The sequence below is a fragment of the Cytobacillus kochii genome (genome assembly GCF_044790165.1).
GTDB classification, from domain to species: Bacteria; Bacillota; Bacilli; order Bacillales; family Cytobacillaceae; genus Cytobacillus; species Cytobacillus kochii.
This window is the reverse complement of the sequence record NZ_CP085254.1, coordinates 3,805,054-3,862,724: the sequence shown is the minus strand read 5'-3', so window position 1 is coordinate 3,862,724 and position 57,671 is coordinate 3,805,054. Positions and strand designations below refer to the sequence as shown.

The following is a 57,671-nucleotide window of genomic DNA, read 5'->3' as shown; positions in this document are numbered from 1 at the left end:
TAAACCTAGCGATGATAATAGATATTTTACCGTAACGGGCCATAAATTGCTCAGCCCGTTGGAGTTGTGTTTCTTTTAATAAAATTGGCTTTAATCTTTTACTATTCCAGCCTTTGATTAATCTTCCAATAGAGAAGTTTTGGTTATCTCCACAGATGGTAGCAAGAAAGAAAGCAATGGCTAGTGTTTCGATATTCAAGCTACCCACTGCTGCAAGAGCGCCACTAGCAAATACAAGTGAGTCCCCTGGAATAAATGTAAGTACCACGAAGGCAGTTTTTAAATAAACAAGCAAAAATAACAGTACATATATATATAATCCATAAGAAGTAAGGAACTCCCCCAGTTGTTTATCAAACGTGCTCATCGTGTAAAAGAATGTTCCCATTATACCCGCCCCTGATAGTAGACTCATTAGAGGCATCATATTCATCCAAGGTGAAGAAAGAAATAAGGAATTAGCCCTTTTTTGTTATATAGAAAAAGAGTCATATGTGTTCCTTAACGGTGACACATAATGACTCTTTCAATTATTCTGCCGTGCTTTCAACAAACTCCTTCTCACGCCATATATATGTTATCCCTAAGCCCAGAAGCATGACTACACCTGCAAATAGGTAAGGATAATGGATATTTACATCGAATAGAATGCCTGCAACTGCTGGTCCGGCAATGTTACCGAGACTTGTGTAAGTTGAGTTCATTCCAGCGACAAAGCCCTGTTCTTTCCCCGCTGATCGGGAAAGGAAAGTGGTAAGTGCCGGACGTAGTAAATCAAATGCTAAGAAGATGAAGGCCGTCACTAATAGTACCATCCAAAATCCAGATATGACTGTTGAGGCAAATGCTAAGACTACACCCATGATTAAACAGGCCTGGATCACTTTTTTCTCTCCGAGTTTCTCGACCATTTTTCCGAATAAGAAAATTTGGACGATGACGCCGAATATCGAGCTGATGGTTATAATGATCGCAATATCTTGCGGTGTAAAGCCAAATTTATGGTCTGAGAATAAGCTAAATACTGTCTCATAGGCAGATAGACCGAACGCTAGGATAAAGACGATGATAAACGCAATAAAATATAACGGATTGAACGAGCGTTTAAAATCTGCGATAAAACTGCTATTCGTTGCTTTTTCAGAAAGCTCTTTCATCTGCTCTTTTGTTAGTGGTTCTTTTAATATAAAGATAGATAAAATACATGCTAAGAAAGCAATACCGGCTGCAAAGAAGAAAGGCAGGCGAATACCATACTCGGCGATAAAGCCACCGATTCCTGGCCCAATGATGAATCCAGTGCTAATAGCTGCTGACACGTAACCCATTGCCTTTGGTCGCTCTTTTAATGTAGTGATGTCGGCTACATAGGCTGTTACCCCAGGCATAATAAAAGCTGCACTGATTCCACCTAAAATTCTTGATAGATATAAAGCAGAAATATGAGTACCTAATCCAAAAACCAATTCACTGATAGCGAATAGAAATAACCCGATTGTAATGATTTTTTTTCGGCCAAAACGGTCAACGAATCTACCTGCAAATGGGGAAGTAATCAATTGAGCGAAAGCAAAGACAGCGACTAAATAGCCCATTGTACTTCCAGATAAATGCATAATATTCATAAATGAAGGCATGACTGGAATAATAAGTCCGATGCCTAAAAAGGCAATGAAAATATTACTTAATAAAATAAGTAAGACAGCTTTTTGTTCTTTTAACGGTTTTTGTTCCATTTGAAACACCTCTTTTTTTTCTCAACGTATCGAGATGCCTCTCCAGAATACTTTCCATGAGGCTTCTAGTTTTTCTTGTAATCGTTTTGTATCACTCATATAGACAAGCTCAAGCATGATGCTATCGACAACACCAAAGAATGCGAGTGTAGGTATGCGTGGGTGTTCTGCATGCAATAGTCCTTCATTTATCCATTTATGAAATTTCTCCTGTAATAAGGCTTGTGTTTTTTCTTCTATATCAATGACTTCAAGGTCAACCTCTTTTTGTAGATGAGCTGGTGGGAAGAATGACATTCTTAGCCAGAACTTCAATTGCTCATTTTGTTGAAAGAGATCTACAATTAGTTGTAAAAATCCATATAAATCTTTTTCTGGTTGCGAGCTTCGTAGGTTACTAAAATATTGTAATTTGCTTAGTAGTTCAGTTTCTTTGGCATCATGTAACACTTGAAGAAATAAATCATCTTTACCGCGAAAATGCGCATATAATGACTGTTTCTTCATGCCGACTTCTTCTGCTATTTGGGAAAGGGAAGCACCTTCATATCCATGAATCGTAAAATATTTCAAAGCTGCTTCCTTTATATCATCACTTTTCATTTCACTCACCTCTGATTAACGAACGTTCGTAAGTTATCTTATCAGAGGGGGTAAGTAAAAGCAATAAAAATTAGTTGGCAAATTTCAGCAATATGAGTAACTTTAATAAGTGAAAAAAATTATTTGGAATCTGTAGATGATGTGATAGAAATACCATTAGATATACACGGGGTTTGATATGTTAAAATAAACTCTTAAAGGATGGATAGATGCGAGAGAGGTGGATAATCATGTGTGAGTCTCTTCGGGAAGATATAAAAGACAAGCTAGAAAGTGGTTATTACCACTGTGCGAAGGAGTTCACTTTATCAGTGATAAGTGGCAAGTACAAAGTTGTGATCCTTTGGCATTTAGGTATAGAAGGTCCTTACCGTTTTAATGGTCTACAAAAGCTTTTTGATGGTGTATCACATAAAACACTATCTAATCAATTAAAAGAGTTAGTAGAAGATGGGATGATCAGTAGAAAAGTGTATCCAGAGATGCCGCCGAAAGTGGAGTATTCTATGACGGAATTAGGTTATTCACTATTACCTATTATTGAAATGATGTATGAATGGGGTACGAACCGCATCCAACAGCTACAAGAAGAAGGCATATTAAAAACCAGCTTTGAGGAGAAGTAATCCTAAGCTGGTTTTTAATGTTTGTTAAGCTTTAACCTTATTAGTTATTTAATAATTTTAATGCTTCACGATTAAAAGCAGGTAAGTCATCTGGTGTACGACTTGTTACAAGTTGCTGATCAACAACTACTTCTTCATTGACAAATTGAGCCCCAGCATTGATTAAGTCTTTACGTACAGAAATGAAGCTCGTCACCCTTTTTCCTTCTAATAAATCTGTATCAATTAAAAATTGAGGTCCATGACAAATAGCGAATACCGGTTTGCCTTCTGCGATAAAATGTTTCGCAAATCTGGCGTGGTCAGGATTAATTCTTAATAAATCCGGAGAAAACCCTCCAGGAATAAGCAAAGCGTCAAAGTCTTCTGGACTAACTTCATCAAGCCCTTTATCTACAGTGAAATTTTGGCCATTTTTTCCTCTGATTTCTTTTCCTGCTTCAGCATTTACAATGGACACCGTGTGGCCAGCTTTTCTCATTTTCTCAGCCGGATCAGTGAATTCAATTTCTTCCACCATATCTGTTACAAGTGCGGCAATTTTTTTACCCATTCAGTATCACTCCTTCTTTGTCATCTATTCTTATCGTAAATGGTACAACAACAAATGTGAAGAACGCACTTTCGTTACACATAGTTACATTAAAGTAACTATGAAAAATCAGAATATACATTCGATTTGCATATATTAAAATAATGATTGACATAGATTTGACTCATATGGTAGATTTATTTTATCACTCTAATATATTAGCATACTAAAGTATTTTATATATTATAAATGGGGGCTTAATCATGGGGAAAAAATTAACGCTTTTTGTTTTATCACTTTTAGTAGTCGGGTTTTTAGCTGCTTGCGGCTCAACAACATCTAGTGAGGAAAAAGGTTCAGAAGAAGGAAAGGAAATCGTTATCGGAATAGATGATAAGTTTGCACCAATGGGGTTCAGAGATGAAAATAATGAGATTGTCGGTTTTGACATTGATTTAGCAAAAGCGGCAGTAGAAAAAATGGGTGCAACACCTGTCTTTCAACCGATTGATTGGAAAACAAAGGAGTCTGAATTAAGTAGTGGTCGTATCGATCTCATATGGAATGGTTATACGATTACAGATGAAAGAAAAGAGAAGGTCTTATTTACTAAGCCATATTTAAGTAATGCACAAGTGGTTGTGACACAGGCAGATTCTAATATTCAAACGATTAATGATTTAGAAGGAAAAGTAGTAGGCTTACAATCATTATCATCGGCTGCTGATGCCTTAAGTGGAAATGAAATTAGTGAAAAAGTAAAAGAGGTTACAGAGTTCTCTGATAATGTACTAGCATTAGCGGATTTGAGAAATGGCCGAGTTGATGCAGTAGTCATTGATGAAATTGTCATTGATTATTATATGACAAAAGAAAATGAAAACTTTAAAGTTCTTGAGGAATCACTGGCACCAGAAGAGTATGGTATTGGTGTGAAAAAAGGAAACGATGAATTGTTAGCAGATTTACAAACAGGATTAGATGAATTGATTGCTGATGGTACGGCGGCAGATATTTCCGAGAAATGGTTTGGTGAAGATTTATTATTGAAGTAAATGAATAACAGCAGGTTTTCCTAATTGGAGGAAACCCTGTTTTGTTTTTGGAGGATGAACGATGTCACTTGATTATATTATGACGTTACTTAAACCTATGCTAGAAGGCGCGCAAATTACAGTGTTACTCTTTATCATTGCCATTATTGCCTCAATTCCACTTGGATTTTTATTAACACTAGCAGCTCGTAGTAAGATAAAGCCTTTAACTTGGTTTGCCCATACGTATATTTATGTGATGCGGGGAACACCATTACTACTACAATTATTATTTATTTGTTTCGGGTTACCAATGCTTCCAGTCGTAGGTGAATATTTAGTCCTTGATCGGTTTGTTGCCGCATCTTTAGGGTTCATCTTGAATTATGCCGCTTATTTTGCTGAGATATTTCGCGGGGGCCTAATTTCAGTAGATAAGGGTCAATATGAAGCTGCGCATGTACTAGGGTTAAATCGTTGGCAAACAATGACACGTATCATCATTCCTCAAATGATCCGAGTAGCATTACCAGCGATTGCGAATGAATCAATTACGTTAGTAAAGGATACAGCGTTATTATATGCAGTCGCTGTTCCGGAACTTTTACACTTTGCTCAAACGGCAGTCAATCGTGATTTTACTATCATGCCATTCTTCTTAGCGGGCATCATTTATCTATTGATGACACTTGTACTCTCGTTTATTTTTAAATGGATTGAAAGAAGATTTAGATACGCATAGGAAGGAGCGCTTAGTATGACAGTTATTTCTGTGGTTGATTTAAAAAAGTCATTCGGTAAAACAGAAGTATTAAAAGGAATCAACCTTAATATTAAGAAAAATGAAGTTGTGTCAATTATCGGTCCTTCAGGTTCAGGAAAAAGTACGCTACTTCGCAGTATGATTAAATTAGAAGAAATCAACAGCGGTTCTATCATGATTGATGGGGAGGCATTAGTCGAAGATGGAAAGTATGCTAAACCTCAAAATGTGAAAAATATGATCGCAAAAATGGGTATGGTGTTTCAACATTTTAATTTATTCCCACATTTATCCGTCCGAGAGAACTTAGAAATCGCACCGAAAATGGCCAAAATGGGGACAAAAGCGGAAATCAGACAACGAAGCGAGACTTTATTAGCTAAGGTAGGATTAAGCGAATGGATGGATGCCTTTCCTGGTAATTTATCCGGTGGGCAAAAGCAACGGGTGGCCATTGCAAGAGCTTTAATGATGGAACCAGAAATTCTATTGTTCGATGAACCAACCTCGGCATTGGACCCTGAGCTAACCGTTGAAGTATTGCAAGTAATGAAGGATTTAGCGAAAGAAAAAATGACGATGATCGTCGTTACCCATGAAATGGGCTTCGCCAAAGAAGTCTCAACAAAAAGCATATTTATGGATCAAGGTGAAGTCGTTGAAGAAGGTAAGCCAGATCAATTATTCATTTCACCTCAACATGAGAGAACAAAAGCGTTTCTAAAGAGAAATCTAAAATAAAGTCTTACACCCTCTATCTAATTGGTAGAGGGTGTTACTGTGCTGACTTAAACGATTCAGAAGAGGAACAAGAATAAAAGAAGTTTCCTTCGAAGCAATGTTAAACGAGACAGAATAAGTAAAGAGTTAGCAGTCTGCCCCGAATTGAAACTAATTAGATCAGGTCTACTAAGGAACAAAGAAACTCGCCACTTTTAGGAAAAGAATAAAAAGGAGTCAAGTGCTTCGCAAAAAAAGAAACCTGTTCTACCAAAGCAACGGCTTACCACCAGCTATAGTTTAAATACAAAAATGTGAACGGAGTGCCATTGTTTGTACACTCCGTTCACATTTTCATTAGGCATCAAAATAGGCTTTGGCCTTCGCAATAAAAGACTCTTCCTCATCAGGTACATCTTCTTCATAGAAGATAGCATCTACTGGACAAACAGCTTCACATGCTCCGCAATCAATACAAATTGAAGGATCAATCAAATATTGATCTTCCCCTTTTTCAATGCAATCGACTGGGCATGAGTCAAGGCAATCAGCAGCTTGTTCATCAATACAAGGAGATGTAATTACATACGCCATTTTTCTCTTCCCTCCCAACGTTTAGATCTGAAGTGTTTTCTTCACAAATGTGTGTCTATTGTATAATTAAATATTTTTATCTGTATTCCTCTTTTCTCCAGCATTTAAACCTATTTTTGGTAATTAGTATGGAGTATTAAGGAAGTGCTATTATTTTTCAAATATTCTTCATTTTCCTTTGACAATAACCACTTCCATTACATAGACTGAAGTTATAATCAAATATTCGTTTGAATGAGGTGCTTTTATTTTGGTTGCCAAGGTGAAGCTAGATGCTGAAGTTTGTGAAGTTATTTGTAATGATGAAGAAAAGGTTAGTCGAGTCAAACAAGAAATGAGCGATATAACAGGCCTTGAGCTAATCTTTAAAGCTTTATCGGATGCTACACGTATAAAAATTGCTTATGCTCTTACAATAGAAGAAGAACTTTGTGTATGTGATGTTGCAACAATCATTGATTGTTCAATGGCAACAGCCTCCCATCATTTAAGATTATTAAAAAATATTGGGTTAGCGAAATTTCGAAAAGAAGGAAAGCTTGTTTATTATTCTTTAGATGATCTCCATGTGAAACAATTAATTCAGATTGCCTATATCCATCATCAAGAAGGGCGGCCAAATCAATGAATGAAGGTGAAGCTAAACAGAACTATCGGATTGAAGGATTTTCATGCGCTCATTGTGCGGGAAAATTTGAGAAAAACGTACAAAACATACCTGGAGTGAAAGAAGCGCATGTGAATTTTGGTGCTTCTAAACTTTTAATTGTAGGAGATGCCTCTCTTAGCGACATTGAAAAAGCGGGTGCGTTTGAAAAACTTAAAGTCATTCCTGAACAAAAAATAAATGAAAAGACTTATCGTGTACAAGGATTTTCCTGTGCAAATTGTGCTGCTAAGTTTGAAAGAAATGTAAAGAATTTGTCTGGTGTACAAGATGCCCATGTGAATTTTGGTGCAAGTAAACTCTCTGTACAGGGGGAGGTATCGATTGCAGAGTTAGAACAAGCAGGCGCTTTTGAAAATCTAAAGGTAGCCGAAGAGAATGCCTATGTCGGATTAAATGAAAAGGAACCAACCTCTTTTATAAAAAAATACAGTCGTGTGCTTATTGCTAGTTTGTTTGTTCTGTTTGGCTATCTATCTTGGATTGGGTTTGGAGAGAGCCATTATCTTACGGTTTCAATGTTTCTTTTCTCAATAATTATTGGTGGCTTAGATTTATTAAAAATAGGGGTAAAGAATCTAATAAAGCTAGACTTTGATATGAAGACATTAATGACTGTAGCCGTCATTGGCGGGGCAATCATTGGCGAGTGGGGAGAAGTAGCTGTTGTTGTCATTTTGTTTGCTATAAGTGAAGAACTTGAGCGTTATTCGATGGAAAAAGCCAGACAGTCTATTCGCTCGCTCATGAGAATTGCTCCGAAGAAGGCAATAATTAGAAGGAGCGGTATAGAGCAGGTTGTGTCTGTTGAAGAAATTCTAGTTGGCGATATTATGTTAGTAAAACCAGGACAAAAAATTGCCATGGATGGCCTGATTGTTAAAGGTATATCATCCATCAATCAAGCATCGATTACTGGTGAGTCCATTCCAGTTGAAAAAGGTATAGATGATGAGGTATTTGCAGGTACATTGAATCAAGACGGTTATTTAGAAGTGAAAATTACGAAATTGGTCGGTGATACGACAATTGCCAAAATCATTCATTTAGTAGAGGAAGCACAGGGTGAAAAAGCACCTGCACAAGCTTTCATCGATCGTTTTGCGAGATACTACACACCAGTTATTATGTTAATAGCTGTCCTCATTGCCATCATCCCGCCATTATTTTTAGATGGGAGCTGGGAATCTTGGGTTTACCAAGCATTAGCTGTTTTGGTTGTAGGTTGTCCTTGTGCCCTTGTCATTTCGACACCAATTGCACTCGTTTCAGCAATCGGTAATGCAGCTAGACACGGCGTTCTCATTAAAGGTGGTATCTATTTAGAAGAGTTGTCGCATATACAAACAGTAGCTTTTGATAAAACAGGGACGTTAACAAAAGGAGAACCGGTTGTTACTGATTTTAATGTGCATGATGATGAGAAAGAAAGTGATGAATGGCTACGAATGATTGCTAGTATTGAAAAACTTTCCCAACATCCATTAGCTTCTGCTGTTATTCATTTAGCAGATGAAAAAGGGTTAAAAGGTAAAGACTTTGAAGTAACAGACTTTGCTTCACTAACAGGTAAAGGGGTCCAGGCAAAGATAAATGGAGAAAAATATTATATTGGAAACCCACAACTTTTTACACAATTACAAGTAATGCCTGAGACTATAGGTGAAATGATTGGAAGACAACAAAGCGAAGGAAAAACAGTCATTGTTTTCGGAACGGAAAAAAAGATACTCGTGACAATGGCCATTGCTGATGAAATCCGTCAAATAAGCAAAGCAGTAGTAGAAAAGCTACACCAATTAGGGATGAAACAAACGGTGATGTTAACAGGAGACCATCATAAGGCAGCCAGTAGAATCGGGGAATTAGCTGGGGTATCGAAAGTGTATGCAGAATTATTACCGGAAGAAAAATTGGCACTGGTAAAAAGACTACAAAAAGAGTCAGGACATGTGGCAATGGTCGGTGATGGCGTAAATGATGCCCCTGCTCTTGCTTCTGCACAAGTGGGAATTGCGATGGGAGGAGCAGGTACAGATGCTGCCTTAGAAACGGCGGATATTGCTCTCATGGGTGACGATTTATCAAAGCTCCCATTTGCGATTAAGTTAAGTAGAAAAACCATGAGAATTATAAAAGGAAACATTACCTTCTCACTTACGATTAAACTCATTGCTCTACTACTTGTTGTCCCAAGTTGGTTAACTCTATGGATTGCAATTGTAGCAGATATTGGTGCTACTTTAATTGTAGCCTTAAATAGTATGCGCTTAATGAAAGTGAAAGAGTAGGGGGAGGCGTAAAGCCTCCTTTTTGCTTGAATAGGAGAATATTATTTCAGTTGCTCTATTGTTTTTCCGAAAAATTCTGCAAACTTCATTAAAGTTTTTTCCTTTGGATTTGCTTGATTCAATTCATACCGTGAAATCGTACGGGCACTAATGCCGATGTGCTCACTTAATTCCTTTTGCGTCATATGCTTCTTTAATCTTTCTACTTTTAAGTTGAATCCTAATTGTTTAGACATAGAGGCTCCTTGTGTTTTATGGGTATAATTAACTGGTTATATAGTACCATAAAAGATGGGTTTTTTCAGTATTATTGTGCATTTACACTGTGCTAATAGGAGAAAAGGTGGGTAATAGATGGAAATAAGAAATGCGAGTAGAGCGATCATGATAGAAAATGAGCGCTTGTTATTAGTTAAATGTATGGATGAATTGGGTATCTTTTATGTTTTTCCTGGAGGAGGACAAAATCACGGGGAAACCCTTGAAGAAACAGTGAAAAGAGAGTGTTTAGAAGAAACTGGAGCTATTATAAAAGTAGGAAACCTTCGTTATATTCGTGAATACATAGGGGGAAATCATGAGTTTTCATCGCAACATAAGAATGTACATCAAGTTGAATTCTTCTTCACCTGTCATCTGGTAGACCAGAATGATGCTATTCTGGCAGATGATCACCAAGTGGGGATAGAGTGGATACCAATAAAAAGCCTTGAGGCACTTCGGATCTATCCGCAAGAGCTAACAAAATACATACTCGATGATCACTCTCCTGTATATCTTGGGGATGTGAACTGAGATTAAAGAATGTAGTTTATAAATCAATTTGTCTAACTGCCATGCCTATATAGAAAATGGTCAAAAGTATCCATACTTTTGACCAATACTGCAAGTATATATTTCACACTTTCTCCATATATAGGATCTATTTATAACGTGAAATTATTTATAGATCTTCTTCTTCAATTCTTTATTCCGCTCACTAAACAATTCGTTATGTGAAGAAACCATTCCGAATCCATTGGCTTTTGGATCGATGTATGTCTTCGCATGGTTAACAGCATTGGCAGCGTCTTGGAAGGCGCCGGCAATGAGGTGAACTTTACCATCATGTTTCAGAATATCGCCTGCAGCATATAACCCAGGGATAGATGATTCACTTCTGCTACTACCTGCAATATAAAAATCATCAATCATGTCAATTTGCATATCACAATTATTGAGGAGTGCTGAGTCTCTTTCGTATCCATGGTTGATAATTACATCATCTATCGCAAGGGTTGAAACCTCACCCAACTCATGATTAGTTAACTCAACATACTCAATACGGTCCTGTCCATCACCAGCAACAAGCTTAGTAATAGAAGAGTGGAAAATGACTTCAGCTGAGCTATTCTTAAGTTGTTCTACTTGTGCCTCATGTCCGCTGAGTTCACCTTTACGGTAAGTCAAATAAACCTTTTTTGCATAAGGAACAAGTTCATTTGCCCAATCGACAGCTGAGTTTCCTCCACCTGATATCACAACCGTTTTATCACGGAAGCTTTGAATGGATTTAACTGTATAGTGAAGATTTGATACCTCATATTTTTCCGCACCTTCGATTTGAAGCTTCTGTGGTTTTAAAATACCCCCACCTACAGCGACAATGACCGTTTTGGAATAATGTATTTGTCCTGATGCGGTATGTAGATGAAAGATACGGTTGTCATCTTGGTCGATTTTTACAATTTTTTCATTTAATACAACAGTGGGATCAAATGTTAAGCCTTGAGTAACGAGTTGTTCGATTAGTTTCTCACCAGGTACAGGAGCTAGGCCACCTACGTCCCAAATCATCTTCTCTGGGTACACATGGATTTTCCCGCCAAGCTGTGGTTGAAATTCAATAATCTTGGTCTTCATGGAACGTAACCCACTATAAAAAGTAGAATACAAGCCTGCTGGACCTCCACCAATAACCGTCACATCAAATAACTCATGCTGTTCCATCTTGATCCCTCCTAAATTCCGCAATTGATTATCATTCTCATTAAAGGATAACGCTTTTTTCCCTTTTCTGCAAGAGAAACTTCCTACTTTTTCATTATAAGATAAATAGGCCAATGGATTTAACAAAAAAAATCGCAGAGTGTGTGGATATCTCTACGATTTTTTTATTCCTTTACTCTAATCGTTAAAAGGATGATAAAGGAAATAATAATCATAGCTCCTACCCATAGCCAAGCCATGGTCATTTGTCCGGAATCGATGGCTAGATAGATAGCAATAGGAATCGTTTGTGTTTCTCCAGGAATATTACCTGCAAACATCAATGTTGCGCCAAATTCTCCTAGTGCTCTGGCGAAGCTTAAAATAGCGCCAGAAATGAGCGCCTTAGAAGCCAATGGAACAGATATTAGCCAAAATACTTTCCAATCATTTGCACCATCCACACGTGCTGCATCCTCGATATCACGATCAATACTGAGAAAGCCAGATTTAGCTGATTGATACATTAAAGGGAAAGAGACAACGATGGCGGCAAGGACTGCAGCCCACCAAGTGAAAATAATAGGTCTGTCGAATAGCCAAGTTATGGCTTGACCAGCCCAACTATTTTTACCAAAGATGACAATTAATAAGAAGCCAACGACAGTCGGTGGCAGTACCATTGGCAACATTAAAATCGTTTCGACGACTGCTTTACCTTTAAAAGACCTCCTTGCTAGAAAATAGCCAGCAATTGTTCCAATTATAACGACGATTATTCCAGCGAGAATGGCAATTTTTAATGAAATCCATATGGGACTTAGAAAGGTTGAACTGGTTATATTATTGAGCAGTGAATCCATATTCCTCAAAGACCTTTAATGCTTCATCAGATTGTAAGAAGGTATAGAATTCTTTCGCTGCATCGTAATTTTTCGTGTCTTTTACGATACCAACAGGGTAAATAATTGGTGTATGTGTATCAGCACCTGCTGTATCAATAATTTCAACCTTATCAGAAGCGAGTGCATCTGTTTTATAAACAATGCCTGCATTTACGTTACCGGTTTCCACATAAGAAAGAACTTGTCTTACATCTTTTGCGTAAACGGTTTTAGCTTCTAGTTCGTTCCATAAGCCCATATTTTCAAGTGATTCGACACCGTAAGCACCAGCAGGAACAGATTCAGGTGTGCCAAGTGAAATTTGTTCAACTTCCTTTTTTGTTAAATCTGTAAAACCTGTTAGATTTTCTTCATCGGCTGGAGTGATTAACACTAAGCTATTCCCTAATAAATTAACACCATCTTCTTTTGCAATATTTCCTTCTTCTACTAAAATATCGAATTTATCTTCTGCAGCTGAGAAGAAGAGGTCAACGGGTGCCCCCTGGGATATTTGCTGTTGGAGAGAACCTGATCCACCGAAATTGAATGTGAGTTTTGTCTCAGGGTGTTGTTCTGCGTACATTTCATCTATTTCTGACATGGCATCTTGCAAACTAGCAGCAGCAGAAATGGTTAATTCTACCGGTTCTTTTTCTTTATTATTCGTTTCTTTTAGGGCAGTTTCTCCTTCATTTGAAGAACACGCTACGGTAAATAAAGTAACTAAGAGCAATAAACAAATCAGCTTTAAATGTTTTAACAAGTTGAATCATCTCCATCTTTCTTCTAATTAATTATATCTTTTTATATCTTATTATAACTAGTTATAAAATAAAATACTTTTTATACTAAAGAATCACTTTTTTTGACTCTTTATCAAATAGGAGGAGATGTTCACCAGTGAGTGATAAAGGTAATGGGTCACCTTTACTGAAGGATAATAATCCAGGTGCTTTTATCGTTAAATGAATGCGGTTGTGTTTTGCATAAATAATAGTATCTGCACCAAGAGTTTCTAAGTCTTCAACGGTGGCGGTCAAGAGTGGATTATATTCATCTATGATTAAATGCTCTGGACGAATGCCGACTAGTGCCTCCCTAGTTGTTCTTAAGTTTTCACGTGAGAAAATAGTCGGAATTCCTTCAATTGTAATGCCATTGGATTCGACCTTTCCTTCTAAAACATTGATAGCTGGTGATCCAATGAAGCTAGCGACAAAGAGATTAGCTGGCGTTTCATAAATTTCATGTGGTGTACCCACTTGTTGAATACTTCCATCTTTTAGTACGATAATACGATCAGCCATTGTCATTGCCTCTGTTTGATCATGTGTGACGTAAATGGTCGTAGTTGCTAGCCTTTTATGCAAAAGTGTAATTTCTCTGCGCATTTGTGTACGCAGCTTGGCATCCAGGTTAGAAAGTGGTTCATCCATTAGAAAAACGGGATTATCGCAAACGATTGCCCTAGCAAGGGCAACCCGCTGCCTTTGTCCGCCCGATAGATCTGTCGGTTTTCTTGTTAATAAACCTGTTAAGCCAGTAATCTCTGCGGCTTTCAACACTTTTTTCTTAATATCAGTTTTCTTTTCTTTCCTCATCTTTAAACCGAAAGCGATATTTTGATATACTGTCATATGAGGATATAATGCATAATTTTGAAAGACCATTGATAGATTACGTTCTCTAGTAGGGACGTTATTCATTTCTTTCCCATCAATTATTAATCTTCCAGAAGTGATGTTTTCTAAGCCGGCTATCATTTTTAGGATTGTTGATTTTCCACAACCAGATGGACCAACAAAGACAATAAACTCTTGTTCTTTTGTTTCAAAGTGGAAATCTTTTATGACCGGTTCACCTGAATGATAAGATTTAGAAATATGTTCAAAGATTAATTGTGTCATTTTGCTCACCTTTTAATTAGTTATAATTAGTTATTGTTAATTATAATAAAAACATAAACAAAAAACGAATCCTTTTTGAAATATCCTGGAGGTGATACTTTTGACGAACGATGCATCTTATACAATAGAAGAAGTTTCACAATTATTAAAGGTTTCAAAGTTAACAGTATATGATCTTATTAAAAAGGATCAACTTCCTGCTTATCGTGTAGGGAGGCAAATGAGAATTGATGCCGTCGACTTGGAGCGTTACAAATCCAAGAGTAAAACAGGTATCACCAAGAATAAAGCTGTGAAAGAAGTAAAAGAGAAAGTTCATTCAATTGATGATGGTCATGTGATTATAAGTGGACAAGATATTGTTTTAGATATACTAGCTAAGCATATAGAAAATGAAAAAGGACAACCGCCATTAAGGCTATATAGTGGTAGCTTGAATAGTTTATTTTCGATGTATCGTGGAGAATGTAATGTCGTTAGTTGTCATTTGTTTGATGGTGATACAGGAGAATATAATACATCTTATGTGAAGAAAATTCTTGTCAGTCAACCGTTTATTCAGCTGAATCTTGTTTACCGTACGGCGGGTATTTACGTACAAAAAGGAAACCCTCTGCATATTCAAGGATGGGCAGATCTTGGGCGTGCGGATGTTACCATCATGAATAGGGAAGTTGGCTCTGGCGCAAGAGTGTTATTGGATGAACAACTTAGAGTTCATGGATTCAATGCGAGCAAGCTTAATGGGTATGATCATGTGTTAACAAGCCATTACTCAGTGGCTTCAGCTGTCGCGAGTGGTCAGGCGGATATTGGTATAGGTATTGAAAATGTAACAAAAATGGTCAATGTTGACTTTATTCCATTAATATCTGAGCAGTATGACCTTATCATTCTTAAACAAAATCAAGAACTTGTACAATTGTTGAAAGCAACGGTTAATTCCCCAAGTTATAAAAAGGAAATCGAACAGCTATACGGCTATGATTTAAGCAAATGTGGAGAAGTTATTTATGAATCATAAGTGAAGAAGAACCTATTGTCAGAAAATTAGACAATAGGTTTTTTTGTAGATCATAAAAAGCTTTTACCTACAGTCCCTTATTTCTATGGTAAAATATTTATTGAAAATTATGATTCTTTTGAGTGGGGATAGGTATACATATTTGTGGATAATCATTCAAGCTAATCCAACCCATGTTAATGGGATGATTAAGGTGTGTTCGGATGGATACCGGGTGACCTATAAGGAATGATACACGAAGGAATATATTGAGAAAGTAATCAGTGATTTTTATCATGATGCTAAAGTTTCAGCAGAAGTTGAAACAAGGAATCGACAATGGGGACGTTCCTTTGTAGCGGTAACAATGTGTATGAAAACTCTGAGATATGCGCGGTATATAAGAAGAAAAAAGAGTTGGTGAAATTTAGCTCGAGGTAATCAACTAAACAAAGTAACTAAGCTACAGGGCATAATTAAAAATCGGTGGTGAGAAACGGATGAAACTAGTTTTTTTGCATGGATTAGGCCAGACCAATGATAGCTGGATAAAGGTTAAGAAGTTTATGGGGGACGGATACGATGCTAGGCTCATCTCTATAGATGAATTAGTGAAAACATCTGAAACTATTACTTTCAATCAGTTATCTAAATCTTTAACTAATGTGCTTCATACAATAGATGGCCCGTTTATCATCATTGGACTATCATTAGGAGGATGTTTTGCATTACAACAATCCCTTATCACAAACCCTCATTTAAAAGGTATGGTATTATCGGGAACGCCATACTCCTTAGTAAATGGATGGAAGATTAAAAGCATATTTCAGTTGCAAAAATATATATTTAAGCTCATACCAGCAAAAGTATGGAGGAAGCAAGGGTTAGAAAAATCAACCATCATTCCCCTTTACCAATCAATGGAAAGTTATGATTTATCTCATTCATTACATCAAATCAATATTCCTACCTTAGTATTGGCTGGTTCTAAAGACCGTATAAATATGCCTACTGCAAAAGAATTGGCAGAATTGATTCCTCATGCGCAATTACAAATCATAAATAATGGTAGCCATGAACTGAATACACAAATGCCGCAACAGTTTGCAGAGGAAGTGGATACTTTCTTAGCGAATGCGGATTTAAAATAAGCGATTTGACTAAGGAGGATAAATGGTGATTCTTTCAATTTTGATGATTGTTTTTATTGCCATTGCCAATATAGCAGGGGCATTTGTAGTTTTTAAAAAAAGAAGTGTATACAAGGGAGCACTCATTATTCTAGCATTTGCCCCTGTATTTGGTGGTATGGGGAGTTTAATAGCTATCTCTATAATCCGCGATCCGTTTACCGTTTTTTATGGTCTGCAAATAGGCTATATGTTGCTTGTTAATAGTGGGATAGTATTATTTATCGCCGTGATAGTAAGTTGCTTACAAAAAGTACTCAAAATGATGTAAATATAATCAAAAGAAGTACTGTTAAGGAACAGCACTTCTTTTAGTTTGATCTTAGTTTTCTCTTTTTGTCACTTATTGCGCCGTATACCCACCATCCATCACAATCGCCTGGCCAGTTACGCCTCCAGCTAAATCACTGGCTAGGAACATGGCATAGTCAGCAATTTCTTTTACTTGTAGTAAGCGCTTTTGTGGAACGAGTGGATAGATGACTTCTTCAAGGACATTTTCTAATGGCACATTTCTTGTTGATGCTAGGTCTTGTAATTGGTTTTGCACAAGTGGTGTGTCAACATAACCAGGGCAAAGGGCATTGACTGTAATGCCATCTGCTGCGGACTCTAGTGCGGCCACTTTTGTTAAGCCGATTACACCATGTTTCGCACTATTGTAGGCTGCTTTGTTGGCAAATCCAATTAATCCGTTAATGGATGCAATATTTAAGATACGACCAAATTGTTGTTCTTTCATAATTGGTAATACGTGTTTGAGTGAAATAAATGGTGCTGTAAGCATGATTTTAATCATCAGCTCAAATTTCTCAGTAGGGAAATCTTCAATGGGTGCCACATGTTGCAAACCGGCATTATTAATAAAGATATCGATTCTTCCATGTGTTTTCTGTGTTTCTTCAATCAAGCTGATAATGTCTTCCTCTTTTGTTACATCAGCTTTCAGGCCAAACACTTCTAGCCCTTTTTCTTGAAGGGATTGCGCAGATTTTTTGACTTCCTCTTCATTAATATCGGAAAGAACGACCTTGGCTCCGTTTTCGGCAAAAATTTTGCCAATCTCATAACCAATGCCTCGTGCTGAACCTGTTATAATTGCCACTTTATTAGATACCATTTTGACATTCCTCCATATCAATCTAGTGGCTTATTTCAGTATGAAGATGTGTAAAGTCAGTAATAGGGAGTTGGGGAGTTAAAACTGGAAAAATCGTAACATAGATTCACGGTTTTCGCAATTATTTTATTTTTGGCACAGTAATTGCATTTTTAATTTTTGAAAAGTTAAAGGAGGTTACAACGATGATAAGAAATATTACTGTGATTGGTTCAGGTGTAATGGGGACAGGTATTGCGATATCGTTTGCAACTAAAGGATACGACGTAATACTGAATGATTTAAACGATGAATTATTACATAAAGCAGAAAAAAGAGTAGCTGCAGATGTAGCATTACTTGTTGAAGAGAAAGTATTATCAGAAAAGGAAGCGGATACAAGCTTGAATGCCATTGGATATGTCACTGAATTATCTCAAGCAGTTCAAGAAGCAGATTTAATTATTGAAGCAATACCAGAAGTGATTGAATGGAAGTGGGATTTATATAAACAGTTGGAAGAATTGAAGCAACCAACAGCGATCGTTGCCTCAAATACATCGACTTTTCCAATTACGAGATTAATGGAGAAGTGCACGTTTGCTAATCAAATGGTGATCACCCATTTCTTTAACCCAGCACATTTAGTTCCGTTAGTAGAAATTATTAAACATGAACAGACTTCTGATTCAATTGTTGAAGAAGTGAGAAACATCATGAAAGAAATCGGCAAAGCACCTGTTATTTTACAAAAAGAAAAGTCTGGCTTTATTGCTAATCGATTACAAACAGCCTTAATGAGAGAAGCTTTTTCATTATTGGCTGAAGGTGTGGCAACAGCTGAAGATATAGATACGGCTATTACCGCAGGGCCAGGGTTCCGCTGGGCATTTACAGGGCCGATTGAAATTGCTGACTTCGGGGGATTGGATACTTGGGAAAGAGTATTTAATAACGTTGCTCCAGAATTAAATGACACAAAGGAAGCGCCAGCAATCATCTCTGACTTAGTAGCCGAGAAGAAGCTTGGTGTAAAGACAGGTGAAGGGATTTTCCAATATGAAGGAGAGATGGTCTCTAATAAACTATTAGAAAGAGACCGTTCCTTTATTCGCTTAGCAAAAATGAAAAAATAATGCGTAGGTGTAGAACGATAAAAAGTTCTACACCTTTTATGTGATTAAAAATATTCATTTGCCTGGCTATGATATAATAATGAAAATTATCAGATTGTAAAAAGTCGAGTGTAAGGAGAGATCTAAGATGCAAAACAGTCATGCCATCCGGAATGAACAGTTATTTAACAAAATCATAGATGAGCTGCCGTTAGGGGTGATGATACTTAATCATCAAAAGGAGATACTGTTTTGTAATCAAAGATTGTTGTGGATGATGGATGGCGATGAAAACGAAATGACTCATCTTCTCCAACAAGATTTCCTTCTCAGTACAATCGTGAAGATGAAAATAAATAAAAAAGAGCTATTAATTAAGGGTGAACGGTTAGAAGGTATAAATGGTGCTGCTTATATGTATCTTTGTGCACTGTCAAATGAAGCGACTGCAGATTTGCTACCTACCGGCCAAGGACAGCAAGAGAATGAGATGTTAATAGAAGACATTCTCGAATATGCTTATGACGGCTTAGTGCTTGTCGATGCAAAAGGCTATGTCGTTCTGTTGACGCAAGCATATGCGGAGTTTTTGAAGGTCGATCAGAAAAGCTCAATAGGTAAGCATGTTACAGAAGTGATCGAAAATACGAGAATGCATATCGTTGTAAAAACTGGTAAGCAAGAAGCAGCTTCCTTACAGAAAGTAAATGGCGGCTATATGATTGCTACTCGTTCGCCTATTTTTAAAAATGGAAAAGTAGTAGGTGCGGTTGGAAAGCTCCTATTTAAAAATGTTGGTCAGTTTTCCGCCTTATTTAAACGATTACACTCATTGGAAAAAGAGTTGAAGAAATATAAAGGTGATTTTAGAGAAAGTAATAAAGCATCATACTCTTTTCATCATTTAATTGGTGAATCGCCTGCTTTTAAACAAGTAAAAGCCCAAGCAGTCAAAGTGGCCGAAAATGACTCTAATGTGTTGCTCTTAGGTGAGAGCGGGACAGGCAAGGAGTTATTTGCACATGCGATTCATCAGGCAAGCAGTAGGGGAATGGGGCTGTTTGTGAAAGTAAATTGTGCTGCTATCCCAGCTGAATTAATTGAATCCGAACTATTTGGCTATGAAGAGGGAGCATTTACAGGTGCAAGAAAAGGCGGCAAAGCAGGAAAGTTTGAAACAGCAGATGGAGGCACGATTTTTTTAGATGAAATAGGTGAACTGCCCATTCATATGCAAGTGAAGTTATTGCGCGTGTTACAAGAAAAAGAAGTGGAACGAGTCGGTTCAACTAATAGTAAAGCCATTGATGTTCGTATTATTGCAGCAACTAACCGTAATCTAGAGGATATGGTTGATAAAGGAGAATTCCGATTGGATCTTTACTATCGCCTAAAGGTGATGGAAATAACCATCCCTTCTTTGAAAGATAGAAAAGAAGATGTTTCACGACTGTCTCATTATTTTACAGAAAAATACGCAACAATGATGGCAAAACCAGTCAAGGGGATTGACGAAAAGGCGCTCCATATCTTGAAAAACTACCATTGGCCAGGCAATATTCGAGAACTTGAAAATGTAATCGAGCGCGCGATGAATATGGTTGATCTTAATTGTTTTATTGAACCGAAGCACTTGTCGGCAAATATTAAATTACAAGAAACAGTAGTACCTACGCGTACATTAGCAGAAGTCATGGAAGAAACAGAAAAACAGACCATTATTCAATGTCTAACAGCAGTTGGTGGCAAGAAAACAGAAGCAGCCAAACGTCTCGGCATTAGCCGTACGACATTGTATGAAAAAATGAACAAATATCATTTGCTAGAAGAGTAAGTAAGGTTTAGAACGGGATCCTACCAAATACTTGTATCGTGTTTGGTAGGATTTTTTTGTGTATGATACCCCAAACGGTCAAACGCAAGATGATGTTAATTATCCACACAAAAAGATTGGAAAAACCCGAAGGAATGAGTTTGCCCACACAAAAGAGTGGAAAATCCAGAAGAAATGCGGGGAATAAATGATGATTTGTCCACAAAAAAGAGTAGAAATCCCAAGAGAAGTGTGGATATCAACGTTTATCCACATTATCTGTACCCCCCTATCTCACAAAAACAAAAAAGATAAATGAATCGATATTACGTAAATGTGTTAAGTAATCCGTACAATAACTGAGTGGATATGCTTAAAGTGTGCGTAAATCCATACAGAAAAACAGCGGTGTTTTAAAAGTGACAGTTTTTCTGAACGGTTTTTGCGAAAAAATGTGAATGAATATAAAAAAGAATAAGAATAGAGGGAATTTTTAAGTTGGCACATTCATTGCATAGTTTTGACAGACGGTTTATTGTCAGTATGACTCCAAAAGAAATTTTGGGGGAGATGTATATGGAAATGAAAACGTTTTCTACAGATGAAAGTAAGAGGGAGTTACAAAGGGGGAGAAAAGCAACAATCGGACGACTCTGGGGAGAAGTCAGTTTGATTTGTTAGCGAAAATAAAGGGGGATTTCATTGTTTATTGAGATTTTTGCTATTATACTAGCATTAGGACTTTTAATTTTCTTAGCTTATCGTGGTTATCCAGTTATTATTATTGCCCCAATTGTTACGTTATTAGCTGTTGTCATATCTGGCGGGTTATTATTACCAAGCTATACAGAGACGTATATGTCGAATGCAGCTAATTATATCAAATCATTTTTCCCAATCTTCTTACTAGGTGCGATTTTCGGAAAAGTGATGGAAATGACAGGAGCAGCAGCAGCCATTGCAAGGACAATTGTATCCTCACTAGGGTCAAAACATGCTATTTTAGCTGTTGTACTTGCATGTTCTGCGTTAACATATGGAGGCGTTTCCCTATTTGTCGTCGCATTTGCTGTTTATCCGTTTGCTGCAGCTATCTTCAAAGAGGCTGATATTCCTAAACGGTTAATTCCAGGCGCTATTGCATTAGGAGCATTCACGTATACAATGGACGCACTACCTGGTACGCCACAAATTCAAAATATTATACCAACGAATTATTTTGGAACAGATGCTTATGCCGCACCTCTTGTAGGTATCATAGGAGCAATTATTATCTTCACTGGCGGGATGATTTGGTTAGAACGTCGTAGAAGGAAAGCGCTTGCGAATGGCGAAGGTTATGGTACAGGGCATAAAAACGAGCCTGAAAAAGTCGACCCGAATACGTTACCAAGTTTTTGGTTAGCAATCTTACCACTTGTTGTCGTGATTGCATTAAACTTTATTTTTAGCCGCACAAGTTGGTCTGCGAAATTCTGGTATGATGCATCGCAGCTTTCTGAACAATACAATATTGCTGATCCAAGTACAGTCACTTCAACATGGGCACTCGTTGCAGCATTAACAATCGGAATAATTGTCGCAATGCTCACGAATGTGAGAAAAATTAAAACAGGTTTGGCAGCAGGGTTAACGACAGCCGCTATGGGTTCATTACTAGCAATCTTTAATACTGCCTCTGAAGTTGGTTTCGGTAATGTTGTGAAAACGCTACCGGGTTTTACAGCGATTCAAGACTGGGTATTTAATGCAAGCAATAATCCGTTAGTCTCTGAAGCAATTGCTGTGAACGTACTCTCAGGGGTAACTGGGTCTGCCTCAGGTGGGTTATCAATCGCATTAGAGGTAATGGGTGCACAATATTTACAGATGGCACAAACATTAGGTATCTCGCCAGAATTACTTCATCGAATTGCTTCTATGGCTTCTGGTGGAATGGATACCCTTCCTCATAACGGTGCTGTTATTACATTATTAGCGATTACAGGTTTAACACATAGACAATCATATGGAGATATCTTTGTGTTGACAATATTAAAAACGATTACTGTATTTGCATTAGCTTTTGCTATTTCACTATTTATTTAAACTAATAGTTTATAAGGAAGATGGAAGGAGAGTCATACCATGAGTAAAATAATTACATCTTTAGATGAAGTGTTAGAACAAGTTCAGGACGGTGCTTCTATAGCAGTAGGTGGTTTTGGTTTATGTGGAATTCCAGAGAAACTAATTATAGCCCTGCAAGAAAAAGGAACGAAGGAACTAACGGTATACAGTAATAACTGTGGTGTGGATGACTGGGGATTAGGCTTACTTCTACAAAATAAACAAATCAAAAAAATGGTCGCCTCTTATGTAGGAGAAAATAAAACATTTGAAAAACAATTTTTAAGCGGTGAGCTTGAAGTTGAACTCGTTCCTCAAGGTACATTAGCTGAAAGGTTAAGAGCTGGTGGCGCTGGAATTCCAGGATTTTACACAGCAACTGGTGTAGGCACAGAGGTTGCTAAAGGGAAAGAACATAAAGAATTTGATGGGAAAACATATATTTTAGAAAGAGGCATTGTAGCGGATTTCGCTTTTGTAAAAGCATGGAAAGCAGATCCATTTGGCAACTTAGTCTTTAGAAAAACAGCTCGTAACTTTAATCCAACTGTGGCGACAGCAGGAAAAATAACGATTGTTGAAGTAGAAGAGTTAGTTGGTGCGGGGGAATTAGATGCAGATGAGATTCATACACCGGGCGTATATGTTCAACATGTATATGAAGGAAAAGCTTATGAGAAAAGAATAGAGAGACTAACAACGAGAAAAGAAGCTTAAAAGGAGGACATAATCATGAGTGGAAGAGAAAAAATACTCAATAGAGCAGTAAAAGAAATTAAAGATGGTATGTGTGTAAACCTTGGTATTGGCATGCCTACTTTAATTGCAGATCGCATCCCTGAAGAATTTGATGTGATGCTTCAATCCGAAAATGGTTTATTGGGCATTGGTAGCTACCCGAAAGAGTCTGAAGTAGACGCTGATCTTATCAATGCTGGAAAAGAAACAGTGACAGCTAAACGCAATGCTTCGTATTTTGATAGCGCAGAATCCTTCTCTATGATTCGTGGCGGTCATATCGATCTTGCTATCCTTGGTGGTATGGAAGTATCTGAAACAGGTGATTTAGCCAATTGGATGATACCAGGAAAAATGGTTAAAGGTATGGGTGGCGCCATGGACCTTGTTCAAGGAGCAAAACGCATCGTTGTCATCATGGACCATCGTAATAAATATGGTGAGTCTAAAGTGAAAAAGAGTTGTGAATTGCCACTAACTGGTGAAGGTGTTGTGCATGTACTTATTACGGACATGGCAGTCTTCGAATTCACTGAAAAAGGAATGGAACTGGTAGAACTACAAGAAGGTGTAACATTAGAAGAATTGAAAGAGGCAACTGCCGCTTCTTTTATTGTACGTGAATCGGTGAAGTAAATTTGTAGCAAAAAGACTGACTCTATTCTTGAGTCAGTCTTTTTGCTAAATGAAGGAGGGGTTAGGAAGATAAGTAAAGTAGGAGTTTGTGAACAAGTCAGGCATCGTTAGGTGAGTTATTCTTTAAGTAATGAATACACACAAAAGTGGGAAGGAAAAGGCAGGGAACTGCGTGCAAATCAAGTATACGCGCAAAAGTGAGCAGGAGAAGCCAAAGCATTGCGTGCAAACCATGAATACGCGCAAAAGCGAGGAGTAGCAAAGAAAGAATTGCGCGCAAATCAAGAATACGCGCAAAAGTGAGAAGTGGCAAACAAAGAACTGCGCGTAAACCATGAATACGCGCAAAAGCGAGGAGTAGCAAACAAAGAACTGCGCGCAAATCAAGAATACGCGCAAAAGCGAGCAGGAGAAGCCGAAGAATTGCGCGCAAACCATGAATACGCGCAAAAGTGAGAAGTGGCAAACAAAGAACTGCGCGTAAACCATGAATACGCGCAAAAGCGAGGAGTAGCAAACAAAGAACTGCGTGCAAATCAAGAATACGCGCAAAAGCGAGCAGGAGAAGCCAAAGAATTGCGTGCAAACCATGAATACGCGCAAAAGTGAGAAGTTGCAAACAAAGAATTGCGCGCAAACCATATACGCAAACTCACAAAAACGTAGATGGTGTGGTAAAGAGTTGTTTGTGTACAACTTCCTATAATCATGGCAAGTCTGCCATTTTTGCTTAAAGTCCAAATACCTCTCTCTTTTCTCTTGTAAAATATAAAAAAATATATTATTCTATTCCCAAAAGGAATGAATGTTCATTCCGAATCATATATTGACTAAAGTGAGGAGCGAGTATATGACGGACGCAAAAAAGTCGAAGCGGCAAGATATATTGGATGCCGCGATTGTTTTATTTGCAGAGAGGGGGTATAACGGGACGACGGTACCAATGATTGCTGATGCTGCAAAGGTTGGGGCAGGAACGATTTATCGTTATTTTGATCATAAAGAGAACTTAGTTAATGTGCTCTTCCAGGAAAAACTAAATGCGTTATTTGAACAATTATTAAAGGATTATCCGACTGATGCAAGTATCCGTGAACAATTTCATCATATCTTTGAGAGTATTCACCACTTTGCGATGGGAGATACACATGCGTTACATTTCATTGATTCTCATTGTAATGAAATGTTTTTAACAAAAGAGAGTCAGGAACTTTTTGATGCGTTTATAGAGTATATCTCTAATGTTGTTAGGGTTGGTCAAGAAAGAGGAGAAATTATTGTTCTACAAACAGAGGCTTTGATAGGTGTTGTTTATGGTGCCATTGTACAAATATTAAAAATGGTGCGGGCAGGAACGATCGATGGTAGTTCTCCTTTAATGGATAACTTAGAGGAATGTTGTTGGAATGCGATTAAAGCCAACTAGTTAAGCTAGCTTGAAAGTTGATTTCAAGCTGAACATAAATAGGAATGAATATTCATTCCGTATATAAAAAAGAGAAAGGAGCCAGAACGTGTCAAAGTCTAAAAATGTAAGAACCCTATTATTTTTCGGGTGGGTTGTTATCTCAATATTAAGTTTCCTTTGGATGCCGAATATGGATGACCTTGTTAGAGAAAAGGGGCAAATAACCATACCAGATAATGCCTTAAGTAGAGAAGCTTCACATATGTTAGAGGAAATGGATGAGAATGCAAATACGTATGATTTTATAGCAGTAATAGGATCAAAAGATGGCAAGAAAATGTCTAATCAGGAGAAAGAGGAATTAGATAAACTTCTTTCAGAATTAAAAGCCAGACAATCAACACTTGGCATCGAAGAGATGACAACGCATTTAGATGGTGAAGAAGCAGCTTCGGTTCTAACAGCTGAAGATGGTTCGACCATACTAGCGCAGATTTCTATTGATCGAGAGCAAGGAGAATTACAGGAAGTCGCTAATTCTCTTAGAAGTGAGCTCATCACAGATTCACTCCAGGTTTCTATTACTGGCAACGAACTTGTCATGGAAGACTTTGTTCAGGCGACGCAGGATGGGATTAAGAAAACCGAGGCAATTGCCGTCGTATTCATCCTACTCGTATTAATTCTTGTTTTCCGTTCACCGATTATACCGTTTATCTCATTATTATCTGTGGGTGTATCCTATATCGTCTCTATGTCTATTATTGCCAACTTAGTAGAATCATTTAATTACCCATTTTCAAATTTCACGCAAGTATTCTTAGTAGTGATTTTATTTGGAATAGGTACGGACTATAATATTTTAATTTTTACGAGGTTTAAAGAAGAGCTGAGTAAGCAGGAATCCATTTTAGAGGCACTGAAAGTTACCTATCGTACGGCAGGAATTACTGTTTTATATAGTGGTTTAGCGGTGTTTATTGGTTTTATTGTATTAATGTTTGCTCAATTTAGCTTGTATCAAGCTAGTTCGGCAGTAGCTATTGGTGTAGCAGTCCTTGTCGGAGTGTTGTATACATTTAATCCATTTTTCATGTACGTATTAGGGAAGAAAATGTTTTGGCCATCTAAGAAATTTGATGGTCATGCAGACAGTAAATTTTGGGGATTTCTATCAGGACATTCAATAATGCGTCCTTTTCTCTCATTACTTATTGTCCTCCTTATCTCTTTGCCATTTGTATTCAAATACTCGGGAGAATTAAGCTATAACGACCTTCTTGAAGTAGATGATTCTTTTGAATCAAAACAGGGGATCAATCGGATAGAAGACCATTTTCCTTCTGGGTTTTCAGCACCGGCAACATTAGTTATAAAAAATGAGCAATCACTCAATCAACAAGAGTCATTGCAAGCGATAGATGAATTGACAGAGAAAATATTAGCTGTAGATGGCGTATCCAAGGTACAAACTGTAACAAGACCAGCTGGAGAAAAAATACCAGAACTCTATTTAAATGATCAAACAGATCAATTAAATCAAGGGATTGGGGATGCTAACAAAGGGGTAGGATCGATACATGATGGTTTATCTTCTGCTGAAGGAGAATTATCAGCCAATCAAAATAGTAATCAATTAGAAGATGTGCAAACACTCATTGATGGAACAACAAATGCTAAAAACGGAGCGTCGACCTTAGTTGAGGCACTGAATGAATTAACAACTGGAATTCAATCAGGTAGTAGTGGGGCAAGTGAGTTAAATCAAGGGGTTGCAGATGTGAAGGCAAGTGTGGAACAGCTTTCTGGTGCAACTGGCACATTATTGAGTGGCTATACAGAACTGCAAACAGGTCTTTCGAATACAGGCAATGTATTTTCGCAGATGAATACTGCTGTAACAAGCATGACTTTAGCATTTACGCAAATTGAGCAATCATTAACAAACTATATTGAAGAAAATCCCGAAGCTGCTTCAGATGAACATATGCAATTAGCATTAGGAACAGCAGGGGAGGCGAAGCAACAAGTTGAGGAGTTAAATGCGCAATTAGAAGCTGTCCATCCGCAATATGAAGGAGCGATGACGCAGTTTGCAGAAGCGAATGCAGGACTAGAGCAAGTGGATGCTGGTTTAGAAAAACTGCAAAACGGTTTAGTTGCATTAGAGTCAGGCGCAAATGAATTGCAAGCAGGGTTAGCAAATGGTGCAAATGCATCAGACGAAATGGCAACAAAAACGGGTGAATTAGCGTCTGGTTTAGCTCAAATTAATGAGGGGCAAACCATGCTCCAAACAGGTTTAAATGATTTAAGTGAGAAAATGGTGGAGTTACAAAAGGGATTAGCAGAAAGTACAGATGGACTAAATCAAGTAGGAGAAGGTTTACAGGATGCAAATAAGTATCTTAGTGGCTTAAGTGACTCGAAAGCTTCAGAGAAATTCTTTATTCCAGAGGAAGTGTTAAAAGGAGAGGAATTCCAGCAAGCACTTGATATGTATGTATCAGATAATCAAAAAATGACGACGTTGACGATAGTGTTAGAAGAAAATCCTTATACAAATGAAGCGATGAAGGTAATGGAGGAAGTCAATCGTCAAGTACCGGCAAGCTTGAATGCAACCATTTTACAAGATGCTGAATATGCAATCGGTGGGCAAACACAGCAAAATCTAGATTTACAAAATATTGCTACAGAAGATTTCGCTCGAACGGCAACAATAATGTTAATTGGCATTGGCATTGTTCTAATGGTCATTACCCGTTCTGTTATGCAGCCGTTATATATTATTGCTGCACTTCTATTAGCCTACTATACTTCATTAGGTATTAGTGAATGGATGAGTCAATCTATTCTCGGCGTAGGTGAACTCGCCTGGAATGTGCCGTTTTTTGGCTTTATTATGATTATCGCTCTTGGGGTCGATTATAGTATCTTTCTTATGATGCGTTTTAATGAAGTGGATGGTAATCCAGTAAATGCGATCTTAACGGCAGCGAAAAATATAGGTGGAGTAGTGATATCGGCCGCTATTATTTTAGGAGGAACCTTTGCTGCATTAATCCCTTCAGGTGTTATTACACTGATCGAAGTGGCGCTAGTTGTGATAATTGGGCTAATCATGCTGAGCTTGCTTATGCTACCAATCTTAGTCCCATCATTTTTAGCAATTGGGGAGAAATTAAAGAGAAGAAGAGAAGAGAGCTAAAGTTAAGAGGAACAATTTCATCTCCAGTTTTCTTAAGAATTTGCAAGCAGAAATAAGAAAAGAGCCGAACATGCTTCGGCTCTTTTGCTTTAATCTTTCTTTAACTTCGCAGCCCAGAAATTCCCTAATGACTGTAATCCTTGTACTAAAATAATCAGTAAAATGACTGTGACATACATCACATCAACTTCATATCTTAAATGTCCATATCGGTAGGCTAAGTCACCAAGTCCTCCGCCGCCAACGAGTCCCGCCATTGCTGTAGCACCAATTAATCCAATTGTTGCAATCGTGAGTCCAAGAACGATTGAAGAGCGAGATTCTCTAACCAGTACATTCCATATAATATGTCTTGTTTTAATTCCCATTGCTTCATAGGCTTCGACAACCCCACGGTCAACCTCAAGTAATGCTGATTCCATTAAGCGTGCAATATATGGAGCAGTATAAATAACAAGTGGGACAATTACGCCTTTTACACCAATCGATGTACCGACAATAAACTTGGTAAACGGTAGAATGAAAAATAATAAGATAATAAAAGGTACGGAACGAATGACGTTAATTACTATGTTGAGCACATTATATACAAATTTATTATCTAGGGCTTTACCTGGTCTAGTCAAAACAAGAAGAATCCCTAATGGTAGCCCGATCAGAATGGAAATAGCGAGAGAGATACCAACCATTTGGAAAGTTTGTATCGTTGATTCCCATAAATCAGCACCCCATGCATCAAGAAATTCGTTGATGGCGTTCATTGAGTGTCACTCCTTCCACATGGACTTGTTTCTCTTGTAAAAATTGTATGGCTTTGTTAATTTCTGCTGTATCGCCTTTAAAATGGACAAGCAACTGTCCGAATGCTTCATCTTTTAATCTTGTAATATTACCAGATAAGATATTAGGGAAAATATCATATTTTTTCGTTACTAATGCAAGTGCAGGATCACCTGATGATTCACCAAAGAAAGATAATGTTGCCACTTGGCCACTTTCACTTAATTCCTCTAATAGATCATCAGGGATATCATGTGAAAATAAGCTATTAACGAATCTTTTTGTTGTACTGTGTTGAGGAGAGGTAAAGATATCCTTCGTTCGCCCCTCTTCAATAATTTCCCCATTTTCCATAACGGCCACACAATCGCAAATCCTTTGGATAACATTCATCTCATGTGTAATAAGGAGAATCGTAATTCCTAATTCTTTATTGATTTTTAAGAGCAAATCAAGAATTGCCTCTGTTGTATCTGGATCTAAGGCGCTTGTTGCTTCATCGCTGAGTAATACTTCTGGTTCATGCGATAATGCACGTGCAATAGCAACCCTTTGCTTTTGGCCACCAGATAACTCAGCTGGATAAGCATTTTGTTTTTCACTTAAACCGACAATCTCTAAATATTTATTAACGCGGCTCTTTACTTCTTTCTTATCTAATCCTGTTAGTTTAAGAGGGATAGCAATATTATCATAAACTGTTGCTGTTTTTAATAAGTTAAACCCTTGAAAAATCATGCCGATATGACTTCTTGCTTCACGGAGTTTTCCTGGTGTTAGCGTGGTTAAATCCACCCCATTAACTTTTACAGAACCACTATCAGGTTTTTCAAGTAAGTTCACACAGCGAATTAATGTACTTTTACCAGCGCCGCTGTATCCGATAACCCCGTAGATTTCGCCTTGATTCACTGATAGTGAGACATCCTTTAATGCATGGATGCTTCCTTGTTTTCCTGTAAAGGTTTTGGTTATATTCTTAAGCTCTATCATGATTTGATGCTCCCTCCGTAACGCTCATTTTTAATCATTTTACCAAGAGACGATAACTGATCCGTCAAATTCCTCTTCAACAAACTTTTCAATTTCTTCACTGCGGTAGATATCAGCTAATTTTTCAAGAATTTCATCATCTTTATTCTCCGTACGGACAGCAGCGTGGTTTACGTAAGGTGAATCTTTAGGCTCGATAAAGATAGCGTCTTTAGAAGGAACAAAACCAGCTTCAATCGCAAAGTTCGTGTTAATAGCTGCAGCGTCAAGCTCTTCTAGCTGACGAGCGATTTGAGCAGAGTCAAGTTCAATAAATTCATAGTTACCATTGTTTTTTTCAATATCACGAACAGTTGAATTAATACCTGTTTCAGGATCTAATTCGATTAATCCAGCTTTTTCAAATAGTAATAGAGCTCGGCCACTATTTGTTGGGTCACTCGGAAGACCGATTTTTGCGCCGTCTTTTAATTCAGCTACATCTTTTACATTGAGTGCATAGATGCCCATCGGGAATGACACGGTATCAAAAGATTTAACTAAATCTAAATTTCTATCTTCTTTAAATGCATTAAAATAAGGCTCTGTTTGAAAAATGTTTAAGTCAATCTCTTTTTCAGCTAATGCAACATTTGGCATCACATAATCAGTAAATACTTGTGGTTTAATATTGATATCTTCTTCTTTAGCTAATTCAATTACTTTTTCTAAGATTTGCTCATGTGGACCTGCAGTGACACCAATGACTAATTCTTCATCGTCATATAACCCTTCTGTAGAGTTGCTGGCTTCATCACTACCACATGCAGCTAAGCCTGTTAAAGATAATAAGAATGTTCCAGTTAATAACCATTTTTTCATGATGTTTGAACTCCTTTTTGTTCATTTTGTTTTTCTAATAATCGAAGTGCTTGTAAAACAGATTGTTCACTTATCTCGTTTTTCATAAAGTGAATCGATTCAGTTGGAAGTATCGCCTTTTTCACAATTGTTTTCATTAATTGCTCGTCATTCACATCTATATTTAGAGTAGAGAGACTACTTGGCAATTGCCAGCTCTCATAAAACGGGAGAAGGTAATCAACTTCCGTCCATTTTTCTTCAATGGCCAATTGACCAAGAATCCCGTAAGCGACTAATTCCCCATGAAGGAAATCTTTGGCTGCATTCGCTACGGTTAGTCCATTGTGAAGCGAATGGGCACCAGCGATTCGTCCTGCCTTTTCGCCGAATCCACCGACCATGCCCCCAGTCATGATAATCGTTTCAATCACTCGAATAAGTGCTGGTGAGGTTTCGTTTTTGGCTACTGATTGTAGTGCGGCTTCACCATCATTAAGCAATGTATCTCGGCAAATTTTGGCTGAAAATTGCGAAACTTGTTTAGGTACAGGTAGTGTTTCTTCATGGTAAAGACTTTCAATTAGAGCTTCAGCTTCATAAAATTTGGCTAATGTATCCCCAATTCCTGCTTTTAAATAAGTTATAGGCGCATTAGCAATAATTTTAGGTTCAATCAATACGAGGGTTGTCGCAATAGGAAACTCGGTATAATGAGTAAAGCTGCCTTCTTCATTATAAAAAACACTTAATGGTGTCCAAGCGGCACAGGTAGCTGCGATTGTCGGTATAAGAATGGATTGAACAGATGCTTCAATCGCAACTGCTTTTGTTATATCTAATGCTGTCCCACCACCAATACCAATTACGCCATTAGCACCATCATTTGTTAATATTTCTTGGATGTCATGGACCTTTTTTAAGGTAGTGTGACCTTCTATGTAATGAAGGTGAATGTTGTTATCTATTACTTCCTTCGGCAAGTAGGGCTGCACGGCTTGCCAAGCTTTTTTACCGGTTATTATATGGTATTTGGAAACAGAAATATCTTTAAGTAGGTCGGGGAGTTCTGTTAGAATGCCTGAACCTAATAAATAATATCCTGGAGCCCCTTTTACGATTGTTGCAGTCATTTCTTCTCCTCGTTTCTCTTTTGATGTAATTATAAAAACAAAAATGCCTCTCATCATGAGAGGCATAAATATACTAGAATAGTAGTAACCTCTCTCATATATCAAAATACCAAATAGTATTTTGCAGGATTTAGCACCTGTTCATATGGGTATATGAATGGTTGCCGGGCGTCGCAGGGCCAGTCCCTCAGCCGCTCTTTATAAGAGAAAATGCTTTATTAAATTATATTCATAATATTATCTATTACATGAAAAGTCAATAACATAATTGAAATTAATCTTTAAACTAGTGATGGTGTTCTACTTGTGGGGTGTTTTCTTCAATCGGATGAATTGAGTTCTTGGCTTCTTGATGAATTCCCGATGCGCAGATAATGGCCATGCTTAATAAGAATGTTAGATAGAAGGGCACAGGTCGATTTTTCAATGCTTCCTTTAATGAATGTTTTTTGTGCATGAGAAGCATCATGGCAAAAATACTAATTAAATAAATCAGATCCATGCTAATGATCATAAATGTAACTTCACTGGGTACTAACATAATACCTAGCATTGCCCCCATCATACTTCCCATGAGACTTGACGCTTGAGCTTCAACGAGTCCGTTTGTTTTAAACGGTAGTCCTATAAAAATGGCAATGACAGCGCTAATGAGAATAGATAATACAGTTGCTTTAGCCATTTCTGGTAACCACACAGATATAATCAAACCGATTGTTAAGCTACTCGTCATACCAACCACCATGGGAATACATTTAGAATATTGGGTAGCTATTTCTTTGTTTTTTCTAACGGCACTAATAAAGAAAAAGAAACTGTAGCCGACAACTAAAAAAAGACTGAACAAAGCAAGCATATTCAAATTACCCTCCTTTGGATGCTCATAAAATATCTCGATGCCTCCTTTCATATATATTTTGTATCGTAGTGATTATGTCAGTGCAATGGTAAGAAACTTTTTATACTGTTCATTCGTAAATAGGTAAAGCAATATTTTTCAAACTAAAAAAAGTGGTAGTCTTAGTTTATAAGTTTTCATTCAGAACAGTTTGACAAAAAAAAAGGAGTTTTTATATGGGGGAAGAAATAAAGATTAGACCGATACATATAAATGATGCAAGAGATATTCATGAAATGCATAGGCAAGATTCTATAGTTCAACAGACAATGGCCTTATCATCGGGGAGATTAAAAGATATTGAAGATTATATTGAAGGACTTACAAAAGAAGACCATGTATTTGTTGCAGAATATAACGGTCATGTTCGAGGGGTAGCTTCCTTAGAAGAGAGAAGTGGAAAGTTGAGATATAGCGGTAATGTGTCCATCTCTATTAATGAAGAAGTACAAGGAAGAGGGATTGGTAAGACGCTTCTTGAGCGAATAGTAAAGCTTGCCGATGAAGAGTTAGGGCTCATCAGATTAGAGTTAGATGTATGTGCAGATAATATAAGGGCGTTGGCGTTATATGAAATGTTTAACGAGGCTTTGTCTAGCTCCGGACGCCATCGGCTCGAGGTCATAAGCCAATCCGTCAAAAAGGTTAAAAAACAACCTTTCTGCCGGCTCGTCTTATGCTTGTCACCGATAAGCGGGCGCCCTGCGCTTTTCTAATTTTATAGATGTCATTATTATGGGAAGAATTAAAGAGAACCTTTAAATAGAAACGATCTAATGTTAAAATTTCACTTCCTGCACGTTAATTAAATCATAACTAAAGGAGAACAGCTGCTTTGAATCACTTAATAATGGAACAACTAAAAACCTATTTTAAAGGAATCAACCCAGATGATTTAGTTATGGAGCAGATGGAATTTGAAGAAAATGTGTATGATATCCTGTTGGAAGATTGGGGAGAGTCAATTGGCTCGGTTCGTATGGATGAATTAGGTGTGGCAGAGTTTTTCATTTATACGGATGAACTAGATGAAATTCCAGGGGAAATGAGTAAGTTTGATATGATCATGCAAGCAGAGCATTTTATAGAAAGGTTCTATGATTCGACTTTCAGACATGGGTTATATTTGTCAGCATATATTGACTTAGGTGAATATCATATGATTTTATATAATCGCAAAGATGAGCGATTGAATAAGGAACTCCCTCATTCTGGAATTAGTTTTACAATGCTTAGTAATGGGGTTTTAAGTGCAGTCGAAAGAGAAAGCATGGATTTTGAACTTGTCTATCCAAAAACACTGATTACGAATGAAGAAGCAAAGCGGATTTATTTAAATCATTTAAGGATTCTACCTGTTATTGCAAAGTATGATAAAGACATATTTGTTAATGGTGATGATGAGTATCACTATGTTTATCAGTTGGAGGATTTTATTCTTGGTGTTCACACAAATGGGGGGGTGCTTACCTCGGATTCGTTTGGTGTAGGCAAAACGCTGGTGACATCCTTACCCCATTTAGCCGAATTTATAGATATTTATACTTTGGCGGGAATGACGGAAGACCATATGCTTGTAGCTGAAGCAAAAAAGAAAAGTGGTAGACTAGAGGTGTGGAGTAAGTTACCTAAAGAATCCTTACGGGTGAGTGAGGAAGATTTATTAGATGATGAATTAGACATCCCTGGTGCGATAAAATTTGTATTCAATGCGGATGGAAGACTGCTTAAATTAATGGGCTTAGATGATTCTGAAACGTTTGCTTCTAGACCTGTTAATTCGAAAGTGGCGCTTTTAACTGCTACATCAGTGTTACAAGCAGTTTGTGATAACCCTCATGATTATTTTAAACTGCAACAATTAGACGATCATGTTATAAGTCAAAAACCCGCAAACGGCATATACGATTTTACGTTTATTCGACAAGAAAGAGGCGTTCAAGTAGCTGATGCTTTTGTTCATATTCAAATAGACGATACAGGTTTGGTGAAGTATGTAGATGTAGATAGTGATGTCCTCCAAGATTTCTCACATGTATCATTTGTCGCAAGCCTTACATTTAAAGTTGCAACAGAAATGATTAAGGAAAAGCTTTTTATGGAATTAAGCTGGGGAAAGAATATAGAGAAGCATCAATACACATTAACTTATTTACCGACCTATCCACTTACTACAGGTCATATTAAGATGATTGATATGACTACAGGGGAACCGTGGGTTATTGACACAAGTTGTATGGATCAATATTGAGAAAATTTAGCACTTTTTTTGCTTTCAGAGAATGGCTTAAAAAGTGTTTTTTATGTTCTATCAATGTTAAGCTTGTATATAGAGCAGATTATACCTACTTGAAAAGGATATAAGTATTTCTAGTTAAAAAGATGTTTAAATCTGTTTTAGTTGGGTAAATATTTGTAAGAAATTTGTCGAACGGTGCGTATTCTTTTAAACAAAGAATAAATAAAAAAATTTGTCTCAAACTAAGAAAGAATAAGGTGCAAATCTTTATTGTTTAGAATTACGTGGACAAGAATTTATTTGAAAGGACTATTCTATGAAGCGAGTATCAAATGTGTTTTGGATTACCGTATTTATTGTTTTTATTTTTGTTATTTTAGGTGTAGCAGTTCCAGATTTGTTTGAAAGTGTAACTGCAAATTTACAAGCTTTTTTAACAAATAGTTTTGGGTTTTATTACCTTATATTAGTAACTATTATAGTTGCTTTTTGTTTATTCCTCATTTTTAGCCCCATTGGTTCTATTAAGTTAGGAAAACAAGATTCTAAGCCAGAATTTTCTACCCTATCATGGTTCGCGATGTTGTTTAGTGCGGGTATGGGAATAGGGTTAGTCTTTTGGGGTGCTGCTGAACCGCTCTCACATTATGTAAGACCTCCACTAGCTGATGGTCAAACCGATGAAGCTTTTAGGGAATCACTTCGTTATACATTTTTTCACTGGGGTATACATGCTTGGGCGATATACGGATTAGTTGCATTAGTACTGGCTTATTTTCAATTTAGAAAAGAAGAGCCAGGTTTAATTTCAGCAACATTGAAACCTCTTTTTGGAAAAGCAATGGATGGTATTTGGGGTACGATCATTGACGTGTTGGCTGTATTTGCGACTGTGGTTGGTGTGGCAACGACTCTAGGGTTTGGAGCAGCGCAAATTAATGGAGGGCTAACGTATTTGTTCGGAATTCCTGATAGCTTTGTGGTCCAAATAATTATTGTTGCCATAGTTACTGTATTATTTATGATCTCGGCATGGTCTGGATTGAGTAAAGGGATTCAATATTTAAGTAATGCTAATATGGTGTTAGCTGTTATTTTAGTCTTACTTGTCTTTGTGTTAGGACCTACAGTACTCATCTTAAATATGTTTACAGATACGATTGGTGGTTACATACAAAATATTATACGCATGAGTTTTAGTATTTCACCATTAGATGGAGAGCATCGTTCATGGATTAACGATTGGACTATTTTTTACTGGGCATGGTGGATTTCCTGGTCACCATTTGTGGGGATTTTCATTGCGCGTGTTTCTAAGGGACGAACAATTAGAGAGTTTATATCTGGAGTCCTACTTGCTCCAGCGCTAGTCAGCTTTTTCTGGTTTGCTGTATTCGGTACGTCATCTATTAATGTGCAGCGAAGTGGGGCAGTAGACTTAAGTCAATTCCCGACAGAGCAAGTACTATTTGCTGTATTTAATGAGTTTCCATGGTCTATGGTGATTTCTATCATCGCTATTCTGTTGGTATCGACATTCTTTATTACATCAGCAGACTCTGCGACTTTTGTTTTAGGAATGCAAACGACTTATGGCTCCTTAAACCCTCACAATTCTGTAAAGCTTACATGGGGTGTTGCACAGTCTTTAGTAGCCTTAATACTCCTATATAGTGGAGGATTGCAAGGTCTGCAAAATGCATTAATTATTGCAGCCTTTCCATTTTCAATTATAATGATATTAATGATGATTTCCATATATCGTTCATTAATGCAAGAAAGAAAAGAGCTCGGATTATATATAAAACCAAAGAAAAAGAAAGCAGAGAAATAAATAGGAAAAAGCCCGACCCATGCTCAATGTTTTAACATGGTTCGGGCTTTTTCTCTTTCACTTATCGGTAAGGTATTTTTTTGATTTACAGCAAAGTATCATTCTTTATTTTACTTTTCCTAAAACCTTCATACGAAGCATAAACAGCTGAAATGATGGTAATAGCAATAGATACCCCAATAATTGTATCAAGAATTGAACTTATATTTGTTGCTGTTGTGTTAAAGAGCTGACTAAGTTCATTGATTAAATGACTATGGAAAAGATTTGGTTGCAGAATAATTAACAGGAACAAGATCGTATACAAGAGTTGATAGATAGTGTTAATGGTTGCTAAAGATTTGGTCCACTGCCTCTTTACCCATTTATATACCGTTAATGTGAGCTCGCATAAAATAACAATCAAAACAAGTGGCCAGAATGAGAGAAGAAGTTCTTGGTTGAAAATCGGCGTCAGTAGGGTTAACCCTGTTTCTTGATTATTTTGTGTATAGATACCGACCCTATCAAGTGCGAAGAAGTAAATGGTACCCCATATGGCTGTCCAGAGGAACGCAGCAAAAATATCGATCTTCGTGATCCCTTTTTTCTTGGGAATAACAGTAATATTTTTCAAATCATCTGGTGTCCATTTTTCTCCTGTACCGGCGATTTCATAAGGCGCGACGCCAGTTCGTTCCATAATAATGAAGACAATAGCGACCCAGAATACGACTTGGATAGCTGTAGATAGAACCGTCCAAATCCCTTTGCCGAAGACAGTGAATATATAGGTCCAATCTTGATTGCTGTTTAGGTAAGTAATTACTCCTTCAAAAACGATGAAAGCAACAGCAAACCCAATGGCAAGTTGTAAAATCATCTTCATAGTGGTCATGAATAAGTCATAATAATCAGGACCGATTAAATAGGAGGGTGCATCGCGATAATTCTTCGCGATTTCTGCTGGATCTCCTAAGTCCTCCAATACAGCTTTTACATCTTCGAGCGAATAATTCTCTGGTAGTGCATCTAAAATGGATGATTTTAGCTCTAATGCAATGTCATTCCGTTGTTTTTCAGGTAGACGCTTTGTAACCTCATGGATATAAACATCAATCCATTCCATTGTTGTTTCCCCCCTCTAATAATAAATTCATTTCAGTAGACATTTTTGCCCACTCCTCCTTTAATGCTGCGAAGATCTTCTTCCCATATTCACTAAGCTGATAATATTTTCTTGGTCTGCTTTCGGTTGTGTCCCAACTACTAGTGACAAGTTCTTGTTTTTCCAGTCGTCTAAGCAAAGGGTATAAAGTACTTTGTTCTATTTCGATGCCCGATTGTTCTAAGTTTTGTACTAAAGAGTAGCCATATTGTGGTTCGTCTAACTGACTTAAAACCGCTAATGTAAGTGTTCCACGTTTTAGCTCTGTTGTAAGGGAATGTAATAAGTCTTTCAATTGTAATCACCTCGTTAATAACAATAGTGTATATCATACAGTATTATAAAATCAATAATAATGTGCATAATATTTTTCGACAGCATTTCTTAACATAAATCTCCAAGGTAGAATAGCTGAAAATGAGAAAGAATAAGAAGGCAGATGACAAGATACATTCGACATTATTTTCAATCATCAGGTTTGTTAACGTGTGGAACGGTTATTTACATAAGGTAATATCTTTTTACTAATGGTAACAAGCGGTGTTATGGTATGATAAACACTAGATTATAAGGAGGGGCAGATAAATGGAAGGCGCTTTTTCATTCCTTGATTCTGAGAACACCTGGATTCAGCTAGGGATATCAATAGGAATCTTGATACTTTTTTTAATTTTTCGCGGTATTTTTGCAAAATATGTTTTTAAATTGTTAATGAAGGTGAGTAATAAGGCCAATTCACAGCTTTTATCTCACATTTTTCTTTCATTTGAAAAACCGGTGAAATGGATATTCATCATTGTCGGATTGTATATTGCCATGGGGTTTTTCCCATATTTAGAGCAACATAATACGCTGTTTGTTCGCTTAATAAGATCAGCGTTCATGATAATGATTGGTTGGGGCTTCTATAATATTGCTTCTGCATCATCTGCAGTTTTCATTAAGATGCGTGATAAATATACACTTGAAGTCGATGATATACTCATTCCGTTTTTATCAAGGATGTTAAGAGTTGTTATTATTGTAATTACTGCAAGTATTGTCTTACAAGTGTTTGAATATAATATCAGTGGTCTTGTAGCAGGGCTTGGTATCGGTGGTGCTGCAATTGCTTTTGCAGCGAAGGATGCTATTGGTAATTTATTCGGAGGTTTTATTATCATAACCGAGAAACCTTTTACAATGGGTGATTGGATTATGACGCCGAGTGTTGAAGGGACCGTAGAAGATATTTCCTTCAGAAGTACAAAAGTCCGGACATTCGCTCAGGCGATTGTTACATTACCAAATGGGACAATTGCGAATGAACCCATTACGAATTGGAGCCGAATGGGAAAAAGACAAATTACCTTTAATTTATCGATCTCACATGAGACACCAAGACATAAGCTGCAACGTATTGTTGATAGGATTCATTCAACTTTAGTGAATAATGATGATATCCATCCAGAAACCATCTTTGTTACTTTTGATGAAATTAAAGATAATTCATATGACTTATTTTTGTATTTCTTTACGAACACAACCAATTGGGGAGAATTCCTTAAAATTAAAGAGAATATTAACTTTCAAATCATTGATATTCTTGAGCAAGAAGGTGTCATCATTGCGCTAGAAAGCACTCGCGTATATGTTGATTCCGACAAGCTCCTTGCCGATCAGAAGGAAAACAAAGATCAATTAATGTTAGGGAAAGATTCTTAAAAACGAAATCGCTTCTTGTTTAGAAAAGAAGCGATTTCTCTTTTTTTATAAAATAATTGAATATTCTACATAATGAAGGGTGAGATAGATGCAAAAATTATTATTAACCGGTTTTGAACCTTTTTTAGATTTTCCAATTAATCCAACCGCAGAAGTTGTGGAAGCATTAGATGGCAAAAACATTGGGAATTATCATGTGCAAACGGCCTTGCTCCCCGTCTCGTTTAAACATGTAAAGCAAACACTTATAACAAAAATGGAAGAAATGAATCCAGATGCCGTGATACTTATGGGGCTAGCGGCTGGTAGAGATAAAATAACACCCGAGCGGATAGCGATTAATGTAAATGATGGACCTGTTGATAATAACGGAGTTCAACCAGTGGATGAGCCTATTCACATGGATGGCGAAGATGGTTATTTCTCTACGCTACCTATTAGGCAAATGGTCGAAAGGCTTCATCATCATGGTTTCCCTGCAAAAATATCTAATACAGCAGGAGCTTATTTATGTAACCATGTGATGTATCAAGTACTGTATTATATAAAAAAACATAACATTAATATCCCAGCAGGGTTTATTCATATTCCTGCGTCTCATCGATTGGCTTTGACCAATAGTAAACTACCTAGTTGGAGTCAATATGATTTAACAAGGGCGATCGAAATATGTATAGAAACGTTAGAGTAGTTAGGAGAATCTAATGTCATTTTTGATAATAGGTTGAATAAGCATTTAAAGTAACAAATCCGAATAGCGTTAGAGTCTGAAGAGGTCTGGCAAGTGAAAGATATATCCTATATTGGGAGAGGTGTAGTAAACGCTGTTTATCTAATTGAAGACCGTTCAAAAGGAACGTTTGTAGTAAGAACTCCTTGGCAAGAAGGAGAGAGTAGTGATATTTCTTGTAAAAAAGAAATTCACCTCTTTACATTAGTATTATCAATCTATGTGTTATATTCTCAGCGTATAAAAACTGCCACAGAACATCATCTGTGGCAGTACAAACATAAATTAATTTTTGTATTCTATCCGTTATTAACAGATTTTGATTTTTGCTTATCTCCTTGTTTATCTTTCTCTAATAAAACAATTAATCCTGGTAAAAGTACACCTCTTATAAGGAATGTATCTAATAGAATTCCGACAGCTACAATAAATCCGAATACAAATAGTAACTCGATAGGCTGTGTCATTAGAACAGCGAATGTTGCGGCTAGAATCAAGCCGGCTGAAGAAATGACTCCACCTGTATGAGAAACAGCTAACTGAACAGCTTCTTTGACACTATGGTGCTTTCTTTCTTCTTGAAAGCGAGAAACGAGCATAATATTATAATCGATTCCAAGTGCGACAAGAAATACAAAGGCGTATAAAGGAACGCGGTTACTTACAGCATCGATTCCGAAAAATATCTCTGTCAAAAATGTTCCCAATCCTAATGCTGCTAAGAATGATATGAGAATAGTTCCCATCATATAGATTGGCATTTTGATCGATTTTGTCAAAGCGATAAGGAGTAAGAAGATGAGGACCGTTTCAAGTGTAACAATCAAAAGGATATCATTATTGTTCACTTTACGATCATCTAATGATGACGCTGTTTCACCTGAAAAATAAATGTCGCCATCTATATTACTGTTATCTAATAACTCTTCTTTCTCATTTACTATTTTTTCTAGTTCATTAATACTTTCAATCGCATAAGGACTGTCATTGAAAGTCAAGCTCAGTTGAAGAACTTGATTGTTTTCAGCTGTCCCAGAAGGTCTAACTTCATTTACTTCTGACCTTGTTGAAAGTTGTTCGACAATAGAAGAAACTTGTTCTTCAGATAATGCTTGTGATGATTCAACTAAAACAGTTGTTGGTGCAAGATCTCCGCTAGAGAAGTTTTCTTCTAATACTTCATAACCGACACGAGATGGCATATCTTCAGGGAAAGATTTTATCGTATCAAATTCATAGTCTAAGTTTGAAATATTTAATGCAGAGACGACCAAGATAACCCCGACAGATATAACGGATACAATCGGTTTTTTGACAACGAATTGTCCTACCTTACTCCAGAAAGAACTTCCTTTCACTGAATGGTCTCCCATTTTCGGTACTTTTGGCCAAAATGCTTTTCTGCCAAATAACGCAAATAAAGCAGGAATGAGCGTTATGGATGAGATCATGATAATCGCCATGGCTGTTGCGAAAGTTGGAGCGAAGTTTCGATAATCACCAAACTCGGCAAAGAAAAGAACAAGCATAGCGGCAAGAACCGTGCCTCCAGAGAAGAAAACAGGCATGCCAACACTTCTCATAGCCACTTTCATCGCTTCAAAAGAGTTTTCATGGTTTTTTAATGCTTCTCTAAAACGTGAAAATACGAAAAGCGAATAATCAACTACTGCTGCAAATAACAAGATCAACATAATCGAAATGGTTTGTTGACTGAGATCTAATCCTAGGCTTCCTAAAATACCTAATGACTTCATAACAACTTCATAAACAAATCCAGCAGCCAATAAAGGAATGATAGCAAGCAGTGGTGAGCGATAAATAACAATAAGTAAGACTAATATTAAAGCGACAGTAGATAAAATAAGGACAACATCAGCTCTTGAAAATAGGTCAAGAGAGTCTGCACTAATGCCAGCGGGTCCAGTTACCCAAAAGTTTAGGTCTGTTTGATCTTCGATAATATCTTGCATTTGATGAATGGAAGTTTGAATATCTCCGCTTTCCATACTAGATGCAAATTGTAGTGGAATGACTGCTATGGATTGATCATCAGAAAAGAAGCCTTCGAGTGCTTCAGGTGGTAATTGTTCTAGTGGAATGACCTCAGTTATTCCTTTAATTTCATTATTCTTAAAGCTATTTAGTTGTTCTGCTAAAACAGAGGTTTCAAGTTGCTCATCATTTTTATCCTGAAAGACAAGGATGGCAGGAATACCGTCAGCGCTTGGAAAGTATTCTTCTAATTTGTTTTGGGCGATAATCGATTGGCTATCTTCAGGGAGAGTAGCAATTCTTCCCACTTGATAATCTTTCGCATTAGGAGCAAAAAATGCTAACCCTAGCGCGATAACTAGCCAACAGACGATGGTAATCCACGCCCCTTTTTTCGTTGCTACTCGATCAGTAATAGTATGGAGCAAGTTTTTCATTTGATAGGACATCCTTTCAAGTTAGGTTGGGGTGGAAAATCATAAAAATTCCATGGTTCTATCATATTTTGCTCCAAAGTGACACATGTGTCAATTATTAAGTGCGTATCCCGTTACTTACCATTTGAATAATGGATTGAACCCATTGCTCACGTGGTAACTGAAAATGATTTGGAATGGCTACTGATTGAAAAATAAAGCCTAATATCATTGTGTCTGGCAAGGATGGGTTTAACTTTCCTTCTTGCTTACCTAGTTGGACAAAGTTTTGTAAGCATGTATACATATTTATACTCATGTTTTTAAAATAAGATTGATTTGCAGCTGTTTTTTCGTTTGTTGTATTCACTTGCTTTGTAATATTGATTAATTCCTGAATCTCACTTCTTTCAAAGATAATTTCCATTAAGTAAGTAAATTGCCGTTCAAAATCTCCTTTTTCCTCAATTTGCTCGAGTTTTTGCATAAATTGATTCATTTCATAAATCATAAAAGCTGTAATAAGTTCATCTTTATTTTCAAAATACTTATAAATTGTTCCTCTTGCTACATTTAGCCTTTCTGCCAATAAACTAAACGTAAATGCTTCATATCCAACTTCTAGTAATAATGCTTGTGTATGTTCGTATAATTCTGTAATGGAGAACTTTCTATCTCTACCCATATTTATTCACCTCATCAATATTATAATCGTTTGTCATTTATAATCGAAAGTTATATCTTTTTCATTCATTATTTCTTCAAAAGAAAGAAGGTAAAGTGTTATATTGAAAAATTACTTTTATGAAATAATCGCGGAAAAACGAGAGAAGAAAAGGGGAAGGGTAAATGTAGTTCGTTTTGGTAAAAAAGATTATTAATCCGGTGTATAGAATAGGTATTTAGAATGAGTGTTAGTAAAATGATAAATATTATTAAGAAATACTCTTCATTTGTAATTAAACCTGATTAGACTCCAGTAATATAGGAAGAGATTAATAAGATTAATATTCTAGTAAACTGTTAAATGCATTTAATTTATTCTAAATATTTTTATTTTTAAGAAAATTAAAAATATAATGTTGACTACAAAAAACAATAAAGTTAATATATAACATATAGTGATAGACAATCTTACATGTGGATCTATTACTATTGTTAAATATCTAAAAATTCTGTTAATTAACAGAGTAAAGGGGGGTAATTATGAAGAAGATTTCATTTGGTTTTATAAGTTTCGTTTTAGTAGTTTTGCTTGCGCTAACTGGTTGCTCGAATGAAGAGGCGGGGGGAAAGGAAGGCGGGGATTCGAATAATGGATCATCCGGAAGTTCTATTCTTAGTAAAGTGATTGATAATAAGAAGCTAGTTGCTGGAGTGAATGATGAATTGCCAGGGTTTGGCTACATCGATGAGAGTGGTAAGAACGTTGGGTTTGATGTTGATTTCGCTCGAGTACTAGCAGCGGGTGCGATAGGGGATGCCGAAGCCGTTGAGTTTAGACCTTTATCTGCTCAAGAGAGATTTACAGCTGTGCAAACAGGCGAAGTTGATGTGTTAATTAGAAACACAACATGGACAACAAACCGTGATTCGGAAGTTGGTTTGAATTTTGCGCCAACAACTTTCTATGATGGCCAAGGTATTATGGTGAGAGCCGACAGTGGGGTAGAGTCTCTTGAGGATTTAAAAGGTATGCGTATTGGTGTAGACACAGGAACAACAACGGAGTTGAACTTAGCAGATCAGATGAGAGCGCTTGGTATTGAGCATGAGGCGGTTGTGTTTGATGGTCAAGATGCAGTAGTAGCGGCGTATGAATCAGGAAGCATTGATGCTTGGACAACAGATAAATCTGGATTAGTTGCAAGGCAGGCAGTAATGGAAAATCCTGATGAACATAAGATTTTGGAGGAGAACTTATCGAAAGAGCCACTTGGACCGTCAGTAAAAGGTGGAGATGATAAGTGGTTTGATGCGGTGAACTGGATGGTTTTTGCTACTATTCAAGCTGAAGAATTTGGCATCACTTCTAAAAATGTTGATGAATTTTTAGAATCGGAAAATCCTGAAATTAGAAGATTGTTAGGAACTGAAGGAAACCTTGGAGAACAATTAGGGCTCCCAAATGACTTTGCCTACCAGATTATTAAGCAAGTAGGGAATTATGGCGAAATTTTTGAGAAGAATCTTGGAGCAGATACCATTTTCAAATTAGATAGAGGGTTAAACGCATTATACACTGATGGCGGAATTCTTTACTCTCCTCCATTCCGTTAAGTAAAGATAGACCTGCTTGATGAGAATTCTCTATAGCAGGTCTTTTTTAAACTATTAGTTAAATAGGTACCTCTAGAAGGGAGTGTAAGATGTGAGTGAACTGTCGAATCAGAAGAAATCGATTTCTCCACCTTTTTGGCGAAATAAAAAGATTATCCCAATTATCTTACAAGTAGTATTTGCTATTATCGTTTTAGCATTCGGATATCTTTTAATTGACAATGCTTTAAGTGGGCTAAGACAAATAGGTTTACAGTTAGGATTCGATTTCCTTGCCAATACAGCAGGATTTTCTATTTCGGAGGCGATGATTGATTATCAACCGACTGATACATATGGAAAAGCTTTACTCATAGGCATGCTTAATACATTGAGGGTTGCATTCTTTGGGATTATTTTAACGACTATTCTTGGATTGATTGTCGGCTTGTCGAGAATGTCGAATAACTGGTTATTAAGTAAAATTGCCGGAGTGTACATTGAGATTTTTCGAAATACACCATTGCTTGTACAAATATTTATTTGGTTTTATGCCGTGTTTTTACCAATGCCGAAAATTCAAGAAGCCCTTCAGATTGGACCGATGCTTTTCTCGAATCGCGGTACAGCTATTCCTTGGTATGAAAAAAATCAAGGAATTTTACTCTGGGGCATTTTATTCCTTGTTTCACTGGTAATTGCTCTTTTTGTCTATCGTTTGATGTTAAAGAAACAAATAGAATCTGGGAAAAAGAATTTTCCATCATTGTGGGCGCTTGGTGTTATCGTGGTGATTGCTATTATATCTTACGTAGTCACTGGAAATACACCAGTAACCTTCCATGTTCCGTCTGTTGCAGGAAATGGGTTTGATGGTGGTTTTGTCCTATCACCTGGATTTTCCGCTATATTACTCGGGTTGGTCATTTATACATCTACATTTATTGCAGAGATCATACGAGCTGGGGTCAATGGAGTCAATAAGGGGCAGTCTGAAGCTGCGAAAGCATTAGGGTTAAAGAATTCAACAGCTCTCAGATTGGTGATTTTCCCACAGGCCATTAGAATTATCATCCCACCTTTAACCAGTCAATATTTGAACTTAACTAAGAATTCAAGTTTGGCTGTTGCAGTTGGTTATCAAGAGATTGTAAGTATTGGAAACACAGTAATGAATCAAGCGGGGCGTCCAATAGAGGCTATTGCGATAATGATTGTTGTTTATTTAACATTTAGTTTAATTACTTCTTTATTTATGAACTACTTTAATAAGAAAGCGCAACTCGTTGAAAGGTAGGTGTAAGCATGAACAATGAACCTCAAATGAACGTAACTACTGGTACTTCGGTTGTGGGACCGCCTAAAAAAACAGTCGGTGTAGGTAGTTGGTTAAAGACAAACTTATTCGGTACTTGGCCAAATATTATATTAACCATCGTGTCAACTGCCATTATTTTATATGTTGTCTTCCATACAGGGAAATTTATTTTTACAGCTGATTGGACTGTGATCGAAACGAACTTTCGTTTACTCATGGTTGGGCAATTTCCATTAGAGGAGACTTGGAGAGTTTGGGTAGCTATTTTTCTCATTTCTGCTCTTTTAGGAAGCTCATGGGGGTTATGGCGAGGAGTGATGAAGCATGTGGCATTGGTTATTGGTGGGCTAATGGTCGTTTCTCTTGTCCTACCATTTATCCAAACAAATACGAGGCTTATTCTTGTAGGGAATATTATTTGCATTTTCCTCTTTTATATAATAGGAAGAAAAGTGAAAAAGCTAAAAATACCAGTTTTATTATTATGGATATTGTTTATTCCGCTTGTTATTTCTCTATTCAATGGTTTCGGAATTTTACCAAAAGTGAATTCTAATGTTTGGGGAGGTTTCTTGTTAACGCTACTTATTGCAAGTGTGGCAATTGTTTGTTCTTTTCCCTTGGGAGTTTTATTAGCTCTAGGAAGACGAAGTAAACTCCCTGTAGTGAAATGGTTTTGTATCATTTATATTGAACTGATAAGAGGAATCCCTCTAATTACCATACTATTTGTATTTCAGTTAATGTTGCCGCTTTTTTTAGGTAATAGTATTGACGTGAGTAATGTCCTCAGGGCAATGGTTGGTTTCACATTATTTAGTGCTGCATATTTAGCTGAAAATATAAGAGGTGGATTGCAATCAATTCCGAGGGGACAATTTGAGGCAGCGCAAGCTTTAGGTTTAAATTCCACATATACCATGGGTTTTGTTGTTCTTCCTCAAGCTATCAAAGCTGTGATTCCAGCTTGTGTTGGTCAGTTTATCTCAATTTTCAAAGATACTTCTCTTGTAGCGATTGTAGGATTAACTGAATTATTAGGGATGGGACAAAAGGTGATTGCAAATCCCGCCTTTTTAGGTAAGAACATGGAAGTATTTCTGTTTATCGCGTTTATTTACTTTATATTCTGTTCGCTTATGTCGTATGTAAGTAGAAGATTGGAAAATACTTTAGGTGCCGGAGAGCGTTAGGAGGATATATATAGATGGAAAGTATATTTGGAGTTGAGAAAATAGATATACCTATTGAAAAAAGAGAAAATATAATAGAAGTAAAGGGATTAAATAAATGGTTTGGACAACTGCATGTTTTAAAAGATGTAAATATTAGTGTGAAACAAGGTGAGGTTGTTGTTGTCCTGGGGCCATCTGGTTCAGGGAAATCTACTTTTATTCGCACCCTTAATGCTTTAGAAGAGTTTCAACAAGGACAAATAAAAATAGATGGTATTGAGTTGACTGATGATTTAAAGAACATAGAAGAAATAAGAAAAGAAACAGGGATGGTTTTTCAATCTTTTAATCTCTTTCCACATATGACGATTCTAAAAAACATCTCTTTAGCACCGATTTGGGTGAGAAGGTGGAAGAAGACTAAAGCTGAACAAATCGCGAAAGAGTTGCTTGAAAGAGTGGGTATTCCTGAACAAGCTGATAAATATCCAGGTCAACTTTCAGGTGGGCAACAACAAAGGGTGGCTATTGCAAGAGCGTTGGCGATGCAACCGAAAATCATGTTGTTTGATGAACCGACCTCAGCGTTAGATCCTGAGATGGTAAAAGAGGTATTGGATGTAATGAAGACGTTGGCTGAATCAGGAATGACAATGGTAGTTGTTACACATGAAATGGGGTTCGCTCGCCAAGTAGCTGACCGTATTGTTTTATTTGATTACGGTGAAATTGTTGAAGAGGGAACGCCAGTAGAATTATTTGATAACCCACAACATGAAAGGACGAAAGCGTTCTTATCGCAAATACTATAATAAAAAAGGAGTCAGCATAACATGAAAGTGCTGACTCCTTTTTTATTTATGTAATAGATTAATTTTTTTAAAAAAGTTATTGACGAATAATAATAACAGGTGATATTATATTAAAGCAGTCGTTACTGACGCAGTAACTTACATAAGGATTTTAAAAAAAGTTATTGACATCAAACGAACTGAATGATATATTAAGAAGGTCGCTTCTGAAGCGAACGAGATTGTTCTTTGAAAACTGAACGAACGTAAAACGTCAAGCGTAATTCTAAAAAAGTTGATTTATCAGCAACAAAGCACCATAGGTGCAAATGAGCTAATCAAACACTTTATTGGAGAGTTTGATCCTGGCTCAGGACGAACGCTGGCGGCGTGCCTAATACATGCAAGTCGAGCGAATCTGAGGGAGCTTGCTCCCAAAGATTAGCGGCGGACGGGTGAGTAACACGTGGGCAACCTGCCTGTAAGACTGGGATAACTCCGGGAAACCGGGGCTAATACCGGATAATTTCTATTTATACATATAATTAGATTGAAAGATGGTTCTGCTATCACTTACAGATGGGCCCGCGGCGCATTAGCTAGTTGGTGAGGTAACGGCTCACCAAGGCGACGATGCGTAGCCGACCTGAGAGGGTGATCGGCCACACTGGGACTGAGACACGGCCCAGACTCCTACGGGAGGCAGCAGTAGGGAATCTTCCGCAATGGACGAAAGTCTGACGGAGCAACGCCGCGTGAGTGATGAAGGTTTTCGGATCGTAAAACTCTGTTGTTAGGGAAGAACAAGTACCGGAGTAACTGCCGGTACCTTGACGGTACCTAACCAGAAAGCCACGGCTAACTACGTGCCAGCAGCCGCGGTAATACGTAGGTGGCAAGCGTTGTCCGGAATTATTGGGCGTAAAGCGCGCGCAGGCGGTTCCTTAAGTCTGATGTGAAAGCCCACGGCTCAACCGTGGAGGGTCATTGGAAACTGGGGAACTTGAGTGCAGAAGAGGAAAGTGGAATTCCAAGTGTAGCGGTGAAATGCGTAGAGATTTGGAGGAACACCAGTGGCGAAGGCGACTTTCTGGTCTGTAACTGACGCTGAGGCGCGAAAGCGTGGGGAGCAAACAGGATTAGATACCCTGGTAGTCCACGCCGTAAACGATGAGTGCTAAGTGTTAGAGGGTTTCCGCCCTTTAGTGCTGCAGCAAACGCATTAAGCACTCCGCCTGGGGAGTACGACCGCAAGGTTGAAACTCAAAGGAATTGACGGGGGCCCGCACAAGCGGTGGAGCATGTGGTTTAATTCGAAGCAACGCGAAGAACCTTACCAGGTCTTGACATCCTCTGACAATCCTAGAGATAGGACTTTCCCCTTCGGGGGACAGAGTGACAGGTGGTGCATGGTTGTCGTCAGCTCGTGTCGTGAGATGTTGGGTTAAGTCCCGCAACGAGCGCAACCCTTGATCTTAGTTGCCAGCATTCAGTTGGGCACTCTAAGGTGACTGCCGGTGACAAACCGGAGGAAGGTGGGGATGACGTCAAATCATCATGCCCCTTATGACCTGGGCTACACACGTGCTACAATGGATGGTACAAAGGGCTGCAAGACCGCGAGGTTTAGCCAATCCCATAAAACCATTCTCAGTTCGGATTGTAGGCTGCAACTCGCCTACATGAAGCCGGAATCGCTAGTAATCGCGGATCAGCATGCCGCGGTGAATACGTTCCCGGGCCTTGTACACACCGCCCGTCACACCACGAGAGTTTGTAACACCCGAAGTCGGTGGGGTAACCTTTTGGAGCCAGCCGCCTAAGGTGGGACAGATGATTGGGGTGAAGTCGTAACAAGGTAGCCGTATCGGAAGGTGCGGCTGGATCACCTCCTTTCTAAGGAATATACGGAATTAACTTGATGTTGGACTGTTCGTTCAGTTTTGAGAGTATAATCTCTCGATTCAATCGTTCTTTGAAAACTAGATAATGTAATGAAGAAGATTACCGAGTAATCGCCACCTTAGTTATTTTCTCTCTATATAATAGAGTAGAGATATTAAACTTTTTTTAAAAAACACAACCGTGAGGGAAGCGAAAGCAACCCAAACATATGGTTAAGTTAATAAGGGCGCACGGTGAATGCCTTGGCACTAGGAGCCGATGAAGGACGGGACTAACACCGATATGCTTCGGGGAGCTGTAAGTAAGCTTTGATCCGGAGATTTCCGAATGGGGAAACCCCCTATCCGTTATGGGATAGGATCCATACCTGAATACATAGGGTATGGAAGGCAGACCCGGGGAACTGAAACATCTAAGTACCCGGAGGAAGAGAAAGCAAACGCGATTCCCTGAGTAGCGGCGAGCGAAACGGGATTAGCCCAAACCAAGAGGCTTGCCTCTTGGGGTTGTAGGACATTCTATACGGAGTTACAAAGGAACGAGATAGACGAAGAGGTCTGGAAAGGCCCGCCATAGGAGGTAAAAGCCCTGTAGTTGAAACTTCGTTCCCTCCAGAGTGGATCCTGAGTACGGCGGGACACGAGAAATCCCGTCGGAAGCAGGGAGGACCATCTCCCAAGGCTAAATACTCCCTAGTGACCGATAGTGAACCAGTACCGTGAGGGAAAGGTGAAAAGCACCCCGGAAGGGGAGTGAAAGAGATCCTGAAACCGTGTGCCTACAAGTAGTTAGAGCCCGTTAATGGGTGATAGCGTGCCTTTTGTAGAATGAACCGGCGAGTTACGATTACATGCGAGGTTAAGTTGGACAGACGGAGCCGTAGCGAAAGCGAGTCTGAATAGGGCGAATGAGTATGTGGTCGTAGACCCGAAACCAGGTGATCTACCCATGTCCAGGGTGAAGTCCAGGTAACACTGGATGGAGGCCCGAACCCACGTACGTTGAAAAGTGCGGGGATGAGGTGTGGGTAGCGGAGAAATTCCAATCGAACTTGGAGATAGCTGGTTCTCTCCGAAATAGCTTTAGGGCTAGCCTCATGCGTAAGAATCTTGGAGGTAGAGCACTGTTTGGACTAGGGGCCCTCATCGGGTTACCGAATTCAGACAAACTCCGAATGCCAAAGATTTATCCATGGGAGTCAGACTGCGAGTGATAAGATCCGTAGTCAAGAGGGAAACAGCCCAGACCACCAGCTAAGGTCCCAAAGTATACGTTAAGTGGAAAAGGATGTGGAGTTGCTTAGACAACCAGGATGTTGGCTTAGAAGCAGCCACCATTTAAAGAGTGCGTAATAGCTCACTGGTCGAGTGACTCCGCGCCGAAAATGTACCGGGGCTAAACGTATCACCGAAGCTGTGGATTGAACATCGTTGATGTTCAGTGGTAGGAGAGCGTTCTAAGGGCGTTGAAGCTAGACCGTAAGGACTGGTGGAGCGCTTAGAAGTGAGAATGCCGGTATGAGTAGCGAAAGATGGGTGAGAATCCCATCCACCGAATGCCTAAGGTTTCCTGAGGAAGGCTCGTCCGCTCAGGGTTAGTCGGGACCTAAGCCGAGGCTGAAAAGCGTAGGCGATGGACAACAGGTTGATATTCCTGTACCACCGTATTCTGTTTGAGTGATGGGGGGACGCAGGAGGATAGGGTAAGCGCACGATTGGATGTGCGTCTAAGCAGTTAGAGGGACCATGAGGCAAATCCCATGGTCATATACCTTGAGCTGTGATAGCGAGGGAAATTTAGTACCGAAGTTCTTGATTCCACACTGCCAAGAAAAGCCTCTAGCGAGGAATAAGGTGCCCGTACCGCAAACCGACACAGGTAGGCGAGGAGAGAATCCTAAGGTGAGCGAGAGAACTCTCGTTAAGGAACTCGGCAAAATGACCCCGTAACTTCGGGAGAAGGGGTGCTCATTAGGGTGTTAAAGCCTTGATGAGCCGCAGTGAATAGGCCCAGGCGACTGTTTAGCAAAAACACAGGTCTCTGCGAAGCCGCAAGGCGAAGTATAGGGGCTGACGCCTGCCCGGTGCTGGAAGGTTAAGAGGAGAGGTTAGCTCACGCGAAGCTTTGAATCGAAGCCCCAGTAAACGGCGGCCGTAACTATAACGGTCCTAAGGTAGCGAAATTCCTTGTCGGGTAAGTTCCGACCCGCACGAAAGGCGTAACGATCTGGGCACTGTCTCAACGAGAGACTCGGTGAAATTATAGTACCTGTGAAGATGCAGGTTACCCGCGACAGGACGGAAAGACCCCGTGGAGCTTTACTGTAGCCTGATATTGAATTTTGGTACAGCTTGTACAGGATAGGTAGGAGCCTTAGAAGCCGGAGCGCTAGCTTCGGTGGAGGCGTCGGTGGGATACTACCCTGGCTGTATTGAAATTCTAACCCACATCCCTTATCGGGATGGGAGACAGTGTCAGGTGGGCAGTTTGACTGGGGCGGTCGCCTCCTAAAGAGTAACGGAGGCGCCCAAAGGTTCCCTCAGAATGGTTGGAAATCATTCGTAGAGTGTAAAGGCACAAGGGAGCTTGACTGCGAGACCTACAAGTCGAGCAGGGACGAAAGTCGGGCTTAGTGATCCGGTGGTTCCGCATGGAAGGGCCATCGCTCAACGGATAAAAGCTACCCCGGGGATAACAGGCTTATCTCCCCCAAGAGTCCACATCGACGGGGAGGTTTGGCACCTCGATGTCGGCTCATCGCATCCTGGGGCTGTAGTCGGTCCCAAGGGTTGGGCTGTTCGCCCATTAAAGCGGTACGCGAGCTGGGTTCAGAACGTCGTGAGACAGTTCGGTCCCTATCCGTCGTGGGCGCAGGAAATTTGAGAGGAGCTGTCCTTAGTACGAGAGGACCGGGATGGACGCACCGCTGGTGTACCAGTTGTCTTGCCAAAGGCATCGCTGGGTAGCTATGTGCGGAAGGGATAAGTGCTGAAAGCATCTAAGCATGAAGCCCCCCTCGAGATGAGATTTCCCATAGCGTAAGCTAGTAAGATCCCTGAAAGATGATCAGGTTGATAGGTTAGAGGTGGAAGTGTGGCGACACATGCAGCTGACTAATACTAATCGATCGAGGACTTAACCAAAACGAAAAGCGAAAGCGCCTTGCACAGGTGCGACAAGCATAAGACGGATTTGACAGGAGGTTGTTCTTTAACCTCATGACAAATTTGACTTATGACCTCGAGCACCTAGGCGCTGTAGCTGGACAATTCGAAATGCGGGCGGCTACTAGGCGCCGCAGCTGGACAGCACTACGTAAGTAGTATCCTACAGCACGCATTCAGGCGATTACTCAATAAATATCTTCTTCAACATTACCTAGTTTTGAGGGAACGATTCCCTTACAATTTCATAGTCCGGTGGCGATAGCGAGAAGGTCACACCCGTTCCCATACCGAACACGGAAGTTAAGCTTCTCAGCGCCGATGGTAGTTAGGGGCTGTCCCCTTGTGAGAGTAGGACGCTGCCGGGCAAACTACCCCATTTTTTGGGGTTATTTTTTGGCCCCTTGGTCAAGCGGTTAAGACACCGCCCTTTCACGGCGGTAACACGGGTTCGAATCCCGTAGGGGTCACCATTTTGGAGGATTAGCTCAGCTGGGAGAGCATCTGCCTTACAAGCAGAGGGTCGGCGGTTCGATCCCGTCATCCTCCACCATTTTTTTTGTATATTTGCCGGCCTAGCTCAATTGGTAGAGCAACTGACTTGTAATCAGTAGGTTGGGGGTTCAAGTCCTCTGGCCGGCACCACTCGTGCTTTGTACGAGCCATTAGCTCAGTTGGTAGAGCATCTGACTTTTAATCAGAGGGTCGAAGGTTCGAGTCCTTCATGGCTCACCATTTAAATTTGCGGGTGTGGCGGAATTGGCAGACGCACCAGACTTAGGATCTGGCGCCGCAAGGCGTGGGGGTTCGACTCCCTTCACCCGCATTAGTTTTATAATGAATAGTTGCGGAAGTAGTTCAGTGGTAGAACATCACCTTGCCAAGGTGAGGGTCGCGGGTTCGAATCCCGTCTTCCGCTCCAGATGCGCCCGTAGCTCAATTGGATAGAGCGTTTGACTACGGATCAAAAGGTTAGGGGTTCGACTCCTCTCGGGCGCGTTTTATTTCGGGAAGTAGCTCAGCTTGGTAGAGCACTTGGTTTGGGACCAAGGGGTCGCAGGTTCGAATCCTGTCTTCCCGACCACGAATACTTTTTAGGGGCCTTAGCTCAGCTGGGAGAGCGCCTGCTTTGCACGCAGGAGGTCAGCGGTTCGATCCCGCTAGGCTCCACCAATTTAATTTTTATAAAATATATTTTATGGCGGTGTAGCTCAGCTGGCTAGAGCGTACGGTTCATACCCGTGAGGTCGGGGGTTCGATCCCCTCCGCCGCTATTGCTTTTTTATTAATGGAGGAATACCCAAGTCTGGCTGAAGGGATCGGTCTTGAAAACCGACAGGGGTGTTAAAGCCCGCGGGGGTTCGAATCCCTCTTCCTCCGCCATTAATATTTATTATCGCGGGGTGGAGCAGTCCGGTAGCTCGTCGGGCTCATAACCCGAAGGTCGCAGGTTCAAATCCTGCCCCCGCAATCTGGTCCGGTAGTTCAGTTGGTTAGAATGCCTGCCTGTCACGCAGGAGGTCGCGGGTTCGAGTCCCGTCCGGACCGCCATTTACATATTTATTATTTTGGCTCAGTAGCTCAGTCGGTAGAGCAAAGGACTGAAAATCCTTGTGTCGGCGGTTCGATTCCGTCCTGAGCCACCATTTATTCTTTTTTGGAGGGGTAGCGAAGTGGCTAAACGCGGCGGACTGTAAATCCGCTCCTTCGGGTTCGGCAGTTCGAATCTGCCCCCCTCCACCATCTAGGGGTATAGTTTAATGGTAAAACGAAGGTCTCCAAAACCTTTGATGTGGGTTCAATTCCTACTACCCCTGCCAATAATGGCGATTGTGGCGAAGTGGTTAACGCATCGGATTGTGGTTCCGACATTCGTGGGTTCGATTCCCATCAGTCGCCCCATTTTTCAATTTACTTATTGGGCTATAGCCAAGTGGTAAGGCAACGGATTTTGATTCCGTCATTCGCAGGTTCGAACCCTGCTAGCCCAGTTTTATGGCAGCATAGCCAAGTGGTAAGGCAGAGGTCTGCAAAACCTTTATCCCCGGTTCAAATCCGGGTGTTGCCTTTATGCCGGTGTGGCGGAATTGGCAGACGCGCACGACTCAAAATCGTGTTCCTTCGGGAGTGTCGGTTCGACCCCGACCACCGGTATGTTGAAGTTCTTAAATGCGGGTGTAGTTTAGTGGTAAAACCTCAGCCTTCCAAGCTGATGATGAGGGTTCGATTCCCTTCACCCGCTTAAATAGGGGCCTATAGCTCAGCTGGTTAGAGCGCACGCCTGATAAGCGTGAGGTCGATGGTTCGAGTCCATTTAGGCCCACCATTTATATTATTCCGCAGTAGCTCAGTGGTAGAGCATTCGGCTGTTAACCGAACGGTCGTAGGTTCGAATCCTACCTGCGGAGCCATACATATTTTAGTTTGCGCCTTTAGCTCAGCTGGATAGAGCAACAGCCTTCTAAGCTGTGGGTCAGAGGTTCGAATCCTCTAAGGCGCGTCAAAGCTCTTAAATCTTCTATAAGGTTTATGAGCTTTTTTTGTATGATTAATTTTAAATTAAGCTTCTAGGCATCTAGTTGAAAGCTTTGTAGAAAAGTAAAAAAAAGCTTCCATAAATGGAAGCCAAAAAGGGGGATTTACACTTGTAATAGAAGTTTCTCCTAATAAATCTTTTTATATACCTATATTTTCTTTATTTTACATATTTCTCTCATTAACAAATTATTTCACTTTTCTAACACATATTATTAGTAAAATAGATGAGAAAGATTAGATGTTTAAGAAAGAGGGGCTTTTTATGAAGAAGTGGATATCAACGTTTTCTGTAATCATGATTATTTTTCTTGCTGCTTGTGGAAATGCGGGGAATGATGCAAACTCTAGTGGTGGCGAAGGATCAGTTCCTGCTGCAATCGATGCCAGTATCTCGATACCAAGTCAGATTAAAAGGAACGAAGAAGTACGCTTAGAAGTTACTGTTACTCAGGGAGACGAGTCTGTGGAAGATGCAGATGAAGTAAAATTTGAATTGTGGGAAGATGGGAAAAAGGATAATAGTGAATTAATAGAAGCAGAACACGAGAATGATGGAAAGTATGTTGCATCCTATACATTTGAAAAAGATGCTATCTATCATATTCAGTCACATGTCACCGCAAGAAGTATGCACACTATGCCTAAAGTTAAAGTGGCGGTAGGCAGTGCTGAAATAGATAGCGAAGAAGAAAATCAAGGCCATAGCACACATGAGCATGATGGAAATGTAGCGATACATATAAGTCCTACTGCTGATATTAAGACGAATGAGGAAACTCCATTTGATATTCATATTACGAAAGAAGAACAAGGACTTGAAGAGGCTAATGTGAGGTTAGAAATCGTTCAAACGATTGATGAACATCAGGTGGCTTGGGTAGATGCAGTAGAGGAAACTAGTGGGATGTATACAGCAACACATGCATTTACTGATAATGGAACATACAAGATTGTCGTTCATGTTGAAAATGATGAAGGATTACATGAACATAGTGAATTTGAGGTCATAGTAAATTAACAGTAAAAGAAAGATATTTGCATATGCAAATATCTTTTTTATCTTATTTAATAATGTACTTTTGTTACGCAAGTGAAGTTGCCTTTAATATTGATGAATTTTATACTAATCATAATCAAACTTTCACACTATAAAGAAGAAGCC

Annotated in this window: 50 protein-coding genes, 24 tRNA genes, 3 rRNA genes and 1 riboswitch (1 of these 78 running past the window's edge); of the genes, 56 read left to right on the top strand and 21 right to left on the bottom strand. The window is 38.8% G+C overall.

The features are described from left to right. From LG276_RS19800 to LG276_RS19790, 3 genes are all read right to left on the bottom strand, one after another. Positions 1 to 388: the 5' portion of a DedA family protein gene (locus LG276_RS19800; protein WP_224937063.1), read on the bottom strand. The gene continues 248 nt to the left of window position 1, outside the view; the window shows 388 of its 636 coding nt (coding positions 1-388); the start codon lies at positions 386 to 388; its stop codon lies off the left edge, out of view. 142 nt (positions 389 to 530) lie between these two features. Further along, entirely contained in the window at positions 531 to 1,736 is a 1,206-nt protein-coding gene (locus LG276_RS19795; protein ID WP_251162063.1) for an MFS transporter, read from the bottom strand. Positions 1,737 to 1,757: 21 nt separating this feature from the next. Continuing rightward, entirely contained in the window at positions 1,758 to 2,339 is a 582-nt protein-coding gene (locus LG276_RS19790; protein ID WP_404292587.1) for a TetR/AcrR family transcriptional regulator, read from the bottom strand. Positions 2,340 to 2,569: 230 nt separating this feature from the next. Here LG276_RS19790 and LG276_RS19785 point away from each other — a divergent pair, with 230 nt between their 5' ends. After that, positions 2,570 to 2,965, top strand: coding sequence for a helix-turn-helix domain-containing protein (locus LG276_RS19785; RefSeq protein ID WP_224937060.1), 396 nt, complete (start codon positions 2,570 to 2,572; stop codon positions 2,963 to 2,965). Between the two features lie 40 nt (positions 2,966 to 3,005). Here LG276_RS19785 and LG276_RS19780 read toward each other — a convergent pair whose 3' ends face one another. Then, positions 3,006 to 3,518 carry a type 1 glutamine amidotransferase domain-containing protein gene (locus tag LG276_RS19780; protein ID WP_224937059.1) on the bottom strand — a complete coding sequence of 171 codons (513 nt, stop codon included), beginning with the start codon at positions 3,516 to 3,518 and terminating at the stop codon, positions 3,006 to 3,008. Then, positions 3,511 to 3,672, bottom strand: a complete 162-nt coding sequence (locus LG276_RS19775; RefSeq protein ID WP_404292585.1) for a hypothetical protein — start codon at positions 3,670 to 3,672, stop codon at positions 3,511 to 3,513. The genes LG276_RS19780 and LG276_RS19775 overlap by 8 nt, the downstream gene beginning before the upstream one ends. An 88-nt stretch (positions 3,673 to 3,760) precedes the next feature. Here LG276_RS19775 and LG276_RS19770 point away from each other — a divergent pair, with 88 nt between their 5' ends. The 3 genes from LG276_RS19770 (at position 3,761) to LG276_RS19760 (ending at position 6,035) form a co-directional block, all read left to right on the top strand. Continuing rightward, the gene (locus LG276_RS19770; protein ID WP_224937058.1) at positions 3,761 to 4,552 is read left to right on the top strand and encodes an amino acid ABC transporter substrate-binding protein; all 792 of its coding nucleotides are present in this window, start codon (positions 3,761 to 3,763) and stop codon (positions 4,550 to 4,552) included. Between the two features lie 61 nt (positions 4,553 to 4,613). Continuing rightward, on the top strand, positions 4,614 to 5,273 hold the full coding sequence (locus LG276_RS19765) for an amino acid ABC transporter permease (protein WP_224937057.1): 660 nt from the start codon (positions 4,614 to 4,616) through the stop codon (positions 5,271 to 5,273). Between the two features lie 15 nt (positions 5,274 to 5,288). Continuing rightward, the gene (locus LG276_RS19760; RefSeq protein WP_224937056.1) at positions 5,289 to 6,035 is read left to right on the top strand and encodes an amino acid ABC transporter ATP-binding protein; all 747 of its coding nucleotides are present in this window, start codon (positions 5,289 to 5,291) and stop codon (positions 6,033 to 6,035) included. Between the two features lie 336 nt (positions 6,036 to 6,371). Here the strand turns inward: LG276_RS19760 and LG276_RS19755 are convergent, their stop codons facing one another. After that, complete coding sequence (locus tag LG276_RS19755; RefSeq protein WP_224937055.1) at positions 6,372 to 6,608, bottom strand: 4Fe-4S binding protein; 237 nt, start codon at positions 6,606 to 6,608, stop codon at positions 6,372 to 6,374. A gap of 250 nt (positions 6,609 to 6,858) precedes the next feature. Between LG276_RS19755 and LG276_RS19750 the strand changes: the two genes are divergently transcribed. Both LG276_RS19750 and LG276_RS19745 read left to right on the top strand, forming a co-directional pair. Next, positions 6,859 to 7,236, top strand: a complete 378-nt coding sequence (locus LG276_RS19750) for a metalloregulator ArsR/SmtB family transcription factor (RefSeq protein WP_224937054.1) — start codon at positions 6,859 to 6,861, stop codon at positions 7,234 to 7,236. Continuing rightward, positions 7,233 to 9,566, top strand: a complete 2,334-nt coding sequence (locus LG276_RS19745) for a heavy metal translocating P-type ATPase (RefSeq protein WP_404292582.1) — start codon at positions 7,233 to 7,235, stop codon at positions 9,564 to 9,566. Before LG276_RS19750 ends, LG276_RS19745 begins: the two co-directional genes overlap by 4 nt. Positions 9,567 to 9,607: 41 nt before the next feature. Here LG276_RS19745 and LG276_RS19740 read toward each other — a convergent pair whose 3' ends face one another. Beyond that, entirely contained in the window at positions 9,608 to 9,802 is a 195-nt protein-coding gene (locus tag LG276_RS19740) for a helix-turn-helix transcriptional regulator (RefSeq protein WP_224937052.1), read from the bottom strand. Positions 9,803 to 9,920: 118 nt separating this feature from the next. Here LG276_RS19740 and LG276_RS19735 point away from each other — a divergent pair, with 118 nt between their 5' ends. Continuing rightward, positions 9,921 to 10,361, top strand: a complete 441-nt coding sequence (locus tag LG276_RS19735) for an NUDIX domain-containing protein (RefSeq protein WP_404292580.1) — start codon at positions 9,921 to 9,923, stop codon at positions 10,359 to 10,361. 144 nt (positions 10,362 to 10,505) lie between these two features. Here the strand turns inward: LG276_RS19735 and LG276_RS19730 are convergent, their stop codons facing one another. The 4 genes from LG276_RS19730 to LG276_RS19715 all read right to left on the bottom strand — a co-directional run bounded on the left by LG276_RS19730 (position 10,506) and on the right by LG276_RS19715 (position 14,328). Then, a complete protein-coding gene (locus LG276_RS19730; RefSeq protein ID WP_404292578.1) occupies positions 10,506 to 11,555 on the bottom strand; it encodes an NAD(P)/FAD-dependent oxidoreductase in 1,050 nt (349 codons plus the stop codon). Between the two features lie 164 nt (positions 11,556 to 11,719). Then, positions 11,720 to 12,397 (bottom strand): molybdate ABC transporter permease subunit, encoded by a 678-nt coding sequence (modB, locus tag LG276_RS19725; protein ID WP_224937049.1) that lies wholly within the window; start codon positions 12,395 to 12,397, stop codon positions 11,720 to 11,722. Continuing rightward, positions 12,378 to 13,184 (bottom strand): molybdate ABC transporter substrate-binding protein, encoded by an 807-nt coding sequence (modA, locus tag LG276_RS19720; protein WP_404292576.1) that lies wholly within the window; start codon positions 13,182 to 13,184, stop codon positions 12,378 to 12,380. Before modA ends, modB begins: the two co-directional genes overlap by 20 nt. Before the next feature lie 85 nt (positions 13,185 to 13,269). Continuing rightward, a complete protein-coding gene (locus LG276_RS19715; RefSeq protein ID WP_289434530.1) occupies positions 13,270 to 14,328 on the bottom strand; it encodes an ABC transporter ATP-binding protein in 1,059 nt (352 codons plus the stop codon). 100 nt (positions 14,329 to 14,428) lie between these two features. Between LG276_RS19715 and LG276_RS19710 the strand changes: the two genes are divergently transcribed. The 3 genes from LG276_RS19710 (at position 14,429) to LG276_RS19700 (ending at position 16,792) form a co-directional block, all read left to right on the top strand. Further along, the gene (locus LG276_RS19710) at positions 14,429 to 15,352 is read left to right on the top strand and encodes a helix-turn-helix transcriptional regulator (RefSeq protein WP_341105860.1); all 924 of its coding nucleotides are present in this window, start codon (positions 14,429 to 14,431) and stop codon (positions 15,350 to 15,352) included. 479 nt (positions 15,353 to 15,831) lie between these two features. Beyond that, positions 15,832 to 16,482: an alpha/beta hydrolase gene (locus LG276_RS19705; RefSeq protein WP_341105862.1), complete on the top strand. Its 651-nt coding sequence runs from the start codon at positions 15,832 to 15,834 to the stop codon at positions 16,480 to 16,482. A gap of 25 nt (positions 16,483 to 16,507) precedes the next feature. Beyond that, positions 16,508 to 16,792 carry a 3-isopropylmalate dehydrogenase gene (locus tag LG276_RS19700; RefSeq protein ID WP_224937044.1) on the top strand — a complete coding sequence of 95 codons (285 nt, stop codon included), beginning with the start codon at positions 16,508 to 16,510 and terminating at the stop codon, positions 16,790 to 16,792. A 72-nt stretch (positions 16,793 to 16,864) separates the two neighbouring features. On the opposite strand, the gene LG276_RS19695 is transcribed toward LG276_RS19700, so the two are convergent. Then, complete coding sequence (locus tag LG276_RS19695; RefSeq protein WP_224937043.1) at positions 16,865 to 17,641, bottom strand: 3-hydroxybutyrate dehydrogenase; 777 nt, start codon at positions 17,639 to 17,641, stop codon at positions 16,865 to 16,867. Positions 17,642 to 17,826: 185 nt separating this feature from the next. On the opposite strand from LG276_RS19695, the gene LG276_RS19690 reads away from it, so the two are divergent. The 9 genes from LG276_RS19690 to LG276_RS19650 all read left to right on the top strand — a co-directional run bounded on the left by LG276_RS19690 (position 17,827) and on the right by LG276_RS19650 (position 28,650). Next, positions 17,827 to 18,756 carry a 3-hydroxyacyl-CoA dehydrogenase family protein gene (locus LG276_RS19690; RefSeq protein WP_404292573.1) on the top strand — a complete coding sequence of 310 codons (930 nt, stop codon included), beginning with the start codon at positions 17,827 to 17,829 and terminating at the stop codon, positions 18,754 to 18,756. A 127-nt stretch (positions 18,757 to 18,883) separates the two neighbouring features. Next, on the top strand, positions 18,884 to 20,569 hold the full coding sequence (locus LG276_RS19685) for a sigma-54-dependent Fis family transcriptional regulator (RefSeq protein ID WP_251162046.1): 1,686 nt from the start codon (positions 18,884 to 18,886) through the stop codon (positions 20,567 to 20,569). Between the two features lie 681 nt (positions 20,570 to 21,250). Beyond that, complete coding sequence (locus LG276_RS19680) at positions 21,251 to 22,636, top strand: GntP family permease (protein ID WP_095371953.1); 1,386 nt, start codon at positions 21,251 to 21,253, stop codon at positions 22,634 to 22,636. A 39-nt stretch (positions 22,637 to 22,675) separates the two neighbouring features. After that, a complete protein-coding gene (locus LG276_RS19675; protein WP_224937040.1) occupies positions 22,676 to 23,374 on the top strand; it encodes a CoA transferase subunit A in 699 nt (232 codons plus the stop codon). A gap of 15 nt (positions 23,375 to 23,389) precedes the next feature. Further along, positions 23,390 to 24,031 carry a 3-oxoacid CoA-transferase subunit B gene (locus tag LG276_RS19670; RefSeq protein WP_095371955.1) on the top strand — a complete coding sequence of 214 codons (642 nt, stop codon included), beginning with the start codon at positions 23,390 to 23,392 and terminating at the stop codon, positions 24,029 to 24,031. Between the two features lie 306 nt (positions 24,032 to 24,337). Further along, complete coding sequence (locus tag LG276_RS19665) at positions 24,338 to 24,487, top strand: hypothetical protein (RefSeq protein ID WP_289434524.1); 150 nt, start codon at positions 24,338 to 24,340, stop codon at positions 24,485 to 24,487. Positions 24,488 to 24,490: 3 nt separating this feature from the next. Beyond that, entirely contained in the window at positions 24,491 to 24,640 is a 150-nt protein-coding gene (locus LG276_RS19660; protein ID WP_404292570.1) for a hypothetical protein, read from the top strand. Positions 24,641 to 24,881: 241 nt separating this feature from the next. After that, positions 24,882 to 25,457, top strand: a complete 576-nt coding sequence (locus LG276_RS19655) for a TetR/AcrR family transcriptional regulator (RefSeq protein ID WP_251162042.1) — start codon at positions 24,882 to 24,884, stop codon at positions 25,455 to 25,457. 88 nt (positions 25,458 to 25,545) lie between these two features. Then, positions 25,546 to 28,650, top strand: coding sequence for an MMPL family transporter (locus tag LG276_RS19650; RefSeq protein WP_404292568.1), 3,105 nt, complete (start codon positions 25,546 to 25,548; stop codon positions 28,648 to 28,650). Positions 28,651 to 28,739: 89 nt separating this feature from the next. Here LG276_RS19650 and LG276_RS19645 read toward each other — a convergent pair whose 3' ends face one another. From LG276_RS19645 to LG276_RS19625, 5 genes are all read right to left on the bottom strand, one after another. After that, complete coding sequence (locus tag LG276_RS19645) at positions 28,740 to 29,411, bottom strand: methionine ABC transporter permease (RefSeq protein ID WP_224937021.1); 672 nt, start codon at positions 29,409 to 29,411, stop codon at positions 28,740 to 28,742. Continuing rightward, positions 29,386 to 30,423, bottom strand: coding sequence for a methionine ABC transporter ATP-binding protein (locus tag LG276_RS19640; RefSeq protein ID WP_251162039.1), 1,038 nt, complete (start codon positions 30,421 to 30,423; stop codon positions 29,386 to 29,388). The genes LG276_RS19645 and LG276_RS19640 overlap by 26 nt, the downstream gene beginning before the upstream one ends. Positions 30,424 to 30,462: 39 nt before the next feature. Beyond that, entirely contained in the window at positions 30,463 to 31,284 is an 822-nt protein-coding gene (locus tag LG276_RS19635; RefSeq protein WP_224937019.1) for a MetQ/NlpA family ABC transporter substrate-binding protein, read from the bottom strand. Beyond that, positions 31,281 to 32,396 (bottom strand): iron-containing alcohol dehydrogenase family protein, encoded by a 1,116-nt coding sequence (locus tag LG276_RS19630; RefSeq protein ID WP_404292566.1) that lies wholly within the window; start codon positions 32,394 to 32,396, stop codon positions 31,281 to 31,283. The genes LG276_RS19635 and LG276_RS19630 overlap by 4 nt, the downstream gene beginning before the upstream one ends. Before the next feature lie 91 nt (positions 32,397 to 32,487). Next, positions 32,488 to 32,603, bottom strand: a riboswitch (SAM riboswitch). 79 nt (positions 32,604 to 32,682) lie between these two features. After that, positions 32,683 to 33,258: a hypothetical protein gene (locus tag LG276_RS19625; protein ID WP_404292564.1), complete on the bottom strand. Its 576-nt coding sequence runs from the start codon at positions 33,256 to 33,258 to the stop codon at positions 32,683 to 32,685. Positions 33,259 to 33,470: 212 nt separating this feature from the next. Here LG276_RS19625 and LG276_RS19620 point away from each other — a divergent pair, with 212 nt between their 5' ends. The 3 genes from LG276_RS19620 (at position 33,471) to LG276_RS19610 (ending at position 37,367) form a co-directional block, all read left to right on the top strand. Beyond that, on the top strand, positions 33,471 to 34,010 hold the full coding sequence (locus LG276_RS19620; RefSeq protein WP_404292562.1) for a GNAT family N-acetyltransferase: 540 nt from the start codon (positions 33,471 to 33,473) through the stop codon (positions 34,008 to 34,010). A 119-nt stretch (positions 34,011 to 34,129) separates the two neighbouring features. After that, positions 34,130 to 35,545: a hypothetical protein gene (locus tag LG276_RS19615; RefSeq protein WP_341105882.1), complete on the top strand. Its 1,416-nt coding sequence runs from the start codon at positions 34,130 to 34,132 to the stop codon at positions 35,543 to 35,545. Between the two features lie 304 nt (positions 35,546 to 35,849). Beyond that, on the top strand, positions 35,850 to 37,367 hold the full coding sequence (locus tag LG276_RS19610) for a BCCT family transporter (RefSeq protein ID WP_404292560.1): 1,518 nt from the start codon (positions 35,850 to 35,852) through the stop codon (positions 37,365 to 37,367). An 85-nt stretch (positions 37,368 to 37,452) separates the two neighbouring features. Here the strand turns inward: LG276_RS19610 and LG276_RS19605 are convergent, their stop codons facing one another. Next, entirely contained in the window at positions 37,453 to 38,475 is a 1,023-nt protein-coding gene (locus tag LG276_RS19605; RefSeq protein WP_289434518.1) for an HAAS signaling domain-containing protein, read from the bottom strand. Beyond that, the gene (locus LG276_RS19600) at positions 38,462 to 38,809 is read right to left on the bottom strand and encodes a PadR family transcriptional regulator (protein WP_224939310.1); all 348 of its coding nucleotides are present in this window, start codon (positions 38,807 to 38,809) and stop codon (positions 38,462 to 38,464) included. Before LG276_RS19600 ends, LG276_RS19605 begins: the two co-directional genes overlap by 14 nt. A gap of 290 nt (positions 38,810 to 39,099) precedes the next feature. Here LG276_RS19600 and LG276_RS19595 point away from each other — a divergent pair, with 290 nt between their 5' ends. Next, positions 39,100 to 40,218, top strand: coding sequence for a mechanosensitive ion channel family protein (locus tag LG276_RS19595; protein WP_289434516.1), 1,119 nt, complete (start codon positions 39,100 to 39,102; stop codon positions 40,216 to 40,218). A gap of 88 nt (positions 40,219 to 40,306) precedes the next feature. Further along, complete coding sequence (locus tag LG276_RS19590) at positions 40,307 to 40,909, top strand: pyroglutamyl-peptidase I (protein ID WP_224939312.1); 603 nt, start codon at positions 40,307 to 40,309, stop codon at positions 40,907 to 40,909. Between the two features lie 338 nt (positions 40,910 to 41,247). Here LG276_RS19590 and LG276_RS19585 read toward each other — a convergent pair whose 3' ends face one another. Together LG276_RS19585 and LG276_RS19580 are read right to left on the bottom strand one after the other, a co-directional pair. After that, positions 41,248 to 43,380 (bottom strand): MMPL family transporter, encoded by a 2,133-nt coding sequence (locus tag LG276_RS19585; protein WP_289434512.1) that lies wholly within the window; start codon positions 43,378 to 43,380, stop codon positions 41,248 to 41,250. A 97-nt stretch (positions 43,381 to 43,477) separates the two neighbouring features. Next, complete coding sequence (locus LG276_RS19580; RefSeq protein ID WP_224939315.1) at positions 43,478 to 44,044, bottom strand: TetR/AcrR family transcriptional regulator; 567 nt, start codon at positions 44,042 to 44,044, stop codon at positions 43,478 to 43,480. A gap of 521 nt (positions 44,045 to 44,565) precedes the next feature. On the opposite strand from LG276_RS19580, the gene LG276_RS19575 reads away from it, so the two are divergent. From LG276_RS19575 to LG276_RS19420, 32 genes are all read left to right on the top strand, one after another. Beyond that, positions 44,566 to 45,639 carry an amino acid ABC transporter substrate-binding protein gene (locus LG276_RS19575; RefSeq protein ID WP_404292558.1) on the top strand — a complete coding sequence of 358 codons (1,074 nt, stop codon included), beginning with the start codon at positions 44,566 to 44,568 and terminating at the stop codon, positions 45,637 to 45,639. A gap of 100 nt (positions 45,640 to 45,739) precedes the next feature. Further along, on the top strand, positions 45,740 to 46,915 hold the full coding sequence (locus LG276_RS19570) for an ABC transporter permease subunit (protein WP_285840905.1): 1,176 nt from the start codon (positions 45,740 to 45,742) through the stop codon (positions 46,913 to 46,915). A gap of 8 nt (positions 46,916 to 46,923) precedes the next feature. Continuing rightward, positions 46,924 to 48,129, top strand: a complete 1,206-nt coding sequence (locus LG276_RS19565) for an amino acid ABC transporter permease (protein ID WP_404292556.1) — start codon at positions 46,924 to 46,926, stop codon at positions 48,127 to 48,129. 14 nt (positions 48,130 to 48,143) lie between these two features. Further along, entirely contained in the window at positions 48,144 to 48,923 is a 780-nt protein-coding gene (locus LG276_RS19560; protein WP_263624454.1) for an amino acid ABC transporter ATP-binding protein, read from the top strand. A gap of 326 nt (positions 48,924 to 49,249) precedes the next feature. Continuing rightward, a 16S ribosomal RNA gene (locus tag LG276_RS19555) occupies positions 49,250 to 50,798 on the top strand. Positions 50,799 to 51,017: 219 nt separating this feature from the next. Next, a 23S ribosomal RNA gene (locus tag LG276_RS19550) occupies positions 51,018 to 53,950 on the top strand. 272 nt (positions 53,951 to 54,222) lie between these two features. After that, positions 54,223 to 54,339 (top strand): 5S ribosomal RNA (gene rrf / locus LG276_RS19545). The 16S, 23S and 5S rRNA genes sit together here with 24 tRNA genes alongside, the layout of an rRNA operon. Positions 54,340 to 54,369: 30 nt before the next feature. Beyond that, positions 54,370 to 54,444, top strand: a tRNA-Glu gene (locus LG276_RS19540). Positions 54,445 to 54,448: 4 nt separating this feature from the next. Then, positions 54,449 to 54,524, top strand: a tRNA-Val gene (locus LG276_RS19535). A gap of 16 nt (positions 54,525 to 54,540) precedes the next feature. After that, a tRNA-Thr gene (locus LG276_RS19530) sits at positions 54,541 to 54,616 on the top strand. Positions 54,617 to 54,630: 14 nt separating this feature from the next. Next, positions 54,631 to 54,706 (top strand) — tRNA-Lys (locus LG276_RS19525). 9 nt (positions 54,707 to 54,715) lie between these two features. After that, positions 54,716 to 54,797: transfer RNA gene (locus LG276_RS19520), tRNA-Leu, on the top strand. A gap of 21 nt (positions 54,798 to 54,818) precedes the next feature. After that, positions 54,819 to 54,893, top strand: a tRNA-Gly gene (locus LG276_RS19515). A 3-nt stretch (positions 54,894 to 54,896) separates the two neighbouring features. Continuing rightward, positions 54,897 to 54,970: transfer RNA gene (locus LG276_RS19510), tRNA-Arg, on the top strand. Positions 54,971 to 54,978: 8 nt separating this feature from the next. Beyond that, a tRNA-Pro gene (locus tag LG276_RS19505) sits at positions 54,979 to 55,055 on the top strand. Positions 55,056 to 55,068: 13 nt separating this feature from the next. After that, positions 55,069 to 55,144 (top strand) — tRNA-Ala (locus tag LG276_RS19500). A 27-nt stretch (positions 55,145 to 55,171) separates the two neighbouring features. Continuing rightward, positions 55,172 to 55,245 (top strand) — tRNA-Met (locus tag LG276_RS19495). Between the two features lie 16 nt (positions 55,246 to 55,261). After that, positions 55,262 to 55,354: transfer RNA gene (locus LG276_RS19490), tRNA-Ser, on the top strand. Positions 55,355 to 55,368: 14 nt separating this feature from the next. Beyond that, positions 55,369 to 55,442: transfer RNA gene (locus LG276_RS19485), tRNA-Met, on the top strand. A 3-nt stretch (positions 55,443 to 55,445) separates the two neighbouring features. Next, positions 55,446 to 55,522, top strand: a tRNA-Asp gene (locus tag LG276_RS19480). Positions 55,523 to 55,541: 19 nt separating this feature from the next. Further along, positions 55,542 to 55,617: transfer RNA gene (locus tag LG276_RS19475), tRNA-Phe, on the top strand. 13 nt (positions 55,618 to 55,630) lie between these two features. Further along, positions 55,631 to 55,714: transfer RNA gene (locus LG276_RS19470), tRNA-Tyr, on the top strand. Positions 55,715 to 55,717: 3 nt separating this feature from the next. Beyond that, positions 55,718 to 55,791 (top strand) — tRNA-Trp (locus tag LG276_RS19465). Between the two features lie 6 nt (positions 55,792 to 55,797). Further along, positions 55,798 to 55,873, top strand: a tRNA-His gene (locus LG276_RS19460). 17 nt (positions 55,874 to 55,890) lie between these two features. Continuing rightward, a tRNA-Gln gene (locus LG276_RS19455) sits at positions 55,891 to 55,962 on the top strand. 6 nt (positions 55,963 to 55,968) lie between these two features. Then, positions 55,969 to 56,039: transfer RNA gene (locus LG276_RS19450), tRNA-Cys, on the top strand. Between the two features lie 4 nt (positions 56,040 to 56,043). Continuing rightward, a tRNA-Leu gene (locus LG276_RS19445) sits at positions 56,044 to 56,125 on the top strand. A gap of 17 nt (positions 56,126 to 56,142) precedes the next feature. Next, positions 56,143 to 56,213, top strand: a tRNA-Gly gene (locus LG276_RS19440). Between the two features lie 7 nt (positions 56,214 to 56,220). After that, positions 56,221 to 56,297: transfer RNA gene (locus tag LG276_RS19435), tRNA-Ile, on the top strand. A 10-nt stretch (positions 56,298 to 56,307) separates the two neighbouring features. Continuing rightward, a tRNA-Asn gene (locus LG276_RS19430) sits at positions 56,308 to 56,382 on the top strand. A gap of 15 nt (positions 56,383 to 56,397) precedes the next feature. Then, positions 56,398 to 56,471 (top strand) — tRNA-Arg (locus LG276_RS19425). A 300-nt stretch (positions 56,472 to 56,771) separates the two neighbouring features. Beyond that, positions 56,772 to 57,527: a FixH family protein gene (locus LG276_RS19420; RefSeq protein ID WP_404292554.1), complete on the top strand. Its 756-nt coding sequence runs from the start codon at positions 56,772 to 56,774 to the stop codon at positions 57,525 to 57,527. The last annotated feature ends 144 nt before the right edge of the window (positions 57,528 to 57,671 follow it).

What these genes read in the sequence shown, in the direction of transcription:
- LG276_RS19795 (WP_251162063.1), bottom strand. Translation starts at nt 1,736, where the DNA reads ATGGAACAAAAACCGTTAAAAGAACAAAAAGCTGTCTTACTTATTTTA.
- LG276_RS19790 (WP_404292587.1), bottom strand. Translation starts at nt 2,339, where the DNA reads ATGAAAAGTGATGATATAAAGGAAGCAGCTTTGAAATATTTTACGATT.
- LG276_RS19785 (WP_224937060.1), top strand. Translation starts at nt 2,570, where the DNA reads ATGTGTGAGTCTCTTCGGGAAGATATAAAAGACAAGCTAGAAAGTGGT.
- LG276_RS19780 (WP_224937059.1), bottom strand. Translation starts at nt 3,518, where the DNA reads ATGGGTAAAAAAATTGCCGCACTTGTAACAGATATGGTGGAAGAAATT.
- LG276_RS19775 (WP_404292585.1), bottom strand. Translation starts at nt 3,672, where the DNA reads ATGTCAATCATTATTTTAATATATGCAAATCGAATGTATATTCTGATT.
- LG276_RS19770 (WP_224937058.1), top strand. Translation starts at nt 3,761, where the DNA reads ATGGGGAAAAAATTAACGCTTTTTGTTTTATCACTTTTAGTAGTCGGG.
- LG276_RS19765 (WP_224937057.1), top strand. Translation starts at nt 4,614, where the DNA reads ATGTCACTTGATTATATTATGACGTTACTTAAACCTATGCTAGAAGGC.
- LG276_RS19760 (WP_224937056.1), top strand. Translation starts at nt 5,289, where the DNA reads ATGACAGTTATTTCTGTGGTTGATTTAAAAAAGTCATTCGGTAAAACA.
- LG276_RS19755 (WP_224937055.1), bottom strand. Translation starts at nt 6,608, where the DNA reads ATGGCGTATGTAATTACATCTCCTTGTATTGATGAACAAGCTGCTGAT.
- LG276_RS19745 (WP_404292582.1), top strand. Translation starts at nt 7,233, where the DNA reads ATGAATGAAGGTGAAGCTAAACAGAACTATCGGATTGAAGGATTTTCA.
- LG276_RS19740 (WP_224937052.1), bottom strand. Translation starts at nt 9,802, where the DNA reads ATGTCTAAACAATTAGGATTCAACTTAAAAGTAGAAAGATTAAAGAAG.
- LG276_RS19735 (WP_404292580.1), top strand. Translation starts at nt 9,921, where the DNA reads ATGGAAATAAGAAATGCGAGTAGAGCGATCATGATAGAAAATGAGCGC.
- LG276_RS19730 (WP_404292578.1), bottom strand. Translation starts at nt 11,555, where the DNA reads ATGGAACAGCATGAGTTATTTGATGTGACGGTTATTGGTGGAGGTCCA.
- modB (WP_224937049.1), bottom strand. Translation starts at nt 12,397, where the DNA reads ATGGATTCACTGCTCAATAATATAACCAGTTCAACCTTTCTAAGTCCC.
- LG276_RS19715 (WP_289434530.1), bottom strand. Translation starts at nt 14,328, where the DNA reads ATGACACAATTAATCTTTGAACATATTTCTAAATCTTATCATTCAGGT.
- LG276_RS19705 (WP_341105862.1), top strand. Translation starts at nt 15,832, where the DNA reads ATGAAACTAGTTTTTTTGCATGGATTAGGCCAGACCAATGATAGCTGG.
- LG276_RS19695 (WP_224937043.1), bottom strand. Translation starts at nt 17,641, where the DNA reads ATGGTATCTAATAAAGTGGCAATTATAACAGGTTCAGCACGAGGCATT.
- LG276_RS19690 (WP_404292573.1), top strand. Translation starts at nt 17,827, where the DNA reads ATGATAAGAAATATTACTGTGATTGGTTCAGGTGTAATGGGGACAGGT.
- LG276_RS19685 (WP_251162046.1), top strand. Translation starts at nt 18,884, where the DNA reads ATGCAAAACAGTCATGCCATCCGGAATGAACAGTTATTTAACAAAATC.
- LG276_RS19675 (WP_224937040.1), top strand. Translation starts at nt 22,676, where the DNA reads ATGAGTAAAATAATTACATCTTTAGATGAAGTGTTAGAACAAGTTCAG.
- LG276_RS19670 (WP_095371955.1), top strand. Translation starts at nt 23,390, where the DNA reads ATGAGTGGAAGAGAAAAAATACTCAATAGAGCAGTAAAAGAAATTAAA.
- LG276_RS19655 (WP_251162042.1), top strand. Translation starts at nt 24,882, where the DNA reads ATGACGGACGCAAAAAAGTCGAAGCGGCAAGATATATTGGATGCCGCG.
- LG276_RS19645 (WP_224937021.1), bottom strand. Translation starts at nt 29,411, where the DNA reads ATGAACGCCATCAACGAATTTCTTGATGCATGGGGTGCTGATTTATGG.
- LG276_RS19640 (WP_251162039.1), bottom strand. Translation starts at nt 30,423, where the DNA reads ATGATAGAGCTTAAGAATATAACCAAAACCTTTACAGGAAAACAAGGA.
- LG276_RS19635 (WP_224937019.1), bottom strand. Translation starts at nt 31,284, where the DNA reads ATGAAAAAATGGTTATTAACTGGAACATTCTTATTATCTTTAACAGGC.
- LG276_RS19630 (WP_404292566.1), bottom strand. Translation starts at nt 32,396, where the DNA reads ATGACTGCAACAATCGTAAAAGGGGCTCCAGGATATTATTTATTAGGT.
- LG276_RS19620 (WP_404292562.1), top strand. Translation starts at nt 33,471, where the DNA reads ATGGGGGAAGAAATAAAGATTAGACCGATACATATAAATGATGCAAGA.
- LG276_RS19610 (WP_404292560.1), top strand. Translation starts at nt 35,850, where the DNA reads ATGAAGCGAGTATCAAATGTGTTTTGGATTACCGTATTTATTGTTTTT.
- LG276_RS19605 (WP_289434518.1), bottom strand. Translation starts at nt 38,475, where the DNA reads ATGGAATGGATTGATGTTTATATCCATGAGGTTACAAAGCGTCTACCT.
- LG276_RS19595 (WP_289434516.1), top strand. Translation starts at nt 39,100, where the DNA reads ATGGAAGGCGCTTTTTCATTCCTTGATTCTGAGAACACCTGGATTCAG.
- LG276_RS19590 (WP_224939312.1), top strand. Translation starts at nt 40,307, where the DNA reads ATGCAAAAATTATTATTAACCGGTTTTGAACCTTTTTTAGATTTTCCA.
- LG276_RS19585 (WP_289434512.1), bottom strand. Translation starts at nt 43,380, where the DNA reads ATGAAAAACTTGCTCCATACTATTACTGATCGAGTAGCAACGAAAAAA.
- LG276_RS19580 (WP_224939315.1), bottom strand. Translation starts at nt 44,044, where the DNA reads ATGGGTAGAGATAGAAAGTTCTCCATTACAGAATTATACGAACATACA.
- LG276_RS19575 (WP_404292558.1), top strand. Translation starts at nt 44,566, where the DNA reads ATGAAGAAGATTTCATTTGGTTTTATAAGTTTCGTTTTAGTAGTTTTG.
- LG276_RS19565 (WP_404292556.1), top strand. Translation starts at nt 46,924, where the DNA reads ATGAACAATGAACCTCAAATGAACGTAACTACTGGTACTTCGGTTGTG.
- LG276_RS19560 (WP_263624454.1), top strand. Translation starts at nt 48,144, where the DNA reads ATGGAAAGTATATTTGGAGTTGAGAAAATAGATATACCTATTGAAAAA.
- LG276_RS19420 (WP_404292554.1), top strand. Translation starts at nt 56,772, where the DNA reads ATGAAGAAGTGGATATCAACGTTTTCTGTAATCATGATTATTTTTCTT.